Genomic DNA, 57,671 nt, shown 5'->3' with positions numbered 1-57,671 from the left:
TAGCGGCCGAAATCCACCACGAATTGCTGGCTGTAGCGGGCGTTGGTCTCTCCGGTCTTCCGGTTCACGCCGGCAGAGAGGAGGGGGAACAGCCGCGGGTGGCCAGTGGCCTTCATGTCTTCGACGAACTCGAGGAAACCGGCGTCCAATAGGGGCTTGGCGATGGGGACGATGCGCATGCACCCGGCTCCCTTCATGCTTTGCCGGCTATGCCGTTGGCGCTTCGGATCCGCGGCGAGGTCTTCATCGATGGTCTTTTGGAAGGCGATGCACCAGATGCCGCGCTCCTGGAGGATGTCGGTCAGCTTCAGCTGGCACACTTCGTTGACGCGAGCGCCCGTGTAGAGGCCAATCATCGGTGCCCACCAGTGCTGCGGCTTTCTCGCCCAAGGGATGAAGGCTGCCGGGTCGAAGATGGCCTGCAGGTCTCCGTCCTCGAACAGGCGGATGGCCTTGTCGGGATCGATGGCGTGATCTTCTTTTGGTTTGCGGAACGCCTTCATGGGCGAGGACGCGATGGCTTGCCCGTTGGCCAGGTGGTTGAAGAAAGCAACCAGGAAGCGGCGGTGGCGCTCTTCGGTGGCCGGAGCCAAGGGCGGTACGTCCTGCTCCTTCCCCAAAGTGATCGCGTCATCGAAGCTGAGGCGTTTCAGCAAGGGATCCGACAACAGGTTTTTCGGAGCCCAGCGCAGCAGCTGCCACAATGCTTGGATATGCTTGTAATCCACGCGGCAGGCCGAAATGTTGCCGCAGGTCAGCAGGAGGAGTTTCAGGGTCCGCTCGGTGGCGAGCACTGTCTTGGGATCCAGCTGTCGGCGGCGCATGTCCGCGAGATGATCATCGATCTCTTTGGCCAAGGGACGCGCCGGTGTACCCATGGGCAGTTGCTGGGGATACCGGGTTCCGTTCTTCAGCGCGCTCTTGCGGCCGATTTCGTCCAGCGCTGTCAGGATGCATTCCTGAAGATTGATTGCAGCTTCGCGACCTTGAATCGTAGCTCGTTCAATCCGGAAACGACCAATGTGGATGCCCTCCAGATGAAGGGTGCCAAAGGGTGCGGCAATGTAATCGGTGAGTGCTGCGGAGGGTAGAGCGGTCATCGGTTCACTTCCATCTGGGGGATGGAAGTACGGATAAAACAGGCCGCAAATTCGTCAACCGGGTTGATACAAAAATTTCCGCCCCACTCAACGCCCCTAGACGTTGCTCCGGCTGCGAGGGTGCCCTCACCACCCCGCTAAATCAGTTATCTCCGTGAAGTCCTTTAAAACAAGGGATTTCGAGCGATTTTCAAGCAATCAATAGCAGTCAATTGCGTACTGTTTGCAGAATATTAACTAACAAATTGACCCGACAAACCCACTCGGTTCTATGAATGCTTGATGAACGGCGTTATGTTTGTTAGTCTAATGTGAGAGGAATGACCGCTCGCTTACGCCGGGAGCGGCTCGGCTTTGAATTGCGGAATGGAATCAGGGGGGCGCATATGTGGTCCGATATCGAAACGAAGCGTGACTACCTCAACTATCTGGAACTGGCGGAGGTTGTCTCTGAGGTTCTGCTCAATCCGAACATGCGTCCCGTTTCCGTGGGGGTGTTTGGAACCTGGGGGACTGGCAAATCTAGCCTTCTGAACCTGATTGAGGAGAAGTTGAAGGCTGATGCGGAAGACGATGTCATCATCATCCGCTTCGATGCTTGGCTATATCAAGGCTACGACGACGCACGGGCAGCTTTGATGGATGTCATTGCTCGCCGTCTTTACGAGGCCGCGAAGCAAGACGCGGGTCTCATTGGCATCGCAACGAGCTTTCTGAAGCGCGTGAATACGATGCGCACCTTGGCGTTGGGGGTTGAAGTTGTCGCCGCCTTGCATGGAGTGCCGTTGATGGGGGCGGGCTCCAAAGCAGTAGCTGGTATCGGTAAGTTGATAGCTGGCACCCCAGATGCTGAAGGCACTCAGGATGTGGCGGACGGAGCCAAGGCGGTTGGCGGGCTGCTAGATCCCAAGAAGGTGAAGAGCCCGCCCGAGCATATTGATGCGTTTCGAGACGAGTTCCAGAAGTTGCTTGCGGGTCTGGATAAAACACTGGTGGTCTTTGTCGACAACTTGGACCGCTGTCTGCCGGAACAGACCATCCATACCCTTGAGGCACTTCGCTTGTTCCTTTTCATGGAGCAATCTGCGTTTGTGGTGGCAGCGGACGAAGACATGGTCCGTCACTCGGTGAGCCAGCATTTTGACGGCGCCAACGAACGTCATGTCACGGACTATCTGGATAAGCTGATTCAGATCCCGGTTCGTGTGCCCCGGCTTGGTGTCACAGAGATACGCGCCTACCTTTTCATGCTCTTTGCGGAAGCCAGTAAGGTCGATGCGAGGAAAGTTAGCGAACTTCGAAGCGCCCTTGAGGGGAATCTGCGTTCCACTTGGAAAGAGTCGCCCATGGCCGTCGCGGACGCCGTAAAGCTGGTGGGGGACGATGATGCCATCAGGATGAGCTTTGACATTGCGGAACGTATGTCAGGTCTGTTGGCGAACTCCACGTTCGTTGAGGGCAACCCTCGAATAGTCAAGAGACTTCTCAATGTTGTTCGCCTGCGTGCGCGCATAGCGCAGCGAAGGGGGATGCCTGTCGATGAAGCGATGGTTGCAAAGTTCGCCCTTTTCGAGCGTTGCGTCGACCCGATAGCAGTCAAGAAGCTTTACGCGCTCATCAATGATGCGGCTCAAGGAAAGCCTGACTTGATCGCCAAGTTGGAGAAGGCCGCTGATGATCCGAAGAAATTCGAGGATGCTTGTCCGGAAGAGTGGAGGAAGAGCGCCGCTTTCCTGTACGACTGGATAGGGCTGAAGCCGACGTTGAGCGGGGTCGATTTGCGGCCGCTCGTGTATCTGAGCAAAGAAACTGCGGTTCTTCGTTCCGTCTCTGGTGATATGTCGCAAGCGTCTGCAGAAGCAGTGGGTCGGCTTTTGAACGTAAAGACGATTGCTTCGCCCGCAGCGGGCATGGCGATTGCCAATATTGCTCCAGGCGAGCATGTCGCGGTCATGAGGGAGCTTCTCGCCTCGCTACGGGGACACGCGGACTGGGGTAGTCGCCCAGAAGCGATGAATGGAGCGGTTCTGTTGGCAGACTCGAATGACGACGCTGGTCGGCAGTTGGGTGCATTCTTGGCGGGTCTCCCCGGCAAGAAGTCACCTTGGCTGAAGGCCCTTGTGGGTGATAAAGCTTGGGCTAAGGGAGTAGCGTAATGGGAACGTCAACATCAAGCAGGGGCGCGAATAACCGTAGCCCCCTTGTCCCACCGTGGGCAGACGTAGACGGTGCAGGGCCCGGTCCCGAACCAGAAGAGAATCGCTTCCGTTCCTTCCGCACTCATCTTGGAAAGTTCGTTTCGAGCGGCGATGGCCAGCAGCTCAGCCGGGCACTTGCTAGTTATGCCCGTTCTTCCACAGGCGGCTCTGCCGTGGGGCCCAGGCGTTTCGGCTCAATAGCACAGGCTGGCGCGGGCCTGTTCGGAGCGCTGAATCAGCTCCGAACAAACTCTCCAAATGCACCGGTGAACCTGGCTGCTATGGCAGGAAGGCCAACGCGCGAGGTTATCGACGCGTTGGTCGATGCGTTGGTGCCGGAGAATGGGGATGCTGACCGGATCCGCAGTGCGCTCAACGAAGCGCTATCTCTCTGCTTGGATGGCGTGGCGGCATTCGATTTTGCCAGCATCACGGATGAGATCTTGGTCAATCTGATGGTTGCCTATACGGCTCTGTCGATCTTTCAGGCGGTCGTGCTGGACTCTGATAGGGCGTTTACGAAGGGCGCAACCGCAGACGCTGTGGAGCGAGCTGAGAAGGAACTGATGCAGTTGGTAGAGGTGGTCACTGACAAGCATATGAAGCCATTGCTTGCTGGAAAGATAGCGGCGCTGACCACGGACGACATGCAGGCGGTGCAACTCGCAGCTATCAAGGAAGTTTGGAAGGAATGGGAGGATTACCAGTAATGACTGTCGTCTACGTTCACCCTGATCTGGCTCAGCTTCCGCACCCCCAGGCTAATGTCATTCCAGTCCATCTTTATGGAGGTGTTCCGAACAAGGCCGGGATGGCTGCAATCGGACATGGTCTTTACAATCGGCTGGCTCGTGTAAAGGCAGCCATTGATCCAGTTGCATTCGATTTCCTGTCGCTATCGATGGCGGTCACGGCGGCTGACACGTTCGTCAATCGCGATGACGCTGCTGATGGTTGGGCGCGTGACATTCGACTCACTGTGGCGATCGCTGATCCTGCTCGGTGGACGCCCGTGGTTCCAGCTCTTACTAAGGCACTCAACTTCCTTAGTGGGGACGTTTGGGCAATCAACATTGTCGCGGGTGGAGAGACGCCGCCGGTCTTCAAAGTTAGGAGTAGGTTGATCATCGACCCGGCACCCTGCGATTGCGCCTGCCTTTTCTCTGGAGGGCTGGACAGCGCTATTGGAGTGCTGGATCTCGTAAAGCAGGGTCGCAATCCTATTTTGGTGAGTCACGCCTACACGCACGATGCCCAGCGGCAAAGGGAAATCTTGCCAAAGCTGGGACCTAAGCTTGTCAGATTTGGTGCACAAGCGAGCCCAAGCGGACGCTTGGATGCCAGTCACGACGTGCAGATGCGGACCCGGAGCTTCAACTTCCTAGCGATGGGGGTGCTGATGGCATCCTCATTGGCAGTTCCTGCAGGAAATCGTAGGACTCTGTTCGTGCCCGAGAATGGATTGATCGCCTTGAACCCACCTTTGACTCCAAGGCGGATTGGCGCACTTAGCACCAGAACAACACATCCCTATTACTTGCATCTGATTCAGGGGATTCTGGACCGTGTTGGACTGCTCGTCGATATCGAAAATCCATACGCTTCGAAGAGCAAAGGGGAGATGATGAAGGCGTGCTTAGATCAGGTGCGCCTAAGCGCCATTGTCGACAGGACTGTTTCCTGTGGAAAATGGAAACGCAAAAGAACTCAGTGCGGCCGATGTGTCCCGTGCCTAATCCGTCGTGCTGCTTATCATGGTTCCGGCATGAAAGACGAAACGGACTATCAGCCTGAGGGTCAGGATCTCCAGAACTTTCTTGACCATGGCAATGACTCCGATGATCTGATGGCAATGCTGCTTGCCGTCAGGCGTCTTCCTAAGACCGACGTGGCGAAATGGGTGTCACAAACGGGACCGATGCCACTCGCTGCGGCTGATCGCGATTCTCGCGTAGACGCTGTGCGGCGTGGCATGATTGAGGTAGAGAACTATCTCAGGTCACAAGTCCATTTTTGATGTCGGTCCCGTTTGTAGACATGCATTGCCATCTCGATCTCTACCCCGACCCTGGGGTAGAGATCGACCGGGTAGGCGCGAGTGGTGCCTATGTTCTATCGGTCACTACGACGCCTTCCGCTTGGCTGCAAACGCGAGCATTGGCAAGCCATTATCCGCGCATCAAGACTGCGTTGGGACTTCATCCGCAGTTGGCGGGGGACCGCATTGGGGAGCTTGGGCTGTTTGACCGCCTTTTGCCGGAAGCTCGATATGTCGGTGAGATTGGCTTGGATGGTGGTGCGGACTGTCGGGATTTCTGGGATCGGCAGGTCGAGGTATTTCACCACGTCCTCAACTCGTGTGCTGACCAAGGTGGAAGAATATTGACACTTCACAGCCGTAACGCTGCGACGGAGGTCATGGATGGCTTGGAGAGGCACAAAGGTTTTGGTGTCGCGATACTCCATTGGTTTTCCGGGAGCAAGAAGGAACTGGCTCGGGCAATAGAAATGGACTGCTGGTTCTCCGTCGGAAGCGCAATGGTCAGCGGAGCGAAGGGCCGTGAGCTTGTAAAGCTGATGCCGCCAGAACGTGTGCTTACGGAGACCGATGGTCCCTTTGCAAAGTCGCGCGGTCGAGCGTTGATGCCGGCGCAGTGCACCGAGATCGTTCAACACCTTTCCCAAGTTTGGGGCATGTCTGCTGAAGCTGCTTCGCAGAAGATCTTGAATAACCTGCGAGAGCTAGTTTCGCTGTAAAGGTGCTGCTCCTTTGGCTCGGGCGTTGATTCGCAGGTATTCAATGGTGCTCTGTTGAGCGCCGTTGCATATGCTTGCTCAGTGCGTCCAAGAGTTCACTGTCATCCAGTGAGTGTGCGCCTGCTAAGAAGACCAAGTCGGCCACCCGATGCCGTCGTTTCAACTCTTCCCGCCTTGCCGTTTCCTGCGCTTTTGCTGCCCTTCGTTGGTTGGCTAAGAGCTGTTTCGCTTGCAGTTGGGCCAGTCGTTCTGTAGCTCGGGTGATGCGGTCGTGGTAGTGGCTTGTAGTGGCCATATCTTTCTCCTCTCGTCGTGGCAATGAGTCAATCAGGAAAAAGCGCCTCGTCAAGCTCTTGGACATCTCAAAATGGCAGGTCGCATACGCATGGCGACTTTGGAAAAAAAGAGCATTAAAGAAAGAAGCAAGAGCGCACCTAGGCGTCACTACGTGACGCGTGCGCAAAGGGCTCCGCCCCTTGAACCCCAATCGCTTCCAGCGCTTGCGAAAATCCAAAGCCACGGCATAAACAAAGCCACATCCACTGCTTTGGAGCCGTATGGCCATCTACCATGCCAACGTCAAAACCTTCAGCCGAGCCAAGGGGCACTCGTCCGTTGCCGCTGCCGCCTACCGTGCTGGGCTTCTTCTCGAAGACGCGCGCACCGGGCAGCGCCACGACTACCGTCGGCGGGACGGCGTGGTTGAATCACGCTGCATCATTCCCGACGACGCACCAGGTTGGGCCTTGGTGCCTGCCGCACTTTGGACCGAGGCCGAGGCCGCGGAACGCCGCAAGGATTCCACCGTCGCTCGGGAGTTCGAGTTCGCGTTGCCCCACGAGTTGGACGATGACCAGCGATCGTCTCTCGCCATCGCCGTGGCGCGGGCATTGGTGGACCGCTACGGCTTTGCTGCACAAGCCAGCATCCACAGTCCCGGCAGCAAAGGAGGCATGAATTGGCATGTCCACATCCTAGCAACCACCCGCCGGCTTGGCCCTGACGGCTTCCTGGACAAAACCCGAGAGCTCGACGGAGGCCCTGCGGGCCGGGCCGAGGTCGAGTGGATCCGGGAGTTGGTGGCAGCCACGACGAATGCGCATCTGGAAGCTGCGAATCTGGACGTTCGCGTGGATCACCGCAGTCTGAAGGCCCAGGCCGACGAGGCGCTCGCGCGCGGGGATCTTGTGGCTGCCGCAGTCCTGTCACGCGCCCCCACGCGTCACTTGGGAAAAGACGCGTCAGCCATCGAGCGCCGAGGGGAGTACTCAGAGCTAGGGGAGAGGAACAGGTCCATTCAGGAGGCGAATCAACACGCCTTCGATGAAGTGCTAGCCCGGTTTGAACAGGAAAGCCGGGCCGCGGCGCCTGAGGGGCGCAGTGAAGCGCAGGCCCACCGCGAGGCAAAGCGTTCGACCATCGATCAGACGCTTGCCTTCTCCGATGGGCAGATCGTTGTATCGCACGGGTTGGGCAAAGCCATCGGCGAGAGGCGCTCCGACGGCAGCACCGAGGGTGCTCCCAGGGAGGCCCCCTCGGTGGAGGCCATCCGGATTGAGGTGGTCCGTCAAGGCGACGCGCTCAGGGATGAGTTGGCTGCCCATGCGCTCCATTCCACGCTGAAAGCGGTCAGTGCACTGGCGAGCGGAGAAGTCGTTCCAGAAGAGTGCAAGGAGCATCGTTCGGCGCTCAACGCACTGCTGCTGGGCTTGAAGCGATTTGCAGCAGCATTGGTCCGTTTCCCCAAGCGTCTTAAAGCTGTGCGCCGTGCGATCCGATTGCGGCACATGGCTGAACAGGCGTGGGACGACTTTGTGGCGAACCACCCGGAACCCGGGGTGTCTTGGACGGCTCGTGAGTGGGCCAGGCGTCGCGGCCGCCGGTTGGCCGCTCTGGAGCAGCGGTCTGCTGAGTTGGCTGCAGCCCAAGCTGCCGCAACCCCGGAGCAAGAGGCGATCTTGGCCGAAGACCTACGCTTGCGCGAAGAGTGCTTGGAGGCCGCGAGCGTGGCTGTCTTGGAACGTTGCTCTGTTCGAGCCGAGCCAACCCGGGAGGCGCAGTCGGACTTCCAGGAGTGGCCCGTCACGTCGGACGCGTCCCAGCCATCCGCCATTCCACGGCGCCCCAAGGTGCACTAAACGCAACGAGCCCCGCCTAGCGGGGCTCCTCTCGTTTCAGGTGGCATCCTTCAATGGATAGAAGGCCCCGAGTTCCGCGACACTGAAGGTGACGTGCTCTTCTTGGCGCGGCTCCGCCGCCATTCGTCTGTCGGGATGAACGTGCGGTCCACCACGGCTTCACGTGTGCGCGTCTGGGGCACTGGCGTTGGGGGTGTGAACTTGCCACGCCGTGGCTGGTCCTCCTCCCACTGTCGAATCAGTTCGGCGGACACGTCCAAGGCATGCCTGACGTCTTCGACGCGATCGCTCAGTTGGCGAGAGGAGCCTTGTGACATGAGCCCGATAAGCAGTTGGCTGGCGATTTGGAACTGTGGGTGGGAGAACATGGTTGAGCTCCTTTGAGCCGAGGTGGTGTGCTCATCAAAGCACCATCGCCTCGCTTGGCAACCCGGGATTTTGGGCCTTCTTTCACAGAAGCCGAAGTTGGTCGTGCTGAAAAACCATCAGCTTTGGCCGAGCTGAAAACGCGCATAGGCATGCCGATCGCACTTTCGCAGGGCTGGTCGATGACCGGCTCGCGCAAGGCCAGGAATTGCTCTGAAGACTAGATAGGGAAGCTCAGCAGGCTACCCTGCCTTGAGAAGCTTGATGTCCGCAATGCGCTGAAGCTGTTGAAGATGGTCTGGCTTGTTCTTGGCCAGCCACCGCACAATCGCCGCGTTTTCCAAGAGGGTCGACCCAATGTGGGTTTTGACGATTTCGAGCTGGAGGCTGGCTGGGCCATAATTCTCCTCGAGCAGCTTCGTATCGGCTTGCAACGCTGCCAGCTCCCGTTCCAAGCGTTGGAGAGCCTCGATTGGGGCACCGTTGGCCGTCTTTGCTGCCAATGGCTCTATCAACTGTTCGACCGGCGTGTTTTGGAGAAGCGCGGTTGCAAGCTTGATCGAGTAATCCCCCAGATTCACCATGGTCTGGGCAGCATCGATCTGTCGGAAAGGCTTCATCTTCCGCAGCAACCGAAAGACGCCTGCGGCGGCGGGTTTGTCGGCCAGGATGGCGGTCGCTTCGTCGCAAACGCCATCCAGAAGCCGGAATTTGTCCCGGATGGAGCTGGCCGAGATGTTGAGCACCTGCGACAGTTGTTCCACGGAAACCCCGCGCTCTGCTGCCCTGAGGATCATTCGGTGCTCTTGGACAACCGAAAGGCGGTTCACCTGCTTGTTGTAAGTGTAGCCCTCGTCGTCTGTTGAGATGAGGCAGGGGGCCACGGTTGCTCCCAGTTCCTTCAGAGCCTCCAAGCGCATTCGCCCATCCAGGACCAAGAACCGCCCGGCGGTGCCCCGGTCCAGGGTAACCACGATGGGTTCGACCAATCCCACCGTCCTAACCGAGCTCACGATCTGCTGATACTTGACGGAGGCCTTCGTACCTGCGGGCATGGCAACGCTGTAATGCAGCTGCGCCAGCTGGATATCCACGCAATCCTTTTCAAAGCCCAGGCGTACGCCCGGAGATTGCTTCTTGCTCATCGGGCTAACCCTCTGCGCGGCAGCAGGTCAGCCAGTGGTTGCGGGACGCTGATCAGCCCCTCCGATTGGAGAAGTCCGCAGAACTCTTTCGAGGCAAACAGCTCTTTGAATATCTGCCGAGCCAGGAGGAGCGATTGCTGCGTGAACTCGGCCTTCTTCTGGATGCGTTGGTGCATCTCCACGTCGCGTTTGTAGAGCTTGGCAAGGTCCTCTGGAGTCAGCTTCTTTCGCGGTGCGCCGTGAGCATAGGAGTTTGTTCCCTTCTTTCCGCTTCTAGCTCGATGAGCCAGGATATTTCGGACGACGGTAACCTTCTTTCCCTTGAGCTCACCGGCCTCGTAGGCGTCCATCAGCAACTGTTGCGCATCGCGATCATTTGCCCGGGAGATGTTGACGGCAAGGGCCAAGGAAATGTGGCCGGCCTCCGCGGCAGCGAGCAAACGTCGCTCTCCGCGCTCCATGAGGTTGGCCACGCTGTTCACCCAGGACGGAGTGCAGCCCAGCTTGGTGGCTATCTCCGGGTCCGAGTAACCGCGCTCTCTGAGCACCTGGACCTGTTCCATGGTCTCGGCCGCCCTGGGCGTGCGGCGAGCGACGTTCTCCACGATGCTCATGACGTGGCCGGTATGCTCATCCACGTCCAAGATCAGGGCGGGGATCTCGCGGTGGCCCAACAGCTTGCAGGCCTCAAGGCGGCCTTGGCCGCAGATCAGTGCATAGGGGAGGGACGTTTCATCAGGAGAAGCCCTGCGAACGCTAACCGGGCGTTTGAGTCCCACCGTTTCAATGCTTCGGGTGATGCCACGGTGGATGCGTTGGTTTCTGACGCGCGGATTGGCGACGTGGATGTCGGCAATGGGGATCATCTGAACGCTTGTGCTTTTGTTCGTCACGCGGCCTCCAGCAATGCGGCCCGACCGGCCAAGGCGAAGAACTCCTCCAGCGTGTCCATGCGGTAGGCGTCCAAGGAGAAGCCGTTGTCCTCCATGGAGGGCATGCCATCGGGAGTGAAGTCGATGGAGGGAAGCACGTAGTAATCGTGGGCATGACGGTTACAGGGATCCATCCGGATCACTACAGTCAGATGCGGCGTCAGGCTTGCATCCAGTCGGATGCGCCAGCGGTTAGAGCCAGCGGGTGTGGGCTTGCACCGTGCGATGACGACGGACGTGAGGAGCTCACCGTTCACCCGTAGCAGGCCGGTATCCCGGCATGGCTCGACCCACCCACCGTGTTGGGCTATGCCATCCACCACCAGCTGGACCATCTCGGGATGCCGCTGCCGAAGGGCGCGGTTGATCTCCAAGTAGGCGTAGTCGCGTTTGGGGGAGTAGCCAACCAAGCTATAGGCCCGCAGCAGGCTACCAAACCGATGGCGGAAGGCGCTGCTGGAGGGAACGCCTTCTTCTTCGTCGATCAGCATCCCTGACAGCGCGCCATGCCGCTCGAGCAGCGAGCGCAGGGCTTCCAGCATCTGGCGGTCGTCCAAGTGGACCGAACGTGCCGCGATGATTGCTTGAACGCGCTCGAACAGATCAAACGGAACAATGGCTTCAAACGCATGTTCCTTTCGCACCCACGCCTCTGGCGGGTTCTGAACGTGTTGCAGCTTTAGCTTGAACGACGTCCGGTTGTAGACGTTGTGGCCGACGTATTTCTCATTAGTTAGTATTTGATGGATCGTTCCTCTGCTCCATAGGCCACCCACTTCATTGGGGATGCCTTCTTGGTTCAGGACGGAGGCAATGACTCGCTCGGGCATGCCGTCCTGCAGGAACAGCCGATAGATGCGCAAGACGGTCGCGACTTCTTGCGGAGGCCCGGGCACCAGGATCACACGATCGGTCTGGATGCTCTTTTGCTCTCCTCGAGCGAGCACTGCCTTGGGCTGGAGGTGCTCGTCGACAAGTTGGCGGCGCAAGCCGTATCCCGGTGTGCCTCCTTGTCGGAACCCGTGCCGCACGATGTTGCAGGCCCCTTTGAACACCTTGTCAGATAGCTCACGGCTGTATTCGGCGGCCATGCTGCGCTTGAGGCCAATCATGATGGTGGATGGCAACGAGCCATCGTTCTTGAACGCTTCCGCGCAATAGATGACCGGCACGCCATGGCTCTTGCAGGTGTGAACGTAGGCGGCGGCCTCGTCGGGGTCGGGGAAGCGCCCCCAACGGCTGACGTCGTAGACCAAAATGGCGTTGAAGCCAGGGGAGGGGAGCTTCACATCCCGGAGAAGGGCTTGAAGAGCGCTTCGACCTTTGAGGTTTAGTCCACTCTTGCCGGAGTCCTCGTAGGTCTGGACGATCTCCATGCCGTGCGCCTTGGCATATTCGGCAATTGCCGCAGCCTGGTTCTCCGTGGAGTAGCGCTGATGCTCGGTCGACATGCGCACATACTGGGCAACCGGAATGTGCCGATCGGGAGACTGAATAGCATCGGTCACTGCGTGGTGCGAGGACACGGCCAGCGCTTCCCATCTAAGACTATGTATTCAGCGACCGTAGGCGGGTAGATTGACGGTCTTGTGACGCTTTGAGTTGTTGACTGAACCAATCAAGTTCGTGACGCACGGGTGTGGAGATTAGGCCGCGGGCACCGGAAGGCGCATTGGTTGCAAAGTGGACGCTTCAGGCACGTAAGCCAGCGCCACTTTCCTTTCCCCTAAGTGTTCTCTACCCCGGAAATGCCGGTCGGGAGAGAGGCTGATCGGCGACGGCGTCGCGCGGGAGGCAGAGTGCTTCGTAGCTTCTGAGCTTCTGCTTTTAGGGACTTCCCGCGCTGCTGGTCCAGATTGCCGATGTTCTCAAGTTGGCCAACCAACCCGCGTTTGACCTTGGTATTGGCACTGGTGCCTTTAACCAGAGTTCGAGACTCGTGCATCTCCTTGTGTTTCCTGTTGGGCGCCCTGCTGATCCCATCGCGAAAGGCTCGTCCAGTAACAACTTTGGCGCTCGCCTTCCTAAAGACCTTTGCTTTCTCCACTTTCGAGGCAAAGCCGAACCTTCTTAGGACACGATCCAGCCACCGAACGTCACCGTGTCCGATGGTGTTGCCTGTGATTGCAACGTCATCCACGTAGAGCGAGAACGTGCCTCCCTGGTCCGCAACACGCTTAGCGATCAGGTCGAACATGTCACGGCAGGCCCAAAATGACAGAAGTACACTGGCAGGGGAGCCGGTCGCTAGTTTTCCGTTGTAGCAGACCAAGTCAGCCATCGCATCAGCAACATCCCCAGGGCATTGGAATACGTTTCTGAAAAGCTTGAAGACGCGTTGACGCGTGATGCTAGGGTAGAAATCGGAGACATCCACGGTCACCGTTGCGCCTTCCGCAAGCATGTGGCGTTCGGAGTTGGTGAGGTGAGAGCGCTTCGGGATACCAGAGTGCAAATAGTCCGGGACGCAGATCTGCTTGAGCAGCACGTTAAGTCGCTTCTGAAGCGGCTTAACGACCGCGTTTGGAGCTTGAATTAGACGTTTTTTCCCGGTCCGACGATGAGTTTGGTAGAACTCGCTGAAGTTGTCGGGCCGTTTGCACAGTGCTCGCAGGGCGCTTGGGGTTCCATCCCATTGAAGCACTCGCGCGAGTGCTTTTAAGGTCGGTAGCCGAAAGAACGCGGACGACGTGATGTCATAGCGGTTAGCGCTTTTCCGGGGGAGCGTCATCGTTAGAATCCAGTGTCCATTCCAGAATTTTCATCAGCCTCTTGGCGTTCTTCTGACGTCGCTCCGAGGAGCCTTCAAGGGCTTCGGCGAAGCTTAGGAATGTTGAAGGCGGCACATCGAATACTTCTGCGAACTTGTGTAGAAGCTCGACTGACGCAGCCTTCTTTCCTGACTCGATCTCAGATAGATGAGAGCGTGATATGCCCAGGCGCTCCGCCAGCTCACCTTGTTGCATTCGGTGAACCTCGCGGACCGTCTTTAAAGCCTTGTAAAGCATTTCCTCTCTTCCTGCATGTGTAGATAAAAAGGAGGGTGCTACTGATGAGTCTTAGAGTCCGAATGTCCTGCGCCGTGCTTAGCGATCAAAGTGGTCATACAACTTCCACACGATCATCAAGAAACGGAACAACCAAGGACCACCAAAAACTCGTTTGAACCATTTCAGCAGCAGCTGGCGCTTGTCATCTTTCCTGTCAACAGGTGAGACCATGTTGGTGTCCTCGATGCACCTTTCCGGGATTGGAAAGGCTCCGTTGCTACATCGAGAATGGGGAAACGCCAGTTACTACCCTCCTCCAATCTATGGCTGCGAGCCGTTGCCGCAGCCACCTGACCCTTCCCGATGGTCCCGGCCGTTGCCGGCCGCTGACGCGTCGCTCGGGGTGTTTTGGGCTATTCGCCCTCGAGTAGTCGCCTACTCACACCATGGCACGGATTGTTGCTCCCCGCGATGACGACATCAGCCTAACAGCTAAGCGCCCGTCATGTCGCTCAGAGCGACATCATTTCGCTTCTTGTCGTTCAGTTATTGGTCATAGACCTGTTGCGGCGATGTTGCGTTGGAGCGCGGGTCTCGCGGGTGGCGCCTAAGATCCTTGCGGCACAAGGCTCCTGATGACTAAGATCTTCTTTTAGTCGTTTTGCTTCATCAGCGGGGTGTGTTCGGCGGACTTGTCTTTGGACATGGGACTCGTGGATCTGGGCATCCGGCCACGCCGGAGGGCGGCCGCAGCGGAGCGGGTACAGGGCCGTCCATGGTAACTGCTGGGGCGCAGGGCTGCCGCCACCGGTGGCAGGCCGGTACGGCACGTAAAGGAGTCAGGCCGGGACCAGCGTGATCTGCCGGTGGCTGGTGAAAATCTCCATGACGATCTCGAAGTAGGTCGGGCCTTCGCCCCGTTGCAGGGCCTGCAGCTGGTGGGCAATGGCCTGCGTGTTGAAGCTGCCCGGTGTGTCCAGCTTTGTCTGCAGCCATTGGCGGGTGGTCTCCATGCCCAGGGCCTTGCGGCTGTGGGCAATATCGCGCCAGATCAGCGTGGCCTGCGCCTGGCCGGCCAACGCGCCATAACTGCCATGCAGCAGGTCGTCCAGCGCATCAAGGCTTGGCCCGAGCTGCCACGCCTCGCCAGCCATGAACACGCGGTTGATCTCCGCGTACAGGCTGGCGATGTCATCGATGGCGGCGCCTTCAATCTGTAGGACGATGGTCATGCGCCGACTGTAGCGTGACCCGCGCGCAGGGTGTGTGCGGCTGAACGGATTCGCTTTGCGGGCGTGGGCCGTGCACCGCATACTTGGCGGCTGCACTTCGCTGCACGGCTGTCGTGCAGCCGCATATGCCGCTTTGCAGGTACGAGGCGAACGCTCGTTCCGCAACCTGCCAACGCTTTGCCGCGAGCCCTTGCACCGGGCTGACGCGCGCCCTGCGGAAATTCATCCTTCAGAAACTCCCGCGCCGGCCGATCTGTACTGCGGCATTGCGCCTGTCGCGCGATGCCGTGGCTGTCCATGGTGGCGCAGCCTCGGTTCACGTTCCTGCAGCACTGCGGCTGGCAGGACGATTTCGAATGGAACGTAGCGTGGAAACAGGGAAGAAGCACCCGGGGCCGAGGCTCCATCGTGGTTGGTCGTTGATGCTCGCCGTTGCCGCATGGCCGGCGACCGCCCAGCAGGCCGGTGATCCCGCCGCGCAGGAACTGCTGCGGCAGCAGGAGCGCGAACGCGTGCTGCGCGAGCAGCAGGAACAACGTCCCGACGTCCGCCTGGAGCGGGACGCGCAGAAGGAGAGCGACCGCCTGCCGGCGCAGGAGCACCCGTGCGTACGCATCGATCGCATCGTGCTGGAAGGCGAAGACAGCCAGCGCTTCGGTTGGGCACTGGCGGCGGCCGACCCGACGGACGATCCGGCCACTGGCCGTTGCCTGGGAACCGAAGGCATCAACGTGGTGATGAAGCGTGCGCAGAACGCGATCATCGCCCGTGGCTATGTCACCACGCGCGTGCTGTCCGCACCGCAGGACCTCAACCAGGGCACGCTGGCGTTGTCGGTGGTGCCGGGCCGGTTCCGCGAGGCCGCGTTCTCCGATCCGCAGGGACGGCATCCGGCCCTCGCCAATGCACTACCGATCCGCAGTGGCGGCCTGCTCAACCTGCGTGACATCGAGCAGGGCCTGGAGAACCTGCAGCGCGTGCCCACCGTCAGCGCCGACATCAAGATCGCGCCGGCCGACGGCGAGGGCGCGGCGCCGGGCCAGAGCGACCTGCAGATCGACTGGAAGCAGCGTTCACCGGTACGCGCCAGCGTTACCCTGGACGATGCCGGAAGCCGCGGGACCGGCAAGCTGCAGGCCAACGCGACGCTGTCGCTGGACAATCCGCTGGGCCTGAACGAGCTGTTCTACATCAGCGCCGGCCGTGGCGTGTTCAACGGCCGCGGCAAGGACACCGACAGCTGGACCGCGCACTACGACGTGCCCTACGGCTATTGGCTGTTCGGTGCGACCGCCAGCGCTTACGACTACAGCCAGAACGTGGTTGGTGCCTTTGAAAGCTATGACTACAGCGGCCGCAGCCAAAACGCCGAAGCGCGGGTGGACCGGCTGCTGCTGCGCAATGCCAAGATCAAGTTCAGTGCCTACGCACGCGGCTGGCAGCGCGAGTCGAAGAACTACATCGACGATACCGAGATCGAAGTGCAGCGCCGCCGCACCGCTGGCTGGGAACTGGGCCTGACCCACAAGCAGTTCATCGGCACTGCCACGCTCGATGCCAGCGTGGCCTACCGGCGTGGCACGGGCGCCTTCCACGCACTGCGTTCGCCGGAAGAGATGGCGCAGTTGTGGAACCCGACGTTGCCGCTGGAAGGCACCTCGCGGATGAAGCTGATCACTGCCGACGCGCAGTTCAGCGTGCCGTTCCAGCTGGGCAGGCAGCGCCTGCGCTACACCGCCGCATGGCGGGCGCAGTGGAACCGCACGCCACTCTCGCCGCAGGATCGCTTCGCCATCGGTGGCCGCTATACCGTGCGCGGTTTCGACGGTGAAAGCTCGCTCAGCGGCGAGCGTGGCTGGTCGCTGCGCAACGATCTTTCGCTCGGTATCGGTGGCGGCCAGGAGTTCTACGTGGCTGCCGACTACGGCCGCATCGGCGGCCCATCCGCGCAGTGGCAGTCCGGCCATGACCTGGCCGGCATGGCACTGGGCCTGCGCGGCGGCTGGCAGCAGCTTTCCTGGAATGGCTTCGTGGGTTCGGCGCTGCGCAAACCCGCCCATTTCCCCACCGACTACACCACATTCGGCTTCAGCCTGGCCTGGCGCTACTGATCTGCCACAAGGACACGTGACATGAACACTATCTATCGTCTGGTTTTCAACCGCGCGCTGCGCGTCTGGCAGGTGGCTTCGGAGCTGGTGAAGGGCGGCGGTGGCCTGGTCGGCCATGTGCCGGGCCGGCAGAGCGCTGCGCTGTCGCCGCTGGGCTTCGCACTGATGTGCTCACTGGGCTGGGTCAGCCTGGCAACGCCTGCGCTGGCGCAGTCCGATGCGCGCATCATTTCCGATCCGAATGCGCCGGGCCGTGAACGGCCGACGATGGTGACGGCACCCAATGGCGTGCCGATGGTGAACATCACCACGCCGTCGGCGGCGGGTGTGTCGCGCAACCGCTATTCGCAGTTCGACGTGGGCCGCGATGGCGTCATCCTCAACAACGCCCGCGGCCAGGTGCAGACGCAGCTGGGCGGCTGGGTGCAGGGCAACCCGTGGCTTGCCACCGGCAGTGCACGGGTCATCCTCAATGAAGTGAATGGTCGGGCCAGCCGGCTCAACGGCTATGTGGAAGTGGCCGGGCAGCGCGCCGAGGTGATCATTGCCAACCCGGCCGGCATCCAGGTCAATGGCGGCGGTTTCCTCAATGCCAGCCGGGTGACCCTGACCACCGGCACGCCGATGTTCACGGGTGCAGGCGCACTTGAGGGCTACCGCGTCACAGGGGGCGCGATCCAGATCGATGGCGATGGCCTGGACACCAGCCGTGCCGATTACACCGACCTGATCACCCGTTCGTTGCAGGTCAACGCCGGCATCTGGGCCAATCAGTTGCAGGCGACGCTGGGCAACAACGTGGTCAGTGCCGACCACAGCCAGGCCAGTGCGACCGCGGCCAGCGGCGAGGCGCCGGCCTTCGCGCTGGACGTTGGTGCGCTGGGCGGCATGTTCGCCAACAAGATCTGGCTGGTCGGCAATGAGCACGGCGTGGGCGTGCGCAATGCCGGCAGCATTGGCGCACAGGCCGGCGAGCTGGTGGTGACGGTGGATGGCCGGCTGGAAAACATCGGCGCCCTGCAGTCGCGGCAGAACGTGCGCGTGCAGGCCGGTGGCGATCTTGCCAATGGCGGCACCATCGCCGCCACGCGCGAAGTTGCGATCACCGCCGGTGGCACGCTGGACAACAGCAACGGCACGCTCAATGCACAGCGCCTGCAGCTGCAGGCGCAGGGGTTGCGCAACCATGGCGGCGCCATTGAACAGACCGGTGTGCAAGCGCTGGCACTCAAGGCCGACGCAGCCAGCAACCGTAGCAATGGCCTGTTGGGTGCACTGGATGCCATGGCATCAAGTGGTAACGGGAGCAGCGCTGGCAGCGGCGCGTCGCCCGGCAATGGCGGTGGAACACCCGGAACCGGCACGCCGGGAACGCCGGGAACCGGAGGCGGCAATGGGGGCTCGGCGGGCACGCCGACGTCGCCGGAGCTGCCCCTGGCCGAGGGCCTGATCGCCATCGCCGGTACGCTGGACAACGACGGCGGCAGCATCAGCAACGGCGGCTCGGTGTCACTGGCCGCACGCAACGGTCTCGACAACAGCGGCGGTCGCCTGGGCGTGAGCGCGCTGCAGGCTGGGGGGGAGCTGCGCAATGACGGCGGCACGCTGCAGGTGCATGGCGATGCCGCGCTGCAGGTGGGCCTGTTGTCGAACCAGAAGGGTGCGCTGAGCGTGGCCGGCGACCTGTCGCTTGATGCGCAGGCGCTCGACAACCGCGGTGGTGAACTGCGCCACGCCGGCAAGGCGGCATCGTCGTGGACGGTGCAGGGCCTGTTCAACAACGACGGTGGCCTGCTGGCCACCAATGCCACGCAGCTGGCCTTGCGCGCGGGCCAGGTCGGCAATGCCGGTGGCCGCATCGAACACGCCGGTGGCGGTGGTCTCGCGTTGGATACGGGCGACTGGACCGGCAGCGGTGGGCGACTGAGTACCCTGGGCCGCCTGCAATGGTCGGTCGGCAACGCCGATCTGCGCAACGGTTCGCTCAGTGCGGCCGGGTTCGAGATCCTGGCCGCGACGCTGGACAACCGGGGCGGCAGCCTGCTGTCGCTGGGTAGCGGGGCCAGTTCGGTGAAGGCCACGACGCTGGACAACAGTGCCTGCGGCACGTTGGCCGGCAACGGCGATCTGGCACTGGTCGCGACCACGCTGGACAACAGCAACGGCCTGGTTCAGCAGGCTGGCACCGGCATCCTGAGCGTGCAGGCCGATACGTTGCGTGGCAGCGAAGGGCGTCTGCTCAGCAACGGCGCGCTGGTGCTGTCCGGCGGCGAGCTGGACGTGAGTGGTGGCACGACATCGGCGCAGAGTGTGCAGATCCACGCCGGGGCACTGCGCAACCGCCAGGGCCAGATCGTCTCGCAGGGTGTCTCGGCGCTGGCGCTGGACGTGCGCGATGCGTTCGACAATCAGGGCGGCCAGATCGTCGGCAACGGCGGCCTGCGCATCGACGCCGGTCGCATCGACAACCAGAAGGGCACGCTGCAGTCGGCCGGCACGCAGGGTGTGGCGCTGACGGTGCGCGACTCCCTGGACAACACGGGCGGCGCGATATCCGGAAATGGCCAGGTGCAGCTGCAGGTTGGCAGCCTGGTCAACCAGGGCGGCAAGGTGCTGGCCGCAGGCAGTGGTGCGCTGCAGGTGCTGGCCCGCGAGCTGCTGGACAACAGCAACGGTGGCCGATTGGCCGGTACTGGTGATGTGCAGCTGCAGGCAGCGCGCCTGGACAACCGCGGCGGCGCGATCGAACACGCGGGCAGAGGCACCTTGCAGATCCGGGCCGACAGCCTGCAGGGCGCGGCGGGCCGGATCCTCAGCCAGTCGTCGCTGACGCTGGAAGGGGGCGAGCTTGTGCTCGGCGCCGGCAGCGTTACCCAGGCCGAGCGCACCGCCATCGATGCGCAGCGCCTGGACAATGCCGGCGGCAGCCTCAGTGCGACTGGCAGCGAGGCGCTGCTAGTGCGTGTGGCGCAGGCATTGGACAACAGCGGCGGCACGATCGCCGGCAACGGCGCGCTGGATGTTCAGGCCGGTGAACTGATCAACCGCAAGGGCACGCTCAGCGGTGCCGGAACGGCTGACAGCACGCTGCAGATCGTCGCTGCGCTGGACAACCACGAAGGCACGATCGCCAGCAACGCCAATCGCCTGACGGTCACTTCCGCACGGCTGGACAACAGTGGCGGCAGCATCCGCCAGGCCGGCAACCAGGGCCTGGACATCACCACCGGCCGCCTGGACGGCAGCAAGGGCACGCTGGTCTCCTCGGCCACGCTGACCCTGCGTGCTGGCGACGTGGATCATCGTGACGCGACGCTGGGCGCCGATCGCCTCGACCTTGAGGCAACCACGCTCGACAACGCCGGTGGCCGCATCATCGCCAGCGGCGAAGGCGCCAGTCGCATCAAGGCCACGACGCTGGGCAATGCCGGTGGCACGCTGGCCAGCAATGGCGACCTGGCCCTGCTGGCACAGGTGCTGGACAACCGTGCAGGCAGGATCCAGCACGCGGGGAGCGGCCAGCTGCAGGTCTCGGCGAAGACCCTGCTGGGCAACGGCGGCAGCGTGCTCAGCAATGGCAGCTTCGCGCTGGACGGCGCCAACCTCGATCTGACCGCGGCAACCGCCTCGGCGCGCCGCGTCGACATCACCGCCGATACCCTGACCACCGCCGGTGGCACGCTCACCGCAACCGGTGAAGACGCGCTGCGCCTGCGCGTACAGGGTGTGCTGGACAATCGCGGCGGTTCGCTGGCCAGCAATGGCGCGCTGGCTGTCACCGCGCAGCAGCTGATCAATGCACAGGGCACGCTGCAGGGTGCAGGCGCGGGTCACTCCACGCTGGCGATCGGCCAGGCGCTGGACAACCAGAAGGGCCGCATCCTGCTCGGCGGTGCCGGCACGGTCACCGCGGCCAGCCTCGGCAACCAGGGCGGCACCGTGCATGCGGGCGGCAGCGCGCTGGTGCTGAGCGTTGAGGGTCGTCTCGACAATGGCGAGCAGGGGCTGCTGTCCAGCACCGGCACGATGACCCTGGGCGCCGGCAGTCTCGACAACCGCCACGGCACCCTGGTCGCTGGCAAGGACCTGAGCGCGACCACGGCGGCAGGCGTGGACAACAGCGACGGCGCGATGCAGGCCGGCGAACGGCTGCAGTTGCAGGGCAACGGCCTGCTCAACCAGCGCGGCACGCTGCTGGGCGGCCAGCTGGACATCGATACCCGCGGCCAGCGGCTGGACAACCGCGCCGGCACGCTGGGCACGCAGAAGGGCGACCTGATCGTTCGCAGTGGCGCGATGGACAACCAGGGCGGTCGCGTGCAGTCGGCGGCCGACCTGGCCATCAACACGGTCGGGCAGGACATCGACAACCGCGCCACCGCCGGCAGCGGTGGATTGCTGGCGGCCGGGAAGCTGCAGCTGGATGGTGGCGTGCTGGACAACCGTGGCGGCGCAGTCAATGCACAAGGCGATGCGCGCTTGCTGCTGGCCCGCGTCGACAACAGTTCCGGTGGAACACTTGCCAGCGCCGCGAAACTGTCGCTGCAGGCGGCGAGCCTGGCCAATGCCAGTGGTCGCGTGCAGGCCGGGCGCAACCTCGACCTGACCCTGGACGGGCATCTGGACAACGCCGCCGGCGCGATCGCGGCCGGCCAGCTGCTGACCCTCACGGCCGCCAGCGTGGACAACCGCAACACCCGTGGCGGCGACGGCACGCGTGGCTTGCAGGCGGGCCAGCTGCAGTTCGGTGCACAGTGGCTGGACAACAGCCAGGGCCAGGTCGTCACTGATGGCGGTGCGCGGCTGCAGATCAACGGCCAGCTGGAGAACACCGGCGGCGTGATCAGCACCGGCGGCAACCTGGACAGCCAGGCGGACAACGTCGCCAACAGCGGCGGCCTGCTGCGCGCCGATGGCAGCCAGACCCTGGTCGCACGTGCGCTCAGCGAAGACGGCCAGGTGCATGCGCAGCGTGACCTCGGCCTCACCCTGCAGCAGGGCATGCGCCAACGTGGCGAATGGATCGCCAACGGCACGCTGTCGCTGAACCTGTCCGGCGACCTCGACAACCAGGGTGTGGTGCGCGGTGGCAACCTCGACCTCAACGCCCAGAACATCACCAATGCGGCCTCGGGTGAGATATCCAGCCAGGGCACGACCCACCTCAATGCCCGTGGCCAGCTGACCAACCGGGGCCTGATCGATGGCGCGCTGACCCACCTGGAGGCCGGCGAAATCGACAATCTTGGCACCGGGCGCATCTATGGTGATCGCGTGGCGATCTCCACCGGCGTGCTGAAGAATCGCGCCGAAGAGGCCGGTGGTGCCACCCGCGTCGGCACCGTGGCTGCACGCGAGCGCCTGGACCTGGGCGTGCGCGAGCTGCAGAACACCGGCAAGGGCCTGATCTACAGCGGCGGTGATGCTGCCATCGGCGGCACGCTGAGTGCCGATCGCATCGCCAGCGGCATTGCCGGGCGGATCGACAACATCAGCTCGGTCATCGATGTCACCGGCAACCTGTCCATCGATGCGCAGGTGGTCAACAACATCCGCGAGAACGTGGTCATCACACAGACCACCGCCGTGAACGCTCCGGTGCGCATGGATCGACCCGCCTGGTGGCGCAACGGCAAGAATGGCACCGAGGACATTCGCAGTACCAGTCACTATTCGGCGCACGAGGTGTACTACCTCAACCCGACCGATATCCTGGAAGACACGCCGCACATCACGCCGGATGGCTTCACCGTGCACCGTGCGGTGGTACGACTGACCGCGCAGACCAGTGCCTACTTCTTCGGGCGCGGTGGGCTGTATGCCGCGCTGGGTGAGCGTGCGCGGCTGAACGTGCAGGACGGCACGGTGGTGATGTACTACGTCGGCCGCCAGGACAACCAGGTCAATCCGGACCAGGTTGCCGCTGGTGCCGACGATCCGTTTGCCGAGCTGGCCACCCTGCATCCCGATTCGCCGGCATTCCGCTACGTCGATGACAAACTCACCTACTCGTCAGCGTATGGCACCTGTACGACCAACTGCGTGCAGTTGTGGACTTACAAGGACTACGATCCCGACCGCATTCTGACCAGCCCACAGTTTGCGGGCGGCAACTCCACCAGTGCCAACGAGCAGTATCGCCTGGCCACGCGCACCGTGACCGAAGATGTGTTGCAGCCGAGCGTCGGTGCCGATGCGGTCATCCGGTCAGGCGGTGCGATGCGCATCCGCAGCGATGACCTGCGCAACCACTACGGCAGCATTGCCGCCGGCGGCGATCTGGACATCATCGGACTGACCGGCGCGGCAAAGGTGGAGAACCTGGCGGCCACGCTGTATCGCACGCACCAGTTCTCCAACGTCAGCCACACGTTCGGCGGGGATGTGATGACCTGGAGTGCTCCGGCCATTTCCGAGGTGACCGGTAAGATTGGCGGCAGCATTGTCAGCGGCGGCTCGTTGAGCATCGACGTCGGTGACCTGAGCAACCTCAACCAGGGGCGAAACGCGCCGAACGTGCAGAACCGTTCGGCCATGGCCAACCTCAACGTGCAGGGGCCCACGGCGCTGCCGGATGGGCCGGGCCATGGCGGTGCGCAGGGGCCGGGCCAGTCCGCCGGCACCGGTGCCGAACGCGCGCTGGCACAGGCGGCCGATGGTGCCAGTACCCAGCAAGGGAGCAGCGTCGGCGGCGTGAGCGGCAACACCGGTACGTCCGGGCCGCGCGTGGTCGCAGCCAGTGGAGGATCGCCGGATCGCATCGCGATGGGTGCACCGGACACGCGCGCGCCGAGCGCCAGCCTGTTCAACGTCAATCCCAACGGCGGCCACTATCTGGTCGAGACCGATCCGCGCTTCACCGACCACAAGACCTGGCTGAGTTCGGACCATCTGCTGGGCCAGATGGGCTACTCGCCCGATACCGTGCAGAAGCGGCTGGGTGATGGGTACTACGAGCAGAAGCTGGTGCGCGAGCAGATCGGCCAGCTGACCGGTCGCCGCTTCCTCGACGGCTACGCCAGTGACGAGGCGCAGTACCGCGCGCTGCTGGAGGCCGGTGCCACGGTCGCCAGCGAATGGGGCCTTCGCCCCGGCGTGGCGCTGACCGAAGCGCAGATGGCACAGCTGACCAGTGACATTGTCTGGCTGGTCGAGCAGACCGTCACCCTGGCCGATGGCAGCACCACCACCGCGCTGGTGCCGCAGGTCTACCTGCGCCTGCGCCCGGGCGACCTCGACGGCAACGGCGCACTGCTGGCAGGCGCCAATGTCGATATCAAACTGGGCAATGGCCTGGTCAACACCGGCAACATCGCCGGGCGCAAGCTGGTGACCATCGATGCCGGCAACATCGAGCATCTGGGCGGCAGCATTTCCGGCCAGTACGTCGGGCTGTCGTCGGACAAGGACATCCGTGTTGTGGGTGCCGCCGTGACGGCCACCGATGCGCTGTCGGTCAAGGCTGCGGGCAATGTCACGGTGGCCTCCACGGTGGAGACACAGCAGGGCGGTGGCACCTACCAGTACGAGACCAACCGCATCGATCGGGTCGCCGGTCTGTATGTGACCAAACCCAGTGGCGACGGCATGCTGTCGGTGGTGGCCGGTGGTGACATCAGCCTGCAGGCCGCACAGATCCGCAACGCCGGCGCCGACGGCCTGACCCAGCTGGCCGCAGGCGGCACTCTGGATGTTGGCGCGATTGCGCTGGAGGAGCGCCGCGACGCCACCTTCGATGAACGCAACCACCAGCGCAGCAGCAGGACGACGCACGCTGCCACATCGGTGCAGGGCGCTGGCGATGTGGTGCTGGCAGCCGGCAAGGACATCAACCTGGCCGCCGCGCAGATCAAGGCGGCGGGCGGTCTGGCATTGCAGGCCGGTGGGGACATCAACAGCCAGGCGCTGGTGGACAGCGAGAGCCGGGATTTTGCGAACGCGGGCAAGCGCAGCTCGCTGCAGGTCAGCCAGCGTGATGAGACGGTGCGCGGTAGCACGTTGCAGACCGGGGACAATCTGCTGCTGAGCGCAGGCCGGGACGTGAACCTGACAGCCGCGTTGGTCGACAGCAATGACGGCGCGGTAAGCGTGGCCGCGGGCCGCGACGTCAACCTGCTCTCAGCCAACGAGATGCACGACTACAGTCTGGACAGCTACGACAAGAAAAAGAAGGCGCTGTCTAGTACCACCACCACGCGCAGCGTCGACGCCAGCGACAGCTATGCCATCGGCACGGCGATCCAGGGCGAGCGCATCAACATCACGGCTGGCCGCGATCTGACTGCGGTAGGTGCGGTGGTCGATGCCACCGGCAACGTGATTCTGGGGGCCGGTAACAATGTGCTGATCACTGCTGCCGAAGATCATCACAGCAGTGAGTCCAGCGAGAGCAAAAAGAAATCCGGCGTTACCGGAGGCTTCGGCAACGGCGTGGCATCGGTCGGCTACAGCAGCGCGAAGAACAGCAGCACCCGCGCCGAGCAGTCCACCACCCAGGTGGGATCGGCGATCGCCTCGCGCGACGGCAATGTGCTGATCAATGCTGGCAACACGCTGACGATCGAAGCCTCGGACGTCGCCGCAGGCGAGAACCTGACATTGGTGGGCAAGGACATTGCGCTGCTGGCGCGACAGGACACCACGGACAGCCAATCCAGTCAGGCCAGCAAGTCCAGCGGCTTCTCGGTGGGCGTGACCTACGACCCGACCAAGGCCTACCGCAGCGCCCGCGATTCGACCACCGACGGTATGGCCGATAGTGGCTCGGCGATGGGGCGGATCACCCGCACCGCCGAAGGCGCCGCCTCCGGCCTGCGCGCGGCCACCACGTCGACCGTGGTGACTGCCGGCAGCCAGCGCACCAACAGCGAACAGAGCCATTCGACCAGTGATGCCCGCGTCAGCCAGTTGGCTGCAGGCGGCGATCTCACGTTGATTGCCAACGGCGGCTCGATCCTCAGCCAGGGCACACAGATGTCGGCCGAGGGCAACGCTGTGCTGCTGGCCACCCAGGACATCGTGTTCGACGTGGCCCACAACACCGAGCGCAGCGACAGCAGCAGCCGCGGCAAGGGCTGGGGCTTTGCCAACAACACCAGCGGCCTGCCGTTCGGTACCAACAACTCGCAGAGCCAGGGCAGCGGCAGCAGTGACACCATCACCGGCACGCAGTTGTCGGTCGGCGGCGGCGTGCGCATGGCCACCACCGAAGGCAGCATCCGCCTGACCGCAGCCAACATCGCGGCCGAGAAGGACGTCAGCATCCGTGCCGCCGGTGATCTGCTGGTGCGCAGCGGGCAGGATACGGTCAGCAACGCCAATACGTCCGACAGCAAGGCGATCGGCACGGTACAGATATCGGATACCGAGAAGTTCTCCGGCTGGCACCGCGAGCAGCACCAGGACGACAGCGCGCAGGTGTCACAGGTGGCCAGCAGCATCGGCAGCCTGGGCGGCAGCGTGAGCCTGACCGCCGGGGGCAAGTACACGCAGACGGCCAGCAACGTGGTGGCCGCCAAGGACGTGAACATCACCGCCGCCGAGATCGAGTTGCTGACCGCGGACGAAAGTGGTCACTACTCGCAGAGCGACAAGGACCTGAAGATCGGCGTGTTCGCGCGGGTGAAGTCGCCGTTGATCGACCTGATCAACAACGTGGACGCGGCCCGTCAGTCCGATGATCGCCTGCAGAAGATGCAGGGCATGGCAGCGGGCGCCAACGCGTACCAGGCAGCCAGTGCGATCTCGGCGCTGTCCGGCCGAGGCGGCAGTGGCGAACTGTTCCGTGCTGAAGCAGGCATCGGCTTCAAGACCGCCAACAGCAGTGCCGATGGCAGCAGCAGGGTGTCGCGTGGCTCCACCATCCAGGGCGGCGGCAACGTCAACCTCACCAGCACGACGGGCGACATTCACGTGGTGCAGGGCAATCTGAGTGCAGGCAACACCCTCAGCCTGGATTCGGCCGGCGACATTCTGCTGGAAGCAGGCAAGGCGCATGTGGCCGACCGCAGCAAGAGCAGCAATGCCGGCGCCGAAGTCGGCGTGGGCGTCTCGGTAGGGGCGCAGACCGGCGTGTACGTGTACGCCGAAGCGAGTGTTGGCAGCAGCAAGGCCAATGCCGAGAGCAGGACCTGGCAGAACACCACGCTGACCGGCAAGAACATCTCGATGAAGGCCGAGGGCGATACCACGCTGCGTGGCGCCACGGCGACCGCTGATCGCATCGACGTCAAGACCGGCGGCACGCTGACGATCGAGTCGCTGCAGGACATCGCCGAGAGCATGTCCAGGAACAGCCAGGTGGGTGGCCGCGTGCAGGTGTCGTTCGGTACCGCGTGGAATGCCGACGGGTATGCGAGCGCAGGCAAGGCCAGCGGCAGCTATCAGGGTGTCGGCCAGCAGAGCGGCCTGTTTGCCGGCAACGGCGGCTACCACGTCGATGCCGGCCACGTGAATCTGGTGGGCGGTGCGATTGCCAGCACCCATGCGGGCAACAGTGAACTGACTGCGGGCTCGCTGACGTTCACTGACCTGCAGAACCACATGGACTACACGGCCAGCTCCGGCAGCATCAGTGGTGGTGCGGGCGGGCAGATGGATGGCTGGGCGCCCAAGCCGGGAACGGCCGCACCGCGAGGTGCTCCGGGCCTGCCGATGATGGAGAAGGGCAGCGACAGCAGCTCCACCCTTGCCACCTTGACCGAGGGCAACATCACCATCGGTGGCAAGCAGACGTCGGCGGCCGAGCTGGGCATCAACACCGACGCCAGTGGAGCGCATCGTGCGCTGGAGGCATTGCCGGATGCGAGCAAGCTGCTGGCAGACCAGCAGGCGATGGCGGCTGCGGCGGGGACGGTGATGGCCACCAGCCAGCAGATTGCATGGGACGTTCAAGCCTATCAGAGCAAGAAGGCAACCCAGGCGTACTACGATGGCCTGTCAACCGATGATAAAAAGGCGTTCAACGCGCTTAGCGCAGCGCAACGCGATAAGGTGCTGACCGCAAACAGCCAAGCTTATAACGATGCGAAGAAGTGGGGTGATGGCGGTGAGTACAGCCGTGCCCTGAGCGCAGTGACGACGGCTGTGGTAGGGGGCGTAGCCGGCCAGGGCGCCGGTCAGGTCGCGTCCAATGCGCTGGCGCCCTATGCCGCTTACTTCATCGGCAGCAAGCTTGACTCGAACCACGGCAGCGATCCCAATGCGACTCTGCAATTGCTGTCGCACGCGGTATTGGGTGCACTGCTGGCGGAAGCCAATGGTGGCAATGCGGGAACCGGAGCGGTCTCTGCGGCTGGCGGCGAGTTGGCCGCGAAGGTGCTGACTAATACGTTGACCGGGGGAGATCCTTCCAGGCTGAGCCCGGAGCAGAAGGAGATGGTGCTGGCGTTGTCGCAGGCGGTGGGAGCACTGGCGAGTGGGTTGTCAGGGCAGGATCTGGCTGGGATTGCGTTGGATGCGGGGATTGCCAAGAATTCGGTTGAGAACAATTTCCTTGGCAATGACGATCATGCTCGGATGGTGCATCTCCGCGAGAAGGCCAAGCGGCAGGGGGGGCTGGATAAACAGGAATCCTTGGAACTGGTTCTGCTTGATGCTGCGGACCAGATGAGTGCGGGGTTGCTCCGGAAGGCGTTGGCAGGAGAGACCCTGACTGAGGTTCAAGCCGCAGATCTCGCGACTTATATCAATCGTTACGAACTGCAAAGCGGTCCGCTAGACCTTCCGGAGCTACAGAAGCAGTTCCTCGCCAATAGTGGTTCTCTGAATCCTGGCGAATTGCAGGGAATCAACCCGTCGCAGTCCTATGGGCGACCCTATGTCGGTTTGGGGGCTGACCAGAAGGCATACAAGGATGCAAACTATTCGTGGTTTGAAGATTTAATCTATCGTGGCAAAGGGACAAACGAGCGCCTGTACGATGCTGCGTTGAAGCAGTCTGGGCTTGAAATAACTCGTTCCGAAGACTTGCTTCCCTCAGCAATGCAGCTTAGGAACTTCTTCGCTGTACATGACGCTCAAGCTTCAAGTGCTATCGCCAGTGCCGCGTTCATTGCCGCAACGTTGGGTGGCGCGAGCGAAGAGAATCGACGAGCGCTGACGTTGACGATGGGGGCCTTGGCCAACATCGGAGCAGTGAGATTTGTGAACAGGACTGGGCTTTTGCCTCAGACGGGCGGTCTTGGTGTAACGCGGCCACGAGCGCTCAGACCAACTGATGAGGCGTCGACAACGAATTCCGTGCCGGCTGGGTACGAGAAGGGCTTCTCTCGTCCGGAAAATTCCAATCCGCCAAAGTTACAGGTAACCAATGACGGTGGGGGTTTCAGTGCTCCAGGAAATCCAGTTCAGCGTGGTGTAGTGCTTTCGCGAGTCAATCTGGCCAACGGACGGACACGAACAACGCCTTTGCGCGACTCAGGGGCTCCGGTTTCTGCGGGCTTTCAGCATGTTCTAGATGGGCACTTTGGAAAGTCACCAACTGGAAATAGATCCATCTTCAGTATTAATCCGGATGAGCTCAAGGTGGTTCTACAAAGCGCGGTTGTTGTTCGCTCTCCTGTCTATGAAATTCCTGGAGGACAATACGTTCGTATTGTTGATGTTGGAAGGCCGATTGGGATATCTTCACTGAAGGATGGGGGGCAGCCAACCTCCGTCATCAAAGTGTTTACAGATAAGGCGGGAAACTTGATTACAACGTTTCCAATAAAGGGTGGAGAGTAATGGCTCGCTTGTCGGGAATTTTGAGGAATAGACTGATTTCAGGTCTTTCGAGCGTAAATAATAATTCGGGTGCGAGGGGTGTTGTTGAGGCACTGATCCAATGGGTTATGGAATGCGAGGGCGAGGTTCGCAGAGAACCATTCCTAAGCTATGGCTTTGACTTGATTGTGAATATGGATGGTCGATTGGATGAATATCCATTCGCGGAGATCGGGGAAGCGGATGTTGGGCGCGTGCATTCGCGTGCGACCCAGTTGAGAAACGCAAGTGATGACGGTGTCGCGCAGTTTGTCAGAGATCTGATGGAGGAGTTGGTCGCCGTCGAGATTGACAGGGTGTGTTCCCGCTGCGGGGAGGCGTATATGCGGGCATATATGGGGTTGATCAGTTTTACGCCCGCATTTCAGTGTGATGTATGCGGCTATGGCGAATTCTTGAATGGTTCGGCTTTGAGAGGTGAAAGGCTTCGATTCATTACATTGAAGGAGCTTGAGTCTTTCGGGATTTCTTAGCTGTAGATTGCATGCGATTCCTGTCATCTTTGAGTGTATCTGCAGTAATCTCATTAGAAAGGATGGTGTGAGTATGGGCTTAATAAATCGTTCTAGCTTGAGTAATGTCACTGGCGCGAAGTGGGCCGTGGATACAATTTCACCAAATGAGCGTTAGACTGAGAAAGTGTAGATTAAGTTAAAGTGATTAATGATTGGTTGGATGGTCTTGATGTAAGGGGATTTATTGGTAGTGTGGGGCTTCTTGATGTTGATGTGATCTGGTGGAATTGTTTTGACTATCTTCCCGGTCTTTCGCTTGAAGAGAGGAGGGAGTTCTTCCGATGGGGGTCGGGTGCTGTTTTAAGTGAAGGGAGGGCTAGGCTCGAAGATGTGAATGGTTTTTGGGGCGGTGCCGTTAATGAGCAGATTGAGCGTTTCATGGCGGCTTGACCGCCTGAGTTGGACTGAGATCCGGACATGTTCTGGGTTGCCAAGCCTGGATATGGCTGGGTTCCTGGCGGTTTTGTCTGGAAGCTGGAAGATGGTAGCTATTTCAGTCCGTAGATCTAAGTGCTGCTGGGGGGCGGATCGAAGAAAAATGAATCCGAAACATGGACGAGGGTCTTAACCCAGTCGGTCGCTGACGGAATCGGAGAGGGTTTATTGATGAGTGACTCGTTTGAGATTGCCATGGAGGTCGTCCCGTGGGTCAACGAGTCCTAGGTGCTGGAATCGATCGGTCGCACGGCTGAGTCCGTCTCGCGGACCGAGCTGGATGGCGAGCCGATAGCGGTTGGCGACTGGCTTGCGGGAAATGTCGATGACTTCCCGTGCAGTTCTTGCATGATCCAGGAGATCAATGGTTTTAGGCTGGAATTCGCCGTTCATATTCCTACGTTGCTGATTCGCGTCTTTAGATTCGACAGAACGGTAAGTATAGATTTCTCATTCGAGATGGATTGGTCGGATGTTGCCGTGGCCATGCCCATACTCCATAGGCATTTCCAGCAATTGAAGTTGCTAAGTGAAGCGCGCACTGTGTTTGGAGGGATGGAGCCGGCGCAGGATCTGGACACTAGATTTTTCACTGATGATGCGCGCGGCCCTTTGGGGAGTTCCATTGTCTGATCTGGAAGGGAATCGCCGCTCCGTGAGGGCTTAGGCTTGATCTCTTAGGGGATTTCAACCACTGGCGATTGCGGCAAGGGTGATTCACAAGGGTTGGGTACTACGTGAAGCTGAGTGGGATCGGTTCTACGGGTGGGGGGGGCGAAGTCCCGGTTGATCGATCCGATCATCAACGTCGACGCGGCTCGAAATCCCAATGATCGCCTGCAGAAGATGCGGGGCGCGCAATAACATCTCGATGAAGGCCGGGGGCGATACCGCGTTGCGTGGTGCCACGGCGACCGATGATCGCATCCTATAATGTCAGATAGGAAGGTTTTGGTGCTCGGCCAGGAAGCTGCTGTGAAGGGTTACAAGGACGCTGTTGCTGCGGGGAAGAGGATATATGAGTCCAATGCGGGAGGCGTCTCTTTCGTTGTGTACATCGATGATGCCGGTGTAGTTAAAAATTTCCACCCTAAGTGAGGTTGGTATGAGTGATCAGTTGTTTGGATCTTGGATGGATAAGAGGGATTCTGATTGGGTGGTTTTTGCTTACTTTGATTGGATTTATTCTTCGGGAGTGTTTATTCAGATGCTCGAGTGTTTATCAAGGGGCTGGGGTTTTGGCACCGATGATGTTGACTGTAGATTCCCAGATAATAGTAGCTTCGACGTGGATGATCACTTTTCTGGGGTGGAATTTTCATATGGGCTCAAGTATGACCCGGACGTTGTGATTGTTAGTGATGAAGAGTTTAGTCGATACCTGGGTATGGCATGTCTCAAGTATATAGAAAGAACTCCGGGATCGGCTGAGTACGTTCGCTCAATGCTGTGCCGGAATGAGCTGGGAAATGGCTAATCCAGACTGCGGCCCTGCTGATGATTGCAGCATCGTTGATGCGGGCGCTGTGGCTGGCGCTGTTGCCATCGCTGATGAGCCGTCTGCTTACGCATTACTGGCGAGCTCGCTGTGCCTGTGCCATCGCCAGAAACTTATTGGGTGCTTTAGGGTAGGATTTGGCCGGGATCGCGTTGAATGCGGGGATTGCCAAGAACTCGGTTGAGAATAACTTCCTTGCTGAGGATCAAGCTCGAGTAATGAAGCAGCAACTCGACGAGTATGGCAGCGACACGTCATGCCAAAAGATGGTGCGTGACGTTGCCAAGCAACTGTCGGAGCGAATGGACTGTGAGCTGCTCTCGGTTTGTACAGCGAACTCGGCGAGCCCTGCGTGTCAGGCGTTTGTGAATGCGGCTGTTTCGTACAAGTATGGGTTCGTGGCCCGGAGAGCTTGGACTGTTCGATGATTCAAACGGAGGCGGTTCTGGCGCTCTCTAAAGCGGTGGGAGCGCTGGCGGGTGGGTTGTCGGGCAGGATCTGGCGGGGACCGTGTTGAATGTGAGGATTGCCAGGAACTTGTTTGAGAACAACTTCCACGCAGGGGATCAGGCGAGCGCAATCTGGTGCGAGTTGGGCGACTGATGTGCGGGACAAGTCGATAGGTAATGGGGGCAAGTAGGGGTGAGGCTAGAATGAGGGATGAAGTCTATTCTGCAGTGATGAATTCTTCGTTTGGGTTGTCTCTTGGTGCCGTCTGGCAGCACATGACGATGGAGATGGGGGATGTTGGGATTTCTGGAAGGAGGGGCGCGTTCTTTGAGTTGATGGGGCGTTTGCTGAGAGAGCGGAAAGTAAAACTCGCATCGGACGGGAGGACCTTGGAGGGTGACTGGCGGGAACAATTGTTGTTCATCTCAAAGGCATGGCTTGAGAGTCCTGGCGAAGATGATATTGATGGATTCGGCCTTTGGTTCTTGATCGATGCTCCGGCGGGCTTGGTTTGGATTGGCGCAGATGGCCGTGAGCATTGGACGTAGCATTCCAGTCCAAATCGATCACACCTCACCATCGATGGCAAACAGATGTTGGCGGCTGAGCTGGGCGTCAACATCGATACCAGCGCAGCGCGCGGTGAAGGCATTGCTGATGCAAGCACTTTGCTGATGGACAGGCAGGCGACGGCGGCTGCCGCAGGTACGGTGACGGCCACCAGCCAGCTGATTGCCAATGGTGTTTGCAGTGCGCATGTGAGCCGGTTCAGAAGAGAGGGGGCGGGATGAGTGTTGGTGATATGGGAGATTTCAAAGAAATTTCTGTTCAGGCTGCATATGTGTTGATGTGCGTTTTCCTGCAAAATTATTTGGATAGGGGTAGTAATCAGGACGCTCTTGTTGATCTATTATCTTCGGCGCGCTCTTTTTTGTGGGCAGATGACCTGCCCAACGATCCGGTAATGTGGGATGACTGGCGCGACGCGTTTGCAGAGGTCAACACCGCTGGGGGCGCACTTAATGCTGAATTCTGTGTCGCACAAATGAGTTCATCGGGTGGGTGTTTGACGTTGCTGAATTCGTTCTCAGTAATGCTGGTATTCCTCGAGGCGATTTTTGATCGATCCGGTGAGGGTCTTCCACTGTTCGAAGTTATTGGGCGTCTCACGTCGCCTTTAAATGATTCCAGTTGCCTGAATGATGCCGCTGTCTGGGTTGAGTGGATGGAGTCGGTTGGAAAGGTTAGGTCGCAGGGGTTTGGGTAGCGGCTTCTCTGATGGCAATAGCGATTGAATGGGGTGGGGCGGGCGATGCAAGAGGATCTTGAATTCGGTTGTGAATTCGAAGTCGAGATTCTTGCCGGCCGCAGTAGGCCTCATGTTGAGGTGACAGAGGAGCCTGCCTGGAGCAAGGTTTAGTTTCGTGGCGAGTTTGGATAGAGGATAATGAAAGTAAGGATTGAACCCACCTTCGGCAGCGCCGTCGGTGAAGCGGTGCAGAGCACAGATGCAACCTCAGATGGGTTGAGCGAGAAGGAAGCACTGGCGATCGTGGTAGGTGACAGGTTCCGCGCCTATCTCCGTCACTGGAGGCTGTACGAAGCAAGCGGCAGGGCGCCAAGGCGATGGAACTGGCCGGCATTCCTGTTCTCGTCACTCTGGTTCTTCTTCCGGCGCATGCATGCGTGGGGCGCGATCTGGTTCATCCTTTCGCCGTTGCTGATGACCACCTTCGTGCTGCTGGGGCTGCCATGGTTGTCCTTGCTCTCTTTCCTGGTGTTTCGCGTACTTGCAGGAATTCTGGCGAATCCGCTGTACCTGTCGCATTGCCGAAGGATTGTCCGCAAGGTTGATGCCGAGCATCGCGGGGCACATCGGCGGCACCTTGAGCTGCAGAAGGCTGGTGGTGTCAGCTACACCGCTCTGGTGATCGCCTTGGCGGTAACGGCCTCACAGAACACCCTGATCAAACTGATCGTTGGTTCGATATCAGAGCCAACGCCCACGCAGTCTGCTGTGCACGTGGCGGCGAACCCGCCGTATCTGCCGGACCCGCAGATGGAGGAAGCAGAGCGGGTGGCGTACCAGGAGCAAATGCGTGCGATCACAATGACGGCGTGGCCAGCAGGTGTCCCCATCGAGGGCAATGCCTGCATTGTCGAGCTGCGACTGGCGCCCCCGGGGCGAGTGCTGGAGGCCAATGTTCTGGAGCCGTGCACGTTGAACGACGCCCAACGCGAGATGATGCTGGGTGAAATCAGGCGCACGGACTTCACGATCGAGGGGAAGATGCGGTTCTTCAACCGGCATACCCTCATTGGATTGTGATCGCTGACATCCGGCGAGAGTCGCTCTGGAAATGGTGCATGCAGGGAGATTATTGGTGAAAGAACAGCTCTTGACGATCGAGGAAGCTTACATGGCGATGTTCTACTTCCTCCAGATCGACTATTCCCGCGGCCCCAGCGATGAGATCGGGGGGCTGCTGGGTTCACTTGGCTGGAGTCTTAAGGAGGATCGAAGCCCCACGGATCCAGGTGCGTGGGAGGACTGGTTGGACGCGGTGAGAGCGTCCATGGGGAACAGCGAGGAGGGCATAAAGGATATGAGTGCTACCTACACTGATCTGAAGCGGTAGCCGGATTGTTGCGAGCTCCCATGGGTGAGGTGGGCAGGGGTAGTCCGTATGAATCAGGAATTCTTCAGGACAGAAATGAAGCCGAAGACGAAAGCGGCCATGCCGAGTCATGAAGCTGTTGGCTTCAGATTGATGGTTCGATAATGAGCATTTCGCTGTTTCTGGAAGTCGAAGCCGGTGCCGATCTGGGTGCCGTGCTGCACGCCCTGGATTCGATCCAGGCCGAGTACTCCGACGGTACTGACGGTCTGCGTGGATATCTTCCAGCATCCAACACTGGCTTCGGGTTCGGCATCGTCGACCCGCCGGAAGCTGTCGTAGCGGAAGGGATTGAGGCCTCGTGGCAGGTGGGCCTGCTCGGCTCGTTTCATTTCCGCGCGAGCGGGTTTGAACGTGCCTGGGAGGAAATATGCCACTTCATCAAGCGTTACGCCGCGACGTGCGAGTTCCAGTTTGTGCTCTCCTTCCAGTTCGAGAGCGTCTATGCGGCAAGTCTCGGGAAGGCTCTGGTCTTCCCGGGGCCTGTTGCCCTGTAATGCCAGATAGCGGGGCGGCAGGCCCCGGCCTTATCCTATTCTCGGTACACGTGGCGATATGCCTTCTGGATATAACGCCCTCGTGGGTCGCCCGCTTTCACACCTGTCTGCACAGTTCCAGAGTTTTGGATCGATATAATAATATCGCCCTATAAAGTTTCCCTTGCCTGCGCCGCCATCGATCATACGGCCATGATCAAGGGAATTGAGATGCTCGCCTTACGCAACCTCCGAGTGGGATCCCGGCTGGGTGCCGGGTTCGGTTTGCTGCTGCTGTTCATCGTGGCCATCGTCGGCCTGGCGCTGTACGGAAACCATCTGAAGTCTGCCCAGTTCTCGAAAGTGGTGGACGTCAACATGGTGAAGATGCGGCTGTTGAACGAGATGCTGGATACCAACAACGCAGTGTTGATGCACCGCAGGCTGATGGTGATCAAGCGCGGCGAGGATTTCGACAAGGATTATCAGAAAGCGCAGGAGCTGTCGCAGACCTACGATGGTATCTGGGCCAAGTACATCAAGATTCCACGCGACGCCACCGGCGATGCCCTGGTTGCGAAAATCGACGCGGCACGCAAGGCGACAGACGCCTCCACCCAGCATCTGCACGAGCGCATGAAGGCGGGTGATTTTGACGGTGCGGCCAAGGAACTGCTCGCCGAGCACGGACTGGCTACCGCATGGAACGAGACGATCTCGACCCTGCTGCGGCATCAGGAGACACTGACCGCGCGCAGCCGCGAGGAATACCGTTCAACCGAATCCTGGACCGGCACGCTGTCGATCGTGTTCGGCGTGCTGAGCCTGATACTGGGCTCGCTGGCCGCGTGGGCCATCACCCGCAGCCTGACCCGCCCGCTGGAAGGTGCGGTGAAGCTGGCCGACGGCATCGCCAACGGGCGGCTGGACAACAGCATCGACGCGTCCGGCAACGATGAGGTGACGCAGCTGCTCAGGTCGATGCAGCACATGCAGGCGCAGTTGCAGTCGGTGATGGCGGCGCAGGGCGAGTTGGCCCGTCAGCACGATGCAGGCAGCCTCAGCTATCGCATGGACGAAGGTGCCTTCCCCGGCGACTACGGGCGCATGGTGCACGAGACGAATGCGCTGGTCGGCTCGCACGTGCAAGTGCAGAACCGGCTGATCGAAGTGATGAAGCATTACGCCCGTGGCGACCTGTCGGTGGACATGGATCCGCTGCCGGGCGAGAAGGCGGCGATCACCCAGGCAATGGACGAGACCAAGACCAGCCTGTCGGCGATCAACAGCGAGATCCGCCGGTTGGCGACAGCGGCCGCGGCAGGCGACTTCAGCCTGCGCGGTGACGAAGGTCGCTTCGCCTACGATTTCCGCGACATGGTGGCCGGGCTCAATCGTCTGATGCAGACCACCGACGAGAACCTGGTACAGGTGTCGACGCTGCTGCAGGCTATTTCGCGCGGTGACCTCACCGTACGCATGCAAGGTGATTTCCACGGCGTGTTCGCCCGCATGCGCGATGACTGCAACGCCACCGTCGATCAGCTCAAGCAGATTGTCGGCCGCATCCAGTCCAGTGCGTCCAGCATCAACCTGGCAGCGGGCGAGATTGCCTCGGGCAACACCGATCTGTCGCGGCGTACCGAGCAGCAGGCGGCGAACCTGGAAGAGACGGCGGCGTCGATGGAGGAACTGACCTCCACCGTGAAGCAGAACGCCGAGCATGCACGCCAGGCCAACCAGCTCGCGATCGGCGCGCACGGTGTCGCCTCGCAGGGCGGCGAGGTGGTCGGCCAGGTGGTCACCACGATGTCGGCCATCGAAGCCTCGTCGAAGAAGATCGCCGAGATCATCAGCGTCATCGACGGCATCGCCTTCCAGACCAACATCCTGGCCTTGAACGCGGCGGTGGAAGCCGCGCGTGCCGGCGAGCAGGGCAGGGGCTTTGCGGTGGTGGCCAGTGAGGTGCGCACACTGGCGCAACGCTCAGCCGGCGCGGCCAAGGAGATCAAGGGCCTGATCGAGGATTCGGTCGGCAAGGTCGCCGATGGATCGGCGCTGGTCCGCCAGGCAGGCACTACGATGGGTGAGATCGTGGCGTCGGTGCAGCGCGTGACCGACATCATGGCCGAGATCTCTGCCGCGTCGCAGGAGCAGAGCTCGGGCATCGAACAGGTCAACCAGGCGGTGGTGCAGATGGACGAAACCACGCAGCAGAATGCGGCGCTGGTGGAAGAAGCCAGCGCGGCGGCACGCTCCATGGCGGAGCAGGCCACCCTGCTGGCCGAGGCGGTATCGGTGTTCCGCACCGGTGCGGCAACCGCGGCTGCACCCGTGCGTCCGGCCCTGGCTGCGGTGGCCGCGACGGTTACTCCGGTGCGCAGGCCGGCGGCACTGTCGCCGCGCATCGAGCCGACACTGGCTGCCAATGCCGGTGGTTGGGAAGAGTTCTAGGGGCGTGGCGCGCCATTAGGGAGACGGCGCCCATCACGATGGCTGATCGTGATGGGCGCAACTTTTTTCCTGAACGCGCGATGGCCGATGAGGTGGCGGACACGCGCATTTCACTTCCGGTTGCCGACCGCAGGAGGAGACTTGCGCCATACCGGAACTCAGGAGATGGCCATGAAGACCTCGACCCGATTGCTTGTGCTGGGCACCCTGCTGGCGGCTTCGTCGGTGGCCGGCGCGCAGACGTATGGCCCGCGCGATGAGGGACGCAAGTTCAACGACGGCAGCCGCGTGGTCTGCAAGAACGTGGAAGTGCAGCGCAACTCGCGCGATCCGAACCGCATTGCGGGTACGGCCACGGGCGCATTGATCGGCGGCCTGCTGGGCAACCAGGTGGGCGGCGGCAATGGCAAGAAGCTCGCTACCGTGGCCGGTGCCGTGGCCGGTGGTGCGGCCGGTCGCCAGATCCAGGGCAACAGCCAGCAGAAGAACGGCGACCGCGTGGTCGAGCGCCGTTGCGAGCGCGTCTATCGTTGATCGGTTGCCGGCAGCGCCCGTTCCCCCTTACACATCGCAGTACTCGAACGCCGGCCCCGCGCCGGCGTTCTTCGTTCCGGACCTGTATCGCTGACTCCGGCGTCGTGCCTATACTGCGCCGACTCAACGGATGAATGTTCAGTGAACGAATCGGCTCCAGCTCCCCAACCGGCACCGCTCGCAAGGCAGGACCCGATACCGGAAGCGACTGCCCATCCCCATCGGGTGCGTGATCGCACCGATGAACTCGAGCTCTTCATTTCGGGCCTGCTGGCGTTCGCGCTGCTGGCTGTGCCGGGTTATCTGTTCGACGCCTGGGCGCGCAGCAGCCTGCACACCGAAGGCATGTACTTCCAGATGCTCTGGTTCGGTTTCAGCATCAGTGTCGGCATGTGCTATGTGCTGGCAGTGGCCTTGATCATCCATCTCACGGTGCGCGGCTACTGGATCGGGCTGATCGGCCTCAGGTCGCATTTCCCCGATGGCATTGACTGGGGGCGCCTGCCAAGAATGGGGGCGGTCACGCGCGCCTTCCTGCAGGCCCGGGACGGAGGCCTAGATGGCAGCATCGAACGTGCCGACCGGCTGGCGACGATGCTGTTCTCGACCACCCTGCTTGCCGTACAGACATTGGCGGGCACGCTGGTATTGGCCGTCCTGACGCTTGGTGTGTCGATGGTGATCGGCGCGCTGTCCGGTGGCGCCGATCATGTCGCCATGCTCGCCCTGTGCACCGTGCTGGCCGCAATGTTGGCGCTGGCTGTTACCCCCGGGATCCTGGAGAAGATCGTGGCGCGGCGGCAGGCGCGCGGGCGGCCCCATGAGCGACCGCAGCGACTGCTGCAGGGCATGCTGGCGGCACTGCAACGGGTTCCGCTGTTGCGCCTGATGCAGACCATGCAGCTGACCATGCAGAGCAACCTGCGCTCGCGCTCGTTCATGGCGGCCTACCTGTTCGCGGTGCTGGTAGCGATGCTGCTGGCGGCCGTGCAGGTGATGGCGTCGTTGAAGTTCTCGCTGTTCAACCGTTACCAGATCGTCACGGAAGCGGCGGTTGAGCACGGCATGCTGAGTGCGCATTACGAATCGATGCGTTCGGCGCATGACCAGCTGCTGCCGTACCCGATGATCCCGTCGGACACGATCAGCGGTGCGCAGCTTCGTTTGTTCATTCCGCATCGCCCGCAACGCGACAATCCGCTGGCGCGCCAGCATTGCACCGCACTTCCGGACGCGCGCAATGAGGCCACCGGGCAACAGGCCGCCAATGCCGCAGTGGAGTGCCTTTCCCGGCTCTGGCTGGTCAAGCTGGACGGCACCCCGGTCGACCTGCATGGCTTCGTGCCCATGGAGCGGCGTGACCTGGATATGCGGGGCCTGGTGGGGTACCTGCCTACCCGGGGACTCGCACCCGGACGCCATGACCTGGAGCTGGTGTGGAATGCTGCAGGCGGCGAGCGGGGGGCCGGACGGCGCCGCGCGTTCCGCATCCCGTTCTGGTACGCCCCGGACCCCTGAACCTTGGATCAAAGCGGCCATGCCGCGCCGCTTGAACAGGCCGCTTACGACTTAATTCCCTCCGTCCCCTTTTGGGCGAGGAGGCGCCAGGAGGCGAGGCTGCCGTAGAGCAGCAGCAGGACGGTGAGGGTGATCAGTTCGTGTCTGACGTCGGCCAGGCGGGCGTCCATCTGGTTCAGGCGCACCATCAGATTGATGCCCGAGGTGGTCGGCAGCAGCTGTGCCAGCCAGACCAGCGGTTGCGGCGTCATCACCGCCGGCCACGACAGGTTGGCCAGGAAAAACAGCGGGATGGAGGTGGCGATGATGTACTGGAAGGCGCGCTCGCGGGTGCGGAAGAAGCTGCCGACGAACAGGCCGAAGGCCACGGTGGTGGCGATGAACAAGGTGCCGCCCAGCAGCTGGCCCATCGGGTTGCCGCCGCGCGGATAGTCCTGCACCCAGGCGGTGAAACCGGCGTACCAGAACAGGCCGAACAGGCCGATCAGGCCGAAGCCCAACGCCATGCCGGCCAGCGTCGGCAGGTCGAAGCGCAGGCGCCGGCCCAGTGCGAGGCGGCGGCCGCCGAGCAGAACGCCGATGCCCATCAACAGCGTCTGGTGCACGATCAGCTCGGCCACGCCGGGCACGATGGCGCTGCCATAGCCTTCCTGCGTGTTGTACAGCGGGCGCTGCACCAGGGTGACCGGCGGTGCCTGCGGCGCACCCATGAAGGCGGCCTGGCCGACCACCGCATCACGCCCGAACGCACCCAGCGCATCAGCTACGCTGCCCAGCACCCAGCTGGCGCGGCCCAGGTAGGCACCGTTGCCAAGCAATACCAGCTTGGCCGGATGGCCGCGCAGGATGTCGCGCTCCAGGTTGGCCGGGATCACGACGATGCCTTCGGCGTGGCCGGCTTCGAGCTGCTCGCGTGCGCTGTCGACGTCCGCCGGTTGCCCGACCACGCGCGCAACGCGCAGTGCGTCGAGCTTGCGCAGCAGCTCGCGGCTGGTCGCGCTATGGTCTTCGTCCACCACCAGCACCGGCAGGTTGCCGGCCACCTGGTGCCGGTAGGCGGCTGGATAGAAGAACGAATACAGGATCACCGCACCGACCATCACCACGATCGCGTAGCGGTCGCACAGCACCGCCATCAGGGTCTGCCGCAGGCTGCGCCAGAGCATGCTCATGCGTCAGCCCCTGCGGATTGTGCGGCGGCAGGCGTGCGTGCAAAGGCGATCAGGCGCAGGCCGCCGATGCCACCGGCCACCACCGTCATCAACAGCAGCGTAGCCAGCGGCCATGCCGAAACCTGCAGCGGCGCGCCGATGAACTGCTGCTGGGTCTGCAGCTTGATGTAGGCGCTCAATGGCAGCAGCTGGTGCCAGACGCGGGTAAACAACGGCCCGTCCAGCACCGGGAAAGTAGCGCTGGAGAACGCCAGCGCGGTGCCGATGCTCAGACCGACCGCAGACAACGCGGTGCCCATGTCGCGGGTGACGCCGACGAAGAACAGCGCGTAGGCGGCCGTGGCCAGGTAGAACAACGGCTGCGCGAGCAGCAGCAGAAGCACGCTGCCGGCCACACCATCGCCGCGCAGCCACGCCAGGTAGCCGATGCCGAGCGCGCCATACAGCGAGAACAGCAGGAGGTACGGCGCGACCTTGCCGGCAATCGCCGACCACGGCGTGCGAGCCAGCCAGGCGGGCAGGGTGCCATCGCGGATCTCGCGGCCGAGGCTGCCGGCCACCGCAAGTGCCAGTACCAGTGACAGCACCGCCGGGAAGATCAGTGGCAGCAGGAACAGTTCGTAGCTGCGAGCCGGGTTGTAGAGGATGTCAGACTGCACCGCGATCGGCGCCGCGCGCAGCTTGCCCGGGCCGACCTGCAGGCCGATGCGCTCGCGCAGCAGGCGTGCGTTCCATGCGGAAACCGCGTCGCCGATGTCGCGCGACGCCGACTGGCCGGTGGTCATGTAGGTGGCGTTGTAATAGGCGAACACCGTGCCCTGGCGCCCACGCAGCGCCTGCCGGGTGACATCGCGCGGCACCAGCACGATGGCGAACACGTCCAGGCTGCGCAGCTGCGAACGTGCCTCCTCCAGGTCCGCTGGCTGGCTGGCGACGCGTACGCCGGGACTGGCGTCGAGCATGCGCAGCAGCAGGCGGCTGTCACTGCTGTGGTCAAGGTCGACCACAGCAATCGGGATATCGCGCATCACCGACGGCGTGAACATCCATGCCATCACTACCAGCATCAGTAGTGGCAGCAAGGTGACCAGCAGCAGGTCGGCACGGTTGCCGCGCAGCGACTGCAGCTCGCGCCGCCACGAAGCGGCGAAGCCGTTGCGGTCCGGGCTCAGTGCTGGGGCCATGCGAACAGCACGCTCATGCCGGGGCGGAAGCCCTCGATGCGGCGTACCGGGCGCACCCGCACCTCGAAGCTGCGGACGTCATAGCCGGACGACTGGCGGGTGGTACGCCAGGTTGCGTAGTCGCCGGCCGGATTGATGAAGTAGACCTCGAACTCGCCATCCAGGCCCAGCGCCGGCACGCTTCCCTGCAGTTTGCTGCCGACCTTCAGGCCCTGCATCTGCGATTCGCGCAGGTTCATCGCCACCCACATGCGGTCGATGTCGACCAGGGTGAACACCGGATAGCCGGCCGGCACCAGCTCGCCCGGATCGGCCATGCGCTTGTTGATCTCGCCCGCCACCGGCGCGCGTCCTTCCACTTCTGCTCGCGCGGCGTTGACCTCGGCCACCGCGCCCTGCGCCTGCTGTACCTGGCCCTGCGCGGCGCGCTTGTCCTGCTCGCGGGCGCCGGCCAATGCCATGTCGTACTGCGCGCGGGCGGCGCGGGCCAGTTCGCGCGAACTGGTGGCCTGGGCATGCGCTTCATCGCGCTTCTGCCGGGTCATCACCCCTTCGTTGAACAGGTTCTGCACGCGCTGGTAGGTCGCTTCGGCCAGCGTCGCGCCGGCTTCGGCCCGCTTCCAGTTCGCTTCGGCGGCACGGATGTCTTCGCTGCGCGCGCCTTCATCGGCCTTGTCGGCCACCGCCTGCGCAGCGGCCAATGCGCCGTGCGCCTGCTGTTCCTTGGCGGCCACTTCGGGACTGTCGAGCAGGAACAGCACCTGCCCGGGCTGCACGCGATCGCCCTCGCGCACCTTCAGCTCGGCCACGCGCGCGGTGATCTTGGCGGCCACGTTGATCGTGTCCGCATCGGCCATGCCCTGGATCTGGTCGGCCGGGCTGCGCCAGGCCAGCCACAGGCCGAGCACCACCGCGACCAGCAGGACCACCAGCAGGATCGGTCCCAGCCGTCGCTTGCCGGGGGGCGTCGTCGCATCGTCGTGCAGCACATCACTCATGGTCCATCACCTCGTCCGCACGCCGCCGGAATTCTTCGAAACGGTCCATCTGTCCACTGATCTCCAGCAACTGTGCCAGCGCAATGTCGTATTGGTAGGCGGCCTGTGCGCGCTCGACACGGGCGCCGCCCAGGCCGAGCCGCGCATCGATCACATCCAGCGAGGTGGCCTGGCCTTCGCGGAATGCCAGCTCCTGCAGGCGCAGGTTTTCCTGTGCCTGGGCGATGCTGCTGTCGAGCAGCACGAACTGCTGGCGCGCGGTCTCAAGTTCGTTCCAGGCCTTGCGCACGCCCAGTGCGACCTGGTTCTCGGCCTCGCGCAGGCCCGCTTCGGCCTGGTCCTGCTGCGCACGCGCGGCGCTGATCTGCGCCGGCCGCGAGTTCGGCGACAGGAAGGTGTACTTCAGGCCGATGCCGAACGCCCAGTCCGGGTCGGTCAGCATCTCGTCGCGGCGACGGAAGTCGTACTGGCCGAAGGCGAAGATCTGCGGCTTCAGCTTGGCCTGCTGCACGCGCACGCCCTGTTCGGCCTGCGCCACCATCGCGCGCAAGCGCGCGATCTGCGGCTGGCGCGCCTGCGCCGTGCGCTCGAAGCTGGCCACCGGTTCCATCGGCACGCGCTGCACGAACAGCGGCGACACCGGCTGCACCTCGCCACCACTGCGCAGCAGCGTGGCCAGCGCGGCCTTCAGCGTAGCCAGATCGTTCACCGTCTTCTGGTATTCGCGCTCGGCCTTGTCGCGGGCCACGGTGGCCTGCAGGCGCTGGGCGCGGGTGGCGAAGCCCTCGCGCTCCAGCTTTTCTGCATCGGACAGGTGGCGGTTGAGGCCGTCGCGTACGTCGCGGCGCACGTCCACCGCCTGCTCGGCCAGGCGCTGGCCGAAGTAGGCCTGGGCCAGCTGCACGGTCAATGATTGGCGCTGTGCCTCGCGCTCGGCGTTGGCCTGCTCATGGGCGGCGCTGGCCGCACGTTGCGCGGCCGGGATCACGCCGCCGGTGTACAGCGGCAGCACCGCGGTCACTACCGGGCGTGTACGCCAGTCGCGCTCGGTGAACGACAGCGGCGAATCGATACCGAAGGCTTCAGCCACGGGCGCCAGCGAACCCAGTGGCAGGGTCAGGGTCTTCTGGAACTGCAGGCGGCGTACTTCGCCGGTGATCTCCGGCAGGCGCAGCAGGCGCGTGGCGTCCTGCAGGTCCTGCTTGTTGCGTACCGCTGCATCAGCCGCCGCCAGCGCATCGGAGACCTGCTCCAGGCGTTGGCGTGCCTGTTCCCAGTCCAATGCGGGGGTGTCGTTGCTGTTCTGCGCGGACGCAGCGGTTGGCAGGCAGGTCGCCAGCACCAGCGCCAGCGCGGCCTTCGCGCGGTGCATCCTTGTACGTCGGCCGATCACGCCCATGCCGTCCCAGTGGTAAAGAAGTGCGCAAACGGTAGTGCGCGCGGCGTGAAGCCCGAGTCTGCGGTCATCGGATTGTCCTCAACGAAGGGTGCCGCTGGCTGCAGTGCGCAGCGCCTGGGTGATGTGCTGCAGCGTGCTTGAGCGCACGGCGGCATGTTGCCAGTACAGCGGCACATCCAGCCAGCGGCGGGGTTCCAGTACCACCACGCGGCCGGCGCGCACGGCGGGCGCGACCAGGGTTTCCGGGGCCATGCCCCAACCGAGTCCGCACGCGGCGGCTTCGACGAAACCGGTGGAAGAGGGCAGGTAGTGTAGCGGCGGCTGCAGTCGCGCGCGGGTCAGGCGCCGCACGAAGCGCCATTGCAGTTCATCCTTGCGGTTGAACACCAGCATCGGTGCGCGCGCCAGGGCCGCGGCCTGCATGCCATCGTTGAAGTATTGGCGGGCGAAGCCGGGCGAAGCGATCGCGTGGTAACGCATGGCGCCGAGCGGGTGCACGTTGCAGCCCTTCACCGGCTGGCTTTCGGCGGTCACTGCGCCGAGCACGCTGCCATCGCGCAGCAACTGCAGGGTGTGGTCCTGGTCGTCCATGCGCAGGTCGAACAGGTAGCCATGGCGCTGGTGCAGGTCAGCGATGGCGGGCACGAACCAGGTATCAAGCGAGTCGTCGTTGACCGCCAGGGGGATGGGCGTACGCGTAGCGTCGTTGCCACGCTCGGGTAGCAGCTCGGCCAGCGCCTCGGCTTCCAGTGCCTGCATCGGGCGTACCCGGCGCAGCAGCGCTTCCCCCGCAGCAGTCGGTCGGCAGGGTGCCTGGCGCACCACCAGGACCTGCCCGAGCCTGTCTTCCAGCGCCTTGATCCGTTGCGACAGTGCTGATGGGCTGATCGACAGGCGGCGTGCCGCAGCCTCGAAGCTGCCTTCTTCCAGCACCGCAGCGAATGCGGCCAATTGTGGATGTACCAGATCCATGCCGGTGCCCCTTCAGTTTTCCTGCACAGGATAAAGAAAAATCAGATTGTCTAAACATCGCCATTGGCCTCACCCTGCGTGTCCCCTCGCTGCCTGGCCTGTCCTGATGTGGATCGCCGCTACCGCCGCCGGCCTGTTCGCAGGTGCCGGCCTGATCATCGCCATCGGCGCACAGAATGCCTTCGTGCTGCGCCAGGGCCTGCAGCAGCGGCATGTGGGCAGGGTGGTGCTGGCCTGCGCCGGCGCGGACATCGCGTTGATCCTGGCCGGCGTCGGTGGCATGGGCGCGCTGGTGCTGCAGTGGCCGTTGCTGCTGCAGGTGCTGCGCTTCGGTGGTGCGGCGTTCCTGCTCTGGTATGGCGTGCAGGCGGGACTGCGTGCGTGGCGCGGTGGTGGCGTACTGGCCGCCACCGAGGCGCAGGGCGGCAGCGGACGGCAGGTGCTGCTGACCTGCCTGGCGTTCACCCTGCTCAACCCGCATGTCTATCTGGATACGGTGGTGCTGCTGGGCAGCCTGTCCACGCGTTACCCGGGTGACCTGCGCTGGGCGTTCGCCGCCGGTGCGTGCGCCGCCAGCGTGGCCTGGTTCTGCACGCTGGGCTATGGCGCGCGCCTGTTGCAGCCGGTGTTCCGCAGGCCGGACGCCTGGCGGGTGCTGGATGGGGGCGTCGCGATCTTCATGTTCTGCCTGGCAACGGTGCTTCTGTTGCGTCCGCTCTAGGCCGCATCCACCGCGCACAATGGCGCTTCGCCGGGGCGCAGGGTCAGTACGCGCACACCGTTGCGGGTGACCGCCACCGTGTGCTCGAACTGCGCCGACAGCTTGCCGTCGCGGGTGTAGACCGGCCATTGGTCCGGCTGCTGGCGGATGGCCGGCTTGCCCTGGTTGAGCATCGGCTCGATGGTGAACACCATGCCCTCCTCCAGCACCCTGCCGGTGTTGGGATGGCCGTAGTGCAGGATCTGCGGTTCCTCGTGCATTTCCTGGCCGATGCCATGGCCGCAGTATTCCTTCACCACGCTGTAGCCGTGGCTGCGCGCGTGGCGGGCGATGGCGTGGCCGATGTCGCCCAGGCGTGCACCGGGGCGCACCGCAGCGATGCCTTTCCACATCGCCTGGTAGGCGGTCCGCACCAGCCTGCGCGCGGCGTAGTCGACCTCGCCCACCAGGTAGGTGGTGCTGGAGTCGGCGATGTAGCCGTTCTTCTCCAGGGTGATGTCGAGGTTGACGATCTGGCCGTTACGCAGCACGTCGGTGGTGCTGGGTACGCCGTGGCAGATCACGTTGTCGATCGAGGCGTTGAGCACGTACGGGAAGCCGTACTGGCCCTTGCTGGCCGGCCGCGCCTGCAGCTCGTCAACGATCATGCGTTCGACGAAATCGTTGATCTCCATCGTGCTGCGGCCCTGCAGTGGCAGCCGGTCGAGCGCGGCGAACACCTGCGCAAGCAGGCGCCCGGATTCGGCCATCAGCGCGATCTCGTCGGGGCGCTTGATGATCGCCATCTGCTCAGACCTGTCCCGGTGCCAGCAGCGGCGGCTGCACGCCGGCAGCCCGCAGTTCGCTGGCGACGATGTCCTGGAAGCTCAGCGTGGGATTCATTTCGCACAGCATGCCGACCCGGATCCAGAAGTTGGCCTGGGCGTTGATCGAACGGCTGGAGACAGTGCAGGCACGGCGCAGCTGGTCGTGCAGGGTGTCATCGATGTTGACGATGCCCATGGGCGGTCCTGGCGGAGTTGATATACGAAGCATATATGTTTCGTATATATGCCTCAAGTCCGCATTGTTCAGTCCAGGTGGGTGGCAAAACGCAGGCGGTTGCCGTCGGGGTCGCGCAGCAGCATCTCGCGGCTGCCCCAGTCGGTGTCATGCGGTGGCTGCTCGATCGGCACGTTGGCGGCGCTGAAGGCGCGGTACAGGCTGTCGACGTCGTCGACGATGAAGTACACCGCGCCGCCGACCTCGCAGTCACCGCTGTGCTCGGTGAGGAAGATCGTCTGGCCATCGCGGGTGAGCTGGGCGAACAACGGCAAACCGGCTTCGAAGCGGTGTTCCCAGTCGACCACGAAACCCAGCCCCTGCACGTAGAACGGCAGGGTGGTATCGGCATGGCGCATGCGCAGTTGCGGGATGACGGTCTGGGGCATGGCGAGGGCTCCGGGTCGGGAGTCCAGTGTAGTGCCGGCCGCTGGCCGGCATTCCTGTGAGCCCGGGAACAACGAGGTTGCCGGCCAGCGGCCGGCACTACCGAAGCCACGCCGGCCAACGGCCGGCATTGCCGACGCGGTCAGCAGGCCGTCGGTGCGGCGGCGATTGCCGCCAGCAGTTCGCGGTTCACCTTCTGGTGACGCGCCTGCCAGACGGGAAGATCATCGGCCCTGATGTCCGGTTGGCCATCCAGCGACGACAGCCAGCGCTTGAAGCGGCTCTGGTAGCTGGCCAGCGAAACTTCGCCGGTGATGTCACTGCCGACCAGGCCACCGGCGCGCAGTGCTTCGATCACCACCAGTGCGTGTTCCAGCTGGAAGCGGCCCTGGTCCCAGTTGCTGCGCGCAACGTCCTCGGCGAATACATCCTTGTCGATCGACAGGTAGGTGGGCTGCGGGGATGTGGCCTGCTCGGCGGCGAACGCGGCGACCAGTGCCTCCGGGTGCTCGAAGCGTCGGAACGCACGGCCCATGCCGAGGCGGTGGCCCCAGCCCACGTCCACGTCCATGCACCAGTACGTCAGGCGTCCACCCATCAGCGGTCGCCAGTGGTTCTCCCAGGCATGACCGAGGCCGATATCGCTGGAAGTGATGCCGAGCACATGGATGTGCGAGATCTGCGGCAGCTTGCTGGCGGCGTTCACCCACGAGCCGCAGTGCATGCCGAGCGGGAACCGCATGTTGTCCGGATGGTTGTCCAGCACCACCAGCTGGAACGGGGCCTGCCCGCGCATGCGGCGCAGCAGTGGCAGGCTGAGGTGGTGGAAGTCGCCACTGCCGAGCATGACGGTTCCGAGCTGGGCCGGCAGTGGTGCCAGCACGTCAGCGGCGAAACGGTCCAGGGTGGCATTGCTGCAGGCAAAGCGCAGCGGGTCATGCCACTGCGGCAGGGCCAGGGTCTGCGCCTGTGGCAGCGGCAGCACGCCACCGTCCAGGTCCAGGATCAGCGGGGAACGCAACGGCATCATTCAACCGCCTCCATCAGGTTCGCCCTGCAGATAGGGTGCCAGCCTGCGCAGCGCAGCGCGCAGCAGCGGGGAGCGTGCGTGGATCGCGTGCCGGGTGGAGGTGAAGCGCGCACCCAGTTCGGCCTTGATGCGCGAGTCGGTCCAGCCGGCCACGTAGTGGCTCAGGCCGTGCCGCAGCGCGTACTCGAGGTTGTGCATCCAGCTGACCGCGTACAGGTTGTGCTCGCGCGACTGCGGATAGGCCAGGCCGATGTACTTGTCCACCAGCTTGCCGGCATGCACGTAGCACAGGTTCCAGCCGATCAACCGGCCCTGGTGGCGGTACAGGAACATCCGTCCCTGGCCCTGGCTGTCGGCCAGCAGGTACTGGAAATAGGGCAGGTCGAGCTGGTCGAAATGCACCGCGCTCTGCGCGTATACGTCCAGGTACAGCGCGTACAGTTCGGCCTGCAGTTGCGGGTCGGCCAGGGCCGGGTTGCCGGTGGCGATGCAGTCGATCTGCAGGTCATCGCGCGAACGCAACTTGCGACGGATGTTCTTGCGGCGCGAGGATGACAGGCGGCCGAGATAGTCGTCGAGCGAATCGAAATCGATCGCCACCCAGGCCAGCGGCATGCCTTCCAGTTCGACGAAGCCGCGTGCCAGCAGCGCCTGCAGGAAGGCGCCGCTGTGTGCGTTGGCCGCGTCGTCCAGCAGCGGTGATTCGACTGCCAGGTCCTTCACCACCAGCAGCCGGGTATCGCCGATCGCGTGACGCGTCACGTCCTCAGCCAGCGCCTCCGGGGCAACGTGTGCCGGCAGCGGGGTGTACTCGGTGCTGGTGGCACCGACGAAGCGCGTCTTCCAGGTGATCCACGGCCGCCACAGGCGCGACAGCGGCAGGCCGAGTAGCCTGCTGCGCAGTTCGTCATCCATCGTGGTGGTCAGGTCCAGCGGCGCACGGAAGGTCGGCAGGCCGCTGGGAAGGCGGCCTGCCTCGAATCCGAGCGGCGGGTGGGCCAGGAAGCCCTCCAGCAGCGCGCTCGGTTCCAGCGCGGTGCTGGAGGGGCGTGACGTCATCTCCATCGGCACGGGAACCGGCAGCGCATCGACCTCAGCCCTTGGCCTTGGTCAGCGCCTGGTCGAGCAGGGTGATCGCCAGGTCGATTTCTTCGTAGCTGATGTCCAGCGACGGCGCGAAGGTGATCACGTTCTTGTACCAGCCACCCACGTCGAGCACGAGGCCCATGCGCTTGCCGTCGTGCAGCAGGTCACCGGCCAGGCCGATGTCGACCATGCGGTCCAGCAGCTCCTTGTTCGGGGTGTAGCCGTCGGCCTGGCAGATTTCCGCACGCAGCGCCAGGCCCAGGCCGTCGACGTCGCCGATTTCCGGGTGGCGCTTCTGCAGGCCGCGCAGGCCGTCGAGGAAGTACGCGCCCTTTTCCGGCACGGTGCGCTCGTAATCCATTTCCTTGCCCAGCTTCAGCACTTCCAGGCCCAGGCGGGTGCCCAGTGGGTTGGAATTGAAGGTGGAGTGGGTGGAGCCCGGCGGGAACACGGTCGGGTTGATCAGCTCTTCGCGCGCCCACAGGCCCGACAGCGGGTTCAGGCCGTTGGTCAGCGCCTTGCCGAACACCAGCACGTCCGGGGTCACGCCGAAGTGCTCGATCGACCACAGCTTGCCGGTGCGCCAGAAGCCCATCTGGATTTCATCGACGACCATCAGGATGCCGTACTTGTCCAGCACGCGCTTGAGGCCGGTGAAGAAGTTGCGCGGCGGGATGACGTAGCCACCGGTGCCCTGGATCGGCTCGACGTAGAACGCGGCGTACTCGGCCTGGCCGACCTTGGGATCCCACACGCCGTTGTACTCGCTTTCGAACAGGCGCTCGAACTGCCACACGCAGTGGTCGGAGTACTCGTCCGGGGTCATGCCCTTCGGGCGACGGAAAGGGTACGGGAACGGGATGAACATCGCGCGCTCGCCGAAGTGGCCGTAGCGGCGGCGGTAGCGGTAGCTGGAGGTGATCGACGACGCACCCAGGGTGCGGCCGTGGTAGCCGCCCTCGAAGGCGAACATCAGGCTCTTGCCGCCGCGCGCGTTGCGCACGATCTTCAGCGAGTCTTCAATGGCCTGCGCACCGCCGACGTTGAAGTGCACGCGGCCGTCGAGGCCGAACTTCTCGTGCATGTCCACGGCAATGGTCTTGGCCAGCTGCACGCGGGTCGGGTGCAGGTACTGGCTGGCGACCTGCGGCAGGGTGTCGATCTGGTCCTTCAGTGCATCGTTCAGGCGCTTGTTGCTGTAGCCGAAGTTGCACGCCGAGTACCACATCTGCAGGTCGAGGTAGGGCACGCCCGCGCCGTCGAACATGTAACTGCCTTCGCCGCGCTGGAAGATCTTCGGCGGATCGACGTAGTGGACGGTGTCGCCGAAGGAGCTGTAGCGGGCTTCGTCGGCCAGCAGCTGCGCATCGGAGGCAGCGGCGTCGGCGTTCTTGTCAAAAATATTCATGCAGTTCGGTTCCGTGAAGGACGTTCGAAAGGGGTAACAGGGGAGCGCGCCTGGAAGGGAGTGCTCAGGCGGTGGCAAGCAGCAGGGGCAGTGCGGCGGGCTGCGGGCTGGCGTCGAGGCGACGTGGCTGCAGCAGGCTGCCATCGAGCAAGCGCGGCAGCAGTGCGATTGCATCGTGGAAGGTGTCGATGGCGGCATGCTCGATGCCGGCATTCGTGCAATGGGTAATCAGGCGGCGCTTGGCGAACACGAAGTCGGCGTCTTCGGACACGCAGAAGTCCGAGCTGCCGTCGCCGATCATCAGCACGCGCGGTGCTTCGTTGGCGCGCGCCTGCGCGGCGCAGGCGCATTTGCAGGTGCCACTGCGGCAGCCTTCGGCCTGGTAGGGCGATTCCAGTTCCCAGTGGTCATCGCACCAGCGCAGGTGGTTGGCCACCACCGGCAGCTGCGCCAGGCCGTGGTTGGCGAGGATGCGATGGATCGCATAGTCCAGGCCGTCGCTGACGATGCGCAGTGGCAGGCCCAGCTGCTCGGTGCGAGCGACGAAGGCGACGAAACCTGGATCGATCTGCACCTGGTCCAGATGGGCATCAAGCGTGGCCGGATCCAGTTCCAGCCGCCGCACCTGGCCCTGCATGCATTCACGCGAGCCGATCTTTCCCGCCTTCCACTGGTCTTCCAGTTCCTGCCAGCCCGGTTGGCCGTACTTTTCCAGCAGCGAGTCGATGACATCTTCGAGGCTGATGGTGCCGTCGAAGTCACACAGGATGCTCCAATGCATGGGCAGGTCCGTCGATGAGAAAGGCGTCCGGCACATTGCCGGGGCAGGCTCAATGTAGGCAGGCCGCCTTTCTCGTTCCTTTCCTGTTGAAAGGCGCTTTTGACGGGCTGGGAAAGCGTTCAGGAAAGTACATGGATGAATGCGCGGAGCGCAGGCCACGCATGCACGTGCGGGTCAGGCGCGGGCTAGGACCTGCAGTATTTCGCCCGTTTCCTCACGGGTCTGCCAGGCGCTGTTGCCAAGGGTGAGCATGCGTGCGGCGAAGTCACGTGCATTGGGCACGTCCTCCTGCGGCACGATGCCACGCAGGTAGGCGTAGTCGGGCAGGGCATGGATGAACATGCGGCTGGCACCGAGGCCGCGCGGCCACAGGTCGTCCAGCGCGGCATCGCGCGCGCGCTGGCTGGGCAGCAGCAGCATCAGCATCGGCCAGGTGCCGCCGGTGCCGGCCAAGCCATCGACCACCTCCACCGCTGGCAGTTGTGCCAGCTGCACGCGCAACTGCAGTGCGCGCAGGCGCCCGGCCTGCAGGAACGCCGGCAATCGCCGCGCGGCATGGGCACCGATGTTCTGTCGCCATCGACTGACCCGGTGCTGCGGTATGTCCAGCGGGAAAATGTCACCGACCGCGTCTTCCAGATCGCCACGCTGCAGTGCGCTGCGCAGCGGATTGCCGTACACCAGCGACAGCAGCGAGGGGCGATAGCAGGCGGCAAGGCCAAGCAGCTGCACACTGCGAAGCAGCTCCCAGCGCAGGTTGAAGCGCACCTGTTCGGCGGCATGCTCGGCCAGTTCGGCGCGCAGTTCGTCATCGCGGCTGACCAGCAGGCCGCCTTCGTGCAGGCTCAGCCCCTTGCCGGCGGCCAGGCTGAAGAATCCGATGTCGCCACGCAGGCCGACACTGCTGTTGCCCACCCGTGCGCCCAGCGCCTGTGCGGCATCTTCGATGACCCAGGCGCCGGCGCTGCGGGCGATGTCGCAGGCCCGTTCGACATCGGCGATGCGACCGCCGAGGTGGGTTGGCAGGATGGCCAACGTACGCGCATCGGCCAACCGTTCGAGCTGGCCGGGATCGAAGTCGAAGTGGCCGCGCCGGGTATCGCACAGCTGCACGCGCAGGCCGAGGCTGTGCACCGCGATCGGCACCAGCGGGCAGGTGTAGGCCGGCATGATCACCGTGTCGCGCCTGGGTGCGCGCTTGCGCAAGGTGCGCAGGGCGATCAGCAGCGCGTGCGTGCCGGAACAGGTCAGCTGCAGCGGCGGCGTGCCCAGCTGGTTGGCCAGGATCCCGCGCAGGTCACCACCACCGGGAAGGAAGTCGCTGGCCTGCATCGGCAGGCCGGCGGTCGGTGGCAGTTCGCGCGCGAACAGGCTCATCGCAGCCCGCTCACGAGGTGCTTTCGGCGGGGCTGTGCGGGTCGTCCGCTTCCGCGCGGCCGAGGCAGACGATGCCGGCCACGATCAGTACCGCACCGACCAGGTGGTGCAGGGTGAGCGGCTCTTTCAGCAGCCAGGCCGACAGCAGCAGCACACTGATCACTTCCAGGTGCGAGGCCGCGAATGCCGGGCCGATCGGCGCATGCCGCAGCAGGCTCATCCAGGTGAAGAACGCACCCACGTAGCCCAGGATGGCGCCGTACACCCAGGGTTGCGACAGCACGCGCAGCAGCCAGGTGGTGTTGGCCTCGACCGGCAGCGCAGCATCGCCGGCGTACTTGAAGCACAGCTGGGCCAGGGTGTCGAAGGCCATCAGCAGGGGGAAGCCGATCACATACAGGCGCCTCATGAGCCGGCCCCCACCACCGCCACGCCTGCTGTGACCAGCAGCATCCCGGTCACCCGCAATGGCGTGAGCTTCTCGCGGAACAGGATGCGGCCGGCGATCATCAGCGCCACGATGTTGATCGAGCCCAGCAGCACGCCCTTGGACAGCGGAACCAGTGACAGGAAGGCGATCCAGGCGACGAACTCAAGCACGTAACAGGCGATGCCGATCCACAGCCAGGGGCGGCTGAGCATGTGCTTCCAGCGCTGCAGTCCCTCGCCCTCCTGCGGGTCGCTGGCGGCGGCCTTGAAGGCGAGCTGGCCACCGGTATCGAGCACGACATTGGCCAGCCACAGCAGCGTGGCAAGTGCCCCCATCTCAGGCCACCGCCTTGAGGACGCCGCTGCGTTCACCGATCCCGGTGAAGAAGCGCGCGCTGCGGCGGATCACCTCGCGGCGTTCGCGGTCGATCGTGATCATGTGGTAGCTGTCCTCCAGCACCACCAGTTCCTTCGGGCCACTGACCCGCGACATCACCAGTTCGGCATTGCCCATGCTGGCCACGTCGTCTTCGCGCGCGTGCATCACCAGGCACGGGGCGGTGACCTGGTGCAGGTGGCGGCGGGTCCAGTTGCTCAGCGCACGCATCTCGGCCAGCGCGTGCCAGGGATTGCCCGGAAGGCCTGCCGCCGCGCTGTCGCCGGACAGCATGGCGGCGCTGACCTGCGCACGCAGGCGCTCGTCGCGCAGGCCGTACGGCGGTTCTTCCATGAACATGCGGTCGCGGCCGATATTGAAGCGCTTGAACCACGGCAGCAGGAACGAGAGGCGGGCGACAGCGGGTATGTTCCAGCCGTCGTAGCGGAACGTGGCGCCATACACGCCGACGCCGGACACCCAGTCCGGTCGTCGAGCAGCAAGTGCCAGCGACAGCACCGCGCCCATCGACAGGCCACCGACGAACAGCTGGTCGACCTTGCCGCGCAGGCTTGCCGCCGCATCTTCCACGCCCTGGTACCACTGTTCCCAGGTGGTCGCCAGCAGGTCATCCACGGTGCCGCAATGGCCGGGCAGCTGCACGCCGTGTACGGTGAAGCCGGCGTTGTTCAGCCCTTTGCCCAGCATGCGCATTTCCGCCGGGGTACCGGTCAGGCCGTGAACCAGCAGCACGCCCTGCGGGCCACCGGGGAGGAAGAAGTCGTGCGAGTCGGTCACCTGGCGGCTCCGGGACGGCAGTGGGGAGGGTCAGGATCGCAACCGCGATTTTCGCCAGCCTTTCAGCGCCCCGGTCCGGGTCAGGGGGCCTTCAGCAGCGGCAGTGTGATGGCGACCTTGAGTCCGCCGCCGGGGCGGTTGAGGAAGGTCAGGCGCCCGCCGAAGTGCTCCACCGCCTCGTGGGCGATGGCCAGGCCCAGGCCGGTGCCGCTGGCGGTGTTGCCGGGGGCGCGGAAGAAGCGCTCACCCAGCCGCGGCATCACGTCCTCGGGTACGCCGGGCCCGTTGTCCTCCACGTACAGTTCGACGTCATTGTCATCCAGCGCGTGCACGCCGACGGTGACGGTCGCATCGCGGCCGGCATAGCGCAGCGCATTGTCGATCAGGTTGTCCAGTGCTTCCTGCAGCTGGGCACCGTTGCCGAGCACGCGCAGCGGCTGGGGGCTGCCGCGGTAACCCAGATCGATGCCATCGCGGATCGCTTCAGGCACGCGTGTACCGACCCACTGCGGCACCCGTTCGCACAGGTCCAGTGCCTCCACCGTCTCCGGCACGGTCTGGGCCCGGCTCAGCGCCAGCAGCTGGGTGCTGACCCGCGCGGTGCGCTGGTTGAGCCGGCGGATGTGCTGCAGTGCCTCGCGCACCGTGTCCGGGTCGCCATGCGCCAGTGCCTGGTCCACGTGCAGGGCCATGCCGGCCAACGGCGAGCGCAGCTGGTGCGCGGCGTCGGCGATGAAACGGTTCTGCAGGGTGATCATTTCCGCCTGGCGGGCAAACAGATCGTCGATGGTGCTGATCAGTGGCTGGATTTCCTCCGGCACGTCGGCGTCGGAGATCGGCGCCAGTTCGCCGCGGCGCTGTGCCAGGCGGGTCCTCAGCGGGGTCAGGATGCGCAGGCCATGGGTCACCCCGAACCAGACCAGCGCGGCAGTGCCCAGCGCCAGCATGGTCATCAGCGGGATGATGATCATCAGGATCTCTCGCGCGCGCTGGCGTCGTTCGGCCATGCTTTCGGCCACGGTCACCGCCAGCTGGTCCTGCGGATCGTTCATCGCACGCGTGCAGACGGTGGCCATGCGCACCGGCTGGCCGTTGAGAATGCCATCGTACAGGGTGGTGTCCACGCCGGTGCATTCCTGCGAAGGCGCGTAGGCACTGAAATCCGCATTGCCGCTGAGCGTCCCCTGGCGGCTGCTGTCGACGTTGAAATAGCGATGGCCGTCGGGTTCGTACTCGATCAGGAAGCGCGCCTGCGGAGACAGGTCGCTGGTCACCGGCATGGTGCTCAGCATCTGCGCGAACGAGTGAGTGTCGTCGATCAGGTTGCGGTCGTGGATGCGGTTGGAATAGTCCAGCGCAACGTAATAGGCCAGGATCGTATTGAAGGTGAGCAGGCCCAGCATCGGCAACGCCAGGAAGGCGAGCAGGCGCCGGCGCAGGCTGGGCGGTCCACTGATCACGGGGCGCTGTCGTCCTGCGCGTCTTCCAGCATGTAGCCCAGCCCGCGCACGGTGCGGATGCCCATGCCGCCCGGCTGCAGCTTGCGGCGCAGGCGGTGCAGGGCGATGTCCAGGCCGTTGTCGGTCAGGTCCTGGCCCCAGTCGCACAGCGCTTCCACCAGTTGCGCGCGTGACACGATGCGCTCGGCGCGTACCGCCAGCGCCGACAGCAGCCCGAACTCGCGTGCGGTCAGTTCAAGTGATTGGTCGTCGATCCATACACGGTGCCCGGCCAGGTCGATGCGAAGGCGGCCGATGCGCAGGTCCGGGTTGCCATTGCTGGTGACCCGGCGCAGCTGGGCGCGCACGCGCGCTTCGAACTCGTCCAGCGCGAACGGCTTGACCAGGTAGTCATCGGCACCCAGGTCGAGCACACGCACGCGCTCGGCCAGGCCGTCACGGGCGGTCACCACCAGCACTGCGAGGCCATCACCACGCTGGCGCAGGCGCTGCAGCACGTCGCGGCCATCCAGCTGCGGCAGCCCCAGGTCCAGTACCAGCAGCGCGTACTGCGTCGAGCCCAGTGCAGCATCGGCGTGCGCACCGTTGTCGACGTGGTCGACCACGTGCCCCTGCCGGCGCAGCGAGGCGCACAGGCCGGAGGCGATATCCGGGTCGTCTTCAGCAATCAGAACGCGCATGCGCGGGGCTCCTGTAACGGTCAGGCCCACCGGATGGACGGGGTGGGCCTCTCGGCTGCCGAGGGTAGCCGCAAACCGGC

General features: G+C 63.1%; 46 protein-coding genes (1 of these 46 cut by a window edge). 20 read left to right on the top strand and 26 right to left on the bottom strand.

The genetic code is table 11. The features are described from left to right. Window positions 1-1,100, bottom strand: partial view of a site-specific integrase gene (locus ACM0PB_RS09450; RefSeq protein WP_414604631.1) — the 5' portion only. The gene continues 301 nt to the left of window position 1, outside the view; 1,100 of the gene's 1,401 nt are visible here — the first part of the coding sequence; the start codon lies at window positions 1,098-1,100; the stop codon falls past the left edge of the window. A 320-nt stretch (window positions 1,101-1,420) separates the two neighbouring features. Here ACM0PB_RS09450 and ACM0PB_RS09445 point away from each other — a divergent pair, with 320 nt between their 5' ends. From ACM0PB_RS09445 to mobQ, 5 genes are all read left to right on the top strand, one after another. Further along, window positions 1,421-3,256 (top strand): KAP family P-loop NTPase fold protein, encoded by a 1,836-nt coding sequence (locus ACM0PB_RS09445; protein ID WP_257470709.1) that lies wholly within the window; start codon window positions 1,421-1,423, stop codon window positions 3,254-3,256. Continuing rightward, window positions 3,256-4,008, top strand: a complete 753-nt coding sequence (locus ACM0PB_RS09440) for a Qat anti-phage system associated protein QatB (protein ID WP_494533342.1) — start codon at window positions 3,256-3,258, stop codon at window positions 4,006-4,008. The genes ACM0PB_RS09445 and ACM0PB_RS09440 overlap by 1 nt, the downstream gene beginning before the upstream one ends. Beyond that, complete coding sequence (gene qatC / locus ACM0PB_RS09435; protein WP_259344799.1) at window positions 4,008-5,315, top strand: Qat anti-phage system QueC-like protein QatC; 1,308 nt, start codon at window positions 4,008-4,010, stop codon at window positions 5,313-5,315. Before ACM0PB_RS09440 ends, qatC begins: the two co-directional genes overlap by 1 nt. Continuing rightward, window positions 5,315-6,055 (top strand): Qat anti-phage system TatD family nuclease QatD, encoded by a 741-nt coding sequence (gene qatD, locus ACM0PB_RS09430; RefSeq protein WP_239508254.1) that lies wholly within the window; start codon window positions 5,315-5,317, stop codon window positions 6,053-6,055. The genes qatC and qatD overlap by 1 nt, the downstream gene beginning before the upstream one ends. 557 nt (window positions 6,056-6,612) lie before the next feature. Then, on the top strand, window positions 6,613-8,193 hold the full coding sequence (gene mobQ / locus ACM0PB_RS09425) for a MobQ family relaxase (RefSeq protein WP_241875631.1): 1,581 nt from the start codon (window positions 6,613-6,615) through the stop codon (window positions 8,191-8,193). A gap of 608 nt (window positions 8,194-8,801) precedes the next feature. On the opposite strand, the gene ACM0PB_RS09420 is transcribed toward mobQ, so the two are convergent. The 6 genes from ACM0PB_RS09420 to ACM0PB_RS09395 form a co-directional block, all read right to left on the bottom strand. Continuing rightward, a complete protein-coding gene (locus tag ACM0PB_RS09420; RefSeq protein ID WP_414604632.1) occupies window positions 8,802-9,704 on the bottom strand; it encodes a plasmid partitioning protein RepB C-terminal domain-containing protein in 903 nt (300 codons plus the stop codon). Further along, window positions 9,701-10,597 carry a plasmid partitioning protein RepB C-terminal domain-containing protein gene (locus tag ACM0PB_RS09415; RefSeq protein ID WP_241875636.1) on the bottom strand — a complete coding sequence of 299 codons (897 nt, stop codon included), beginning with the start codon at window positions 10,595-10,597 and terminating at the stop codon, window positions 9,701-9,703. Before ACM0PB_RS09415 ends, ACM0PB_RS09420 begins: the two co-directional genes overlap by 4 nt. Continuing rightward, complete coding sequence (locus ACM0PB_RS09410) at window positions 10,594-12,093, bottom strand: recombinase family protein (protein ID WP_495495121.1); 1,500 nt, start codon at window positions 12,091-12,093, stop codon at window positions 10,594-10,596. The genes ACM0PB_RS09415 and ACM0PB_RS09410 overlap by 4 nt, the downstream gene beginning before the upstream one ends. Before the next feature lie 269 nt (window positions 12,094-12,362). Further along, the gene (locus tag ACM0PB_RS09405; protein ID WP_241875643.1) at window positions 12,363-13,367 is read right to left on the bottom strand and encodes a reverse transcriptase family protein; all 1,005 of its coding nucleotides are present in this window, start codon (window positions 13,365-13,367) and stop codon (window positions 12,363-12,365) included. Beyond that, complete coding sequence (locus tag ACM0PB_RS09400) at window positions 13,342-13,644, bottom strand: helix-turn-helix domain-containing protein (RefSeq protein ID WP_074900852.1); 303 nt, start codon at window positions 13,642-13,644, stop codon at window positions 13,342-13,344. The genes ACM0PB_RS09405 and ACM0PB_RS09400 overlap by 26 nt, the downstream gene beginning before the upstream one ends. An 821-nt stretch (window positions 13,645-14,465) precedes the next feature. Continuing rightward, window positions 14,466-14,858, bottom strand: coding sequence for a barstar family protein (locus tag ACM0PB_RS09395; protein WP_329888745.1), 393 nt, complete (start codon window positions 14,856-14,858; stop codon window positions 14,466-14,468). Between the two features lie 422 nt (window positions 14,859-15,280). Between ACM0PB_RS09395 and ACM0PB_RS09390 the strand changes: the two genes are divergently transcribed. The 7 genes from ACM0PB_RS09390 (at window position 15,281) to ACM0PB_RS09360 (ending at window position 33,180) form a co-directional block, all read left to right on the top strand. Beyond that, window positions 15,281-16,969: a ShlB/FhaC/HecB family hemolysin secretion/activation protein gene (locus ACM0PB_RS09390; protein WP_414604633.1), complete on the top strand. Its 1,689-nt coding sequence runs from the start codon at window positions 15,281-15,283 to the stop codon at window positions 16,967-16,969. A 21-nt stretch (window positions 16,970-16,990) separates the two neighbouring features. Beyond that, window positions 16,991-29,695: a hemagglutinin repeat-containing protein gene (locus tag ACM0PB_RS09385; RefSeq protein ID WP_414604634.1), complete on the top strand. Its 12,705-nt coding sequence runs from the start codon at window positions 16,991-16,993 to the stop codon at window positions 29,693-29,695. Continuing rightward, window positions 29,695-30,207: a hypothetical protein gene (locus ACM0PB_RS09380; RefSeq protein ID WP_155760283.1), complete on the top strand. Its 513-nt coding sequence runs from the start codon at window positions 29,695-29,697 to the stop codon at window positions 30,205-30,207. The genes ACM0PB_RS09385 and ACM0PB_RS09380 overlap by 1 nt, the downstream gene beginning before the upstream one ends. A 183-nt stretch (window positions 30,208-30,390) precedes the next feature. Further along, window positions 30,391-30,639 carry a hypothetical protein gene (locus ACM0PB_RS09375; protein WP_414604635.1) on the top strand — a complete coding sequence of 83 codons (249 nt, stop codon included), beginning with the start codon at window positions 30,391-30,393 and terminating at the stop codon, window positions 30,637-30,639. 273 nt (window positions 30,640-30,912) lie between these two features. Next, complete coding sequence (locus tag ACM0PB_RS09370) at window positions 30,913-31,317, top strand: Cdi1I family immunity protein (RefSeq protein WP_065196530.1); 405 nt, start codon at window positions 30,913-30,915, stop codon at window positions 31,315-31,317. A 472-nt stretch (window positions 31,318-31,789) separates the two neighbouring features. Then, the gene (gene cdiI / locus ACM0PB_RS09365) at window positions 31,790-32,161 is read left to right on the top strand and encodes a ribonuclease toxin immunity protein CdiI (protein WP_141239355.1); all 372 of its coding nucleotides are present in this window, start codon (window positions 31,790-31,792) and stop codon (window positions 32,159-32,161) included. A 674-nt stretch (window positions 32,162-32,835) separates the two neighbouring features. Then, complete coding sequence (locus ACM0PB_RS09360) at window positions 32,836-33,180, top strand: DUF596 domain-containing protein (RefSeq protein ID WP_065196596.1); 345 nt, start codon at window positions 32,836-32,838, stop codon at window positions 33,178-33,180. 18 nt (window positions 33,181-33,198) lie between these two features. On the opposite strand, the gene ACM0PB_RS09355 is transcribed toward ACM0PB_RS09360, so the two are convergent. Continuing rightward, the gene (locus ACM0PB_RS09355; RefSeq protein WP_065196529.1) at window positions 33,199-33,390 is read right to left on the bottom strand and encodes a hypothetical protein; all 192 of its coding nucleotides are present in this window, start codon (window positions 33,388-33,390) and stop codon (window positions 33,199-33,201) included. 29 nt (window positions 33,391-33,419) lie between these two features. Here ACM0PB_RS09355 and ACM0PB_RS09350 point away from each other — a divergent pair, with 29 nt between their 5' ends. The 7 genes from ACM0PB_RS09350 to ACM0PB_RS09320 all read left to right on the top strand — a co-directional run bounded on the left by ACM0PB_RS09350 (window position 33,420) and on the right by ACM0PB_RS09320 (window position 40,292). After that, a complete protein-coding gene (locus ACM0PB_RS09350) occupies window positions 33,420-33,899 on the top strand; it encodes a hypothetical protein (protein WP_155760280.1) in 480 nt (159 codons plus the stop codon). Window positions 33,900-34,079: 180 nt separating this feature from the next. Continuing rightward, the gene (locus tag ACM0PB_RS09345; RefSeq protein ID WP_065196528.1) at window positions 34,080-34,961 is read left to right on the top strand and encodes a DUF2628 domain-containing protein; all 882 of its coding nucleotides are present in this window, start codon (window positions 34,080-34,082) and stop codon (window positions 34,959-34,961) included. A 55-nt stretch (window positions 34,962-35,016) separates the two neighbouring features. After that, window positions 35,017-35,271, top strand: coding sequence for a hypothetical protein (locus ACM0PB_RS09340; RefSeq protein WP_138952904.1), 255 nt, complete (start codon window positions 35,017-35,019; stop codon window positions 35,269-35,271). Window positions 35,272-35,414: 143 nt separating this feature from the next. Continuing rightward, on the top strand, window positions 35,415-35,807 hold the full coding sequence (locus tag ACM0PB_RS09335; RefSeq protein ID WP_065196526.1) for a hypothetical protein: 393 nt from the start codon (window positions 35,415-35,417) through the stop codon (window positions 35,805-35,807). Between the two features lie 210 nt (window positions 35,808-36,017). Further along, complete coding sequence (locus ACM0PB_RS09330) at window positions 36,018-38,240, top strand: methyl-accepting chemotaxis protein (RefSeq protein WP_065196525.1); 2,223 nt, start codon at window positions 36,018-36,020, stop codon at window positions 38,238-38,240. Between the two features lie 165 nt (window positions 38,241-38,405). Then, on the top strand, window positions 38,406-38,774 hold the full coding sequence (locus ACM0PB_RS09325; protein ID WP_341923485.1) for a glycine zipper 2TM domain-containing protein: 369 nt from the start codon (window positions 38,406-38,408) through the stop codon (window positions 38,772-38,774). A 225-nt stretch (window positions 38,775-38,999) separates the two neighbouring features. Next, window positions 39,000-40,292 (top strand): hypothetical protein, encoded by a 1,293-nt coding sequence (locus ACM0PB_RS09320; protein ID WP_185807363.1) that lies wholly within the window; start codon window positions 39,000-39,002, stop codon window positions 40,290-40,292. 44 nt (window positions 40,293-40,336) lie between these two features. Here ACM0PB_RS09320 and ACM0PB_RS09315 read toward each other — a convergent pair whose 3' ends face one another. The 5 genes from ACM0PB_RS09315 to ACM0PB_RS09295 form a co-directional block, all read right to left on the bottom strand. Next, entirely contained in the window at window positions 40,337-41,464 is a 1,128-nt protein-coding gene (locus ACM0PB_RS09315) for an ABC transporter permease (RefSeq protein ID WP_065196523.1), read from the bottom strand. Continuing rightward, the gene (locus ACM0PB_RS09310; protein WP_005415762.1) at window positions 41,461-42,648 is read right to left on the bottom strand and encodes an ABC transporter permease; all 1,188 of its coding nucleotides are present in this window, start codon (window positions 42,646-42,648) and stop codon (window positions 41,461-41,463) included. The genes ACM0PB_RS09315 and ACM0PB_RS09310 overlap by 4 nt, the downstream gene beginning before the upstream one ends. Further along, the gene (locus ACM0PB_RS09305) at window positions 42,633-43,646 is read right to left on the bottom strand and encodes an HlyD family secretion protein (protein ID WP_005415763.1); all 1,014 of its coding nucleotides are present in this window, start codon (window positions 43,644-43,646) and stop codon (window positions 42,633-42,635) included. The genes ACM0PB_RS09310 and ACM0PB_RS09305 overlap by 16 nt, the downstream gene beginning before the upstream one ends. Continuing rightward, window positions 43,639-45,045 (bottom strand): TolC family protein, encoded by a 1,407-nt coding sequence (locus tag ACM0PB_RS09300; protein ID WP_065179655.1) that lies wholly within the window; start codon window positions 45,043-45,045, stop codon window positions 43,639-43,641. Before ACM0PB_RS09300 ends, ACM0PB_RS09305 begins: the two co-directional genes overlap by 8 nt. Before the next feature lie 78 nt (window positions 45,046-45,123). Further along, window positions 45,124-46,017 (bottom strand): LysR family transcriptional regulator ArgP, encoded by an 894-nt coding sequence (locus ACM0PB_RS09295; protein WP_065196521.1) that lies wholly within the window; start codon window positions 46,015-46,017, stop codon window positions 45,124-45,126. Between the two features lie 106 nt (window positions 46,018-46,123). On the opposite strand from ACM0PB_RS09295, the gene ACM0PB_RS09290 reads away from it, so the two are divergent. Further along, window positions 46,124-46,738 (top strand): LysE/ArgO family amino acid transporter, encoded by a 615-nt coding sequence (locus ACM0PB_RS09290; protein WP_065186715.1) that lies wholly within the window; start codon window positions 46,124-46,126, stop codon window positions 46,736-46,738. Here ACM0PB_RS09290 and map read toward each other — a convergent pair. From map to ACM0PB_RS09225, 13 genes are all read right to left on the bottom strand, one after another. After that, a complete protein-coding gene (gene map / locus ACM0PB_RS09285; RefSeq protein WP_170944914.1) occupies window positions 46,735-47,517 on the bottom strand; it encodes a type I methionyl aminopeptidase in 783 nt (260 codons plus the stop codon). The genes ACM0PB_RS09290 and map overlap by 4 nt on opposite strands. A gap of 10 nt (window positions 47,518-47,527) precedes the next feature. Continuing rightward, window positions 47,528-47,740 carry a ParD-like family protein gene (locus ACM0PB_RS09280; protein WP_005415768.1) on the bottom strand — a complete coding sequence of 71 codons (213 nt, stop codon included), beginning with the start codon at window positions 47,738-47,740 and terminating at the stop codon, window positions 47,528-47,530. A gap of 68 nt (window positions 47,741-47,808) precedes the next feature. Next, window positions 47,809-48,168 (bottom strand): bleomycin resistance protein, encoded by a 360-nt coding sequence (locus ACM0PB_RS09275; protein ID WP_053498166.1) that lies wholly within the window; start codon window positions 48,166-48,168, stop codon window positions 47,809-47,811. A 140-nt stretch (window positions 48,169-48,308) separates the two neighbouring features. Further along, window positions 48,309-49,193, bottom strand: a complete 885-nt coding sequence (locus ACM0PB_RS09270; RefSeq protein WP_065196595.1) for an arginase family protein — start codon at window positions 49,191-49,193, stop codon at window positions 48,309-48,311. A 3-nt stretch (window positions 49,194-49,196) separates the two neighbouring features. Continuing rightward, entirely contained in the window at window positions 49,197-50,261 is a 1,065-nt protein-coding gene (locus ACM0PB_RS09265; protein WP_414604636.1) for a GNAT family N-acetyltransferase, read from the bottom strand. Window positions 50,262-50,289: 28 nt separating this feature from the next. Further along, entirely contained in the window at window positions 50,290-51,690 is a 1,401-nt protein-coding gene (locus ACM0PB_RS09260) for an aspartate aminotransferase family protein (protein WP_005408663.1), read from the bottom strand. A gap of 64 nt (window positions 51,691-51,754) precedes the next feature. After that, window positions 51,755-52,471 (bottom strand): MtnX-like HAD-IB family phosphatase, encoded by a 717-nt coding sequence (locus ACM0PB_RS09255; protein WP_111127949.1) that lies wholly within the window; start codon window positions 52,469-52,471, stop codon window positions 51,755-51,757. 174 nt (window positions 52,472-52,645) lie between these two features. Continuing rightward, complete coding sequence (locus ACM0PB_RS09250; RefSeq protein ID WP_134956316.1) at window positions 52,646-53,848, bottom strand: DegT/DnrJ/EryC1/StrS family aminotransferase; 1,203 nt, start codon at window positions 53,846-53,848, stop codon at window positions 52,646-52,648. A 10-nt stretch (window positions 53,849-53,858) separates the two neighbouring features. Next, window positions 53,859-54,257 carry a DMT family transporter gene (locus tag ACM0PB_RS09245; protein WP_032954032.1) on the bottom strand — a complete coding sequence of 133 codons (399 nt, stop codon included), beginning with the start codon at window positions 54,255-54,257 and terminating at the stop codon, window positions 53,859-53,861. Next, window positions 54,254-54,613, bottom strand: coding sequence for an EamA family transporter (locus ACM0PB_RS09240; RefSeq protein ID WP_021202495.1), 360 nt, complete (start codon window positions 54,611-54,613; stop codon window positions 54,254-54,256). Before ACM0PB_RS09240 ends, ACM0PB_RS09245 begins: the two co-directional genes overlap by 4 nt. A 1-nt stretch (window position 54,614) precedes the next feature. Next, window positions 54,615-55,451: an alpha/beta hydrolase gene (locus ACM0PB_RS09235; protein WP_005415777.1), complete on the bottom strand. Its 837-nt coding sequence runs from the start codon at window positions 55,449-55,451 to the stop codon at window positions 54,615-54,617. 80 nt (window positions 55,452-55,531) lie between these two features. Further along, window positions 55,532-56,911: a sensor histidine kinase gene (locus ACM0PB_RS09230; RefSeq protein ID WP_414604637.1), complete on the bottom strand. Its 1,380-nt coding sequence runs from the start codon at window positions 56,909-56,911 to the stop codon at window positions 55,532-55,534. Then, on the bottom strand, window positions 56,908-57,591 hold the full coding sequence (locus tag ACM0PB_RS09225) for a response regulator (protein ID WP_014646433.1): 684 nt from the start codon (window positions 57,589-57,591) through the stop codon (window positions 56,908-56,910). Before ACM0PB_RS09225 ends, ACM0PB_RS09230 begins: the two co-directional genes overlap by 4 nt. Between the last annotated feature and the right edge of the window lie 80 nt (window positions 57,592-57,671).

The sequence above is a fragment of the Stenotrophomonas sp. AR029 genome, from assembly GCF_047520695.2.
GTDB classification, from domain to species: Bacteria; Pseudomonadota; Gammaproteobacteria; order Xanthomonadales; family Xanthomonadaceae; genus Stenotrophomonas; species Stenotrophomonas sepilia.
This window is presented reverse-complemented; position numbering and strand designations above follow the sequence as displayed.

Bases quoted from the DNA above. Each gene is read 5' to 3' on its own strand.
- ACM0PB_RS09225 (WP_014646433.1), bottom strand. From the start codon at position 57,591: ATGCGCGTTCTGATTGCTGAAGACGACCCGGATATCGCCTCCGGCCTG.
- ACM0PB_RS09360 (WP_065196596.1), top strand. From the start codon at position 32,836: ATGAGGGATGAAGTCTATTCTGCAGTGATGAATTCTTCGTTTGGGTTG.
- ACM0PB_RS09290 (WP_065186715.1), top strand. From the start codon at position 46,124: ATGTGGATCGCCGCTACCGCCGCCGGCCTGTTCGCAGGTGCCGGCCTG.
- ACM0PB_RS09295 (WP_065196521.1), bottom strand. From the start codon at position 46,017: ATGGATCTGGTACATCCACAATTGGCCGCATTCGCTGCGGTGCTGGAA.
- qatD (WP_239508254.1), top strand. From the start codon at position 5,315: ATGTCGGTCCCGTTTGTAGACATGCATTGCCATCTCGATCTCTACCCC.
- ACM0PB_RS09405 (WP_241875643.1), bottom strand. From the start codon at position 13,367: ATGACGCTCCCCCGGAAAAGCGCTAACCGCTATGACATCACGTCGTCC.
- ACM0PB_RS09270 (WP_065196595.1), bottom strand. From the start codon at position 49,193: ATGCCGTTGCGTTCCCCGCTGATCCTGGACCTGGACGGTGGCGTGCTG.
- ACM0PB_RS09330 (WP_065196525.1), top strand. From the start codon at position 36,018: ATGCTCGCCTTACGCAACCTCCGAGTGGGATCCCGGCTGGGTGCCGGG.
- ACM0PB_RS09305 (WP_005415763.1), bottom strand. From the start codon at position 43,646: ATGAGTGATGTGCTGCACGACGATGCGACGACGCCCCCCGGCAAGCGA.
- ACM0PB_RS09390 (WP_414604633.1), top strand. From the start codon at position 15,281: ATGCTCGCCGTTGCCGCATGGCCGGCGACCGCCCAGCAGGCCGGTGAT.
- ACM0PB_RS09335 (WP_065196526.1), top strand. From the start codon at position 35,415: ATGAGCATTTCGCTGTTTCTGGAAGTCGAAGCCGGTGCCGATCTGGGT.
- ACM0PB_RS09300 (WP_065179655.1), bottom strand. From the start codon at position 45,045: ATGGGCGTGATCGGCCGACGTACAAGGATGCACCGCGCGAAGGCCGCG.
- ACM0PB_RS09265 (WP_414604636.1), bottom strand. From the start codon at position 50,261: ATGGAGATGACGTCACGCCCCTCCAGCACCGCGCTGGAACCGAGCGCG.
- ACM0PB_RS09245 (WP_032954032.1), bottom strand. From the start codon at position 54,257: ATGAGGCGCCTGTATGTGATCGGCTTCCCCCTGCTGATGGCCTTCGAC.
- ACM0PB_RS09325 (WP_341923485.1), top strand. From the start codon at position 38,406: ATGGCCATGAAGACCTCGACCCGATTGCTTGTGCTGGGCACCCTGCTG.
- ACM0PB_RS09350 (WP_155760280.1), top strand. From the start codon at position 33,420: ATGAGTGTTGGTGATATGGGAGATTTCAAAGAAATTTCTGTTCAGGCT.
- ACM0PB_RS09345 (WP_065196528.1), top strand. From the start codon at position 34,080: ATGAAAGTAAGGATTGAACCCACCTTCGGCAGCGCCGTCGGTGAAGCG.
- ACM0PB_RS09255 (WP_111127949.1), bottom strand. From the start codon at position 52,471: ATGCATTGGAGCATCCTGTGTGACTTCGACGGCACCATCAGCCTCGAA.
- mobQ (WP_241875631.1), top strand. From the start codon at position 6,613: ATGGCCATCTACCATGCCAACGTCAAAACCTTCAGCCGAGCCAAGGGG.
- ACM0PB_RS09400 (WP_074900852.1), bottom strand. From the start codon at position 13,644: ATGCTTTACAAGGCTTTAAAGACGGTCCGCGAGGTTCACCGAATGCAA.
- ACM0PB_RS09275 (WP_053498166.1), bottom strand. From the start codon at position 48,168: ATGCCCCAGACCGTCATCCCGCAACTGCGCATGCGCCATGCCGATACC.
- ACM0PB_RS09385 (WP_414604634.1), top strand. From the start codon at position 16,991: ATGAACACTATCTATCGTCTGGTTTTCAACCGCGCGCTGCGCGTCTGG.
- ACM0PB_RS09240 (WP_021202495.1), bottom strand. From the start codon at position 54,613: ATGGGGGCACTTGCCACGCTGCTGTGGCTGGCCAATGTCGTGCTCGAT.
- qatC (WP_259344799.1), top strand. From the start codon at position 4,008: ATGACTGTCGTCTACGTTCACCCTGATCTGGCTCAGCTTCCGCACCCC.
- ACM0PB_RS09310 (WP_005415762.1), bottom strand. From the start codon at position 42,648: ATGGCCCCAGCACTGAGCCCGGACCGCAACGGCTTCGCCGCTTCGTGG.
- ACM0PB_RS09445 (WP_257470709.1), top strand. From the start codon at position 1,421: ATGACCGCTCGCTTACGCCGGGAGCGGCTCGGCTTTGAATTGCGGAAT.
- ACM0PB_RS09260 (WP_005408663.1), bottom strand. From the start codon at position 51,690: ATGAATATTTTTGACAAGAACGCCGACGCCGCTGCCTCCGATGCGCAG.
- ACM0PB_RS09315 (WP_065196523.1), bottom strand. From the start codon at position 41,464: ATGAGCATGCTCTGGCGCAGCCTGCGGCAGACCCTGATGGCGGTGCTG.
- ACM0PB_RS09250 (WP_134956316.1), bottom strand. From the start codon at position 53,848: ATGAGCCTGTTCGCGCGCGAACTGCCACCGACCGCCGGCCTGCCGATG.
- ACM0PB_RS09395 (WP_329888745.1), bottom strand. From the start codon at position 14,858: ATGACCATCGTCCTACAGATTGAAGGCGCCGCCATCGATGACATCGCC.
- ACM0PB_RS09280 (WP_005415768.1), bottom strand. From the start codon at position 47,740: ATGGGCATCGTCAACATCGATGACACCCTGCACGACCAGCTGCGCCGT.
- cdiI (WP_141239355.1), top strand. From the start codon at position 31,790: ATGAGTGATCAGTTGTTTGGATCTTGGATGGATAAGAGGGATTCTGAT.
- ACM0PB_RS09420 (WP_414604632.1), bottom strand. From the start codon at position 9,704: ATGAGCAAGAAGCAATCTCCGGGCGTACGCCTGGGCTTTGAAAAGGAT.
- ACM0PB_RS09440 (WP_494533342.1), top strand. From the start codon at position 3,256: ATGGGAACGTCAACATCAAGCAGGGGCGCGAATAACCGTAGCCCCCTT.
- ACM0PB_RS09355 (WP_065196529.1), bottom strand. From the start codon at position 33,390: ATGCGCACTGCAAACACCATTGGCAATCAGCTGGCTGGTGGCCGTCAC.
- ACM0PB_RS09380 (WP_155760283.1), top strand. From the start codon at position 29,695: ATGGCTCGCTTGTCGGGAATTTTGAGGAATAGACTGATTTCAGGTCTT.